Here is a 56670-nt window from a genome sequence, read left to right as displayed (position 1 = left end):
CGATGATCCTGCACAATCGCTGGAACAGCATGGGCGAGGATTTCTTCGCCCAGTACCTGGGAGTCCAGGTGCCCATTTTCCTCCTCGCCGTAGTGGCGATTGGGCTGCTTCGCTTCGCCGAGCGGAAGCTGACCAGGCAGCGGCTGCTGGAGTATGCGCACGCCGGATGGTTCACACCACTTGAAGTGGACATGCTGGCGACCCCGCAGGGCCGAAGGTCCGCAGTGCAGTGGGCACGACAGCGCGGCAGGGAACGGCAGATGAAAGCCTTTGTCCGGGCAGCCACGGACCTTGCCCTGACTCGCCAGCGGATCCTCAGCGGCCGTGATGTCCAGCGGCACCAGGAGGACGAGATGAGGCAACTGGCCCACATCCTGCCGCTCCGCAACGCCGTCGCGTCTTAAGCAGCGGGTCTTAAGCAGCGAATGCTCCGTGACTGCCTTGTGGAACATCTAACGGCAGTTACGGAGCAATCGACGTTTGAAACAGTCGGAAGGGCTGAACAATCAGGCCAACAGGGACGGCTTCAACTTCTGGAGCCGGCCGAGCAGGCCGTTGATGAAGGCCGGGGATTCGTCGGTGGAGAGCGTCTTCGCAAGGGAAACCGCTTCGCTCACCGCCACGTTATCAGGAACGTCGTCGTTGTACAGCAGTTCCCAGGTGCCGATCCGGAGGATGATCCGGTCCACTGATGGCATACGATCCAGGGTCCAGCCCTGGGCGTACGTCTGCAGGAACTCGTCGATCGTGGCCTGCTTGGACACCACGCCCTCCACGATATCCACCGTGTAGGGATTGATGACCTGGTCAGTCTTTTCGCGCCGCGCCTTCAGGACCTCGAAAGCAGAGGCGGAGCGCTGCTCCGCCTCGAAGAGCACGTCGAGGGCCCTGTTGCGGGCTTTGCCTCGTGCGCTCACTAGTCGTTGACCCGGCCCAGGTAGCTGCCGTCGCGGGTGTCAACCTTGACCTTGGTGCCCTGTTCCACGAAGAGCGGAACCTGGATCTCGTAGCCGGTTTCCAGGGTGGCGGGCTTGGTGCCTGCGGAGGAGCGGTCGCCCTGCAGGCCCGGCTCCGTGTAGGTGATCTCCAGCACGACGCTCGGGGGAAGCTCGATGTAGAGGGGTGTTCCTTCGTGGATGGCGATGTTGACCATCTGGTTCTCAAGCATGAAGTTGGTGGCATCGCCGACGGTGGCGCCCGAAACGTGGATCTGGTCGTAGTCCTGGGTGTCCATGAAGACGAAGTCGCTGCCGTCCTGGTACAGGTACTGGTAGTCGCGGCGGTCCACAGTGGCGGTCTCGATCTTCAGGCCGGCGTTGAAGGTCTTGTCGACCACCTTGCCGGACATCACGTTGCGCATCTTGGTGCGGACGAACGCTCCACCCTTGCCTGGCTTGACGTGCTGGAACTCGATGACGTTCCAAAGCTGGCCCTCAAGTTTCAGGACAGTACCGTTCTTAATATCGTTTGTGGTTGCCACGCGTATCCTCTTTGGTTTCTCTCACCGGCTATGCCAGGGGGCACGCCAAATGGCCCGCCTGCCTGTGTTTGTCAAAAATCCAAGAACCATTCTACCGGCAAAGCAAGGCAGCATTTGGCGGGAGGCTCAGGAAGCCAGTTCCAGCACATCCCGTGCCCGCTGCAGGGCCAGGGTCGAGGAGTAAATGAGCGACGCATCGGCGGCTGTCGCCACACGCAGGTCGAGGGCCTTGGAGAACGATTCCGCAGCCGCCGCGGCGTTGCCGCTGACGTAGTGCGTGCGTCCGAGGTACTGGTGGACCACGGCCTCACGATCCGTGCCTTGCACCTCATTGAGGAGCTGTCTAAAAAGCTGCACCGAACGGTCAAAACGGTTGGTGGCCCGGTGCATCTCGGCCTCGAAGATCCGCAGCCGGAAGGACTCCGGGTCACGGTAGCGGGCCTCGGCGAGCAGCTCTGCAGCATCGGCGGTGCGGCCACGAAGCAGGAGGACCATGACGCGGTCGGCGGCGTCCTCGGACTCGGCCAGCGCCTCCTGGACCGCCTCTTCGTTCACAATCTGGGGCAGCAGGGTCTCGGGGTTCACCCGGACACCGGGAAAATCGGCCGTGGGCCAGTCGCTGATGCCGCCGGCAATGCTTGTCATCATGATGCGATCTCCTGGTAGGCGGCAAAGAGCAGGGATGTATCGGGGACATCGAGAATGCCAGGCTTTCCAATGCCGTCAAGGACCACGAAGCGCAGCAGGTCGCCACGGGACTTCTTATCCCGGCGCATCCCGTCAAGGAGTCCCTGCCAGCGGTCCTTGCGGTAGGTCACGGGAAGCCCAAGGCTTTCGAGGATGGAGCGGTGGCGGTCGGCGTCGACGTCGGATAGCCTGCCAACGCTGCGGGCCAGCTCCGCGGCAAACATCATGCCTACGGACACAGCGGCGCCGTGGCGCCAGGAGTACCGTTCGACAAGTTCGATCGCGTGGCCCAGCGTGTGGCCGTAGTTCAGGATCTCGCGCAGCCCGGATTCCTTGAGGTCCTCCGAGACGACCCTGGCCTTGACCGCTATGGCGCGCTCAATGAGTTCCCGGAGTCCTGGCGAAGCGGCATCGGCAACAGCGGCCGGGTCGCGTTCCACGAGTTCGAGGATGACGGGATCGGCGATAAAGCCGCACTTGACCACTTCGGCCATGCCGGAAATGAGCTCATTCTTCGGCAGGGTCTGAAGCGTATCGAGGTCGGCCAGGACGGCCCCGGGAGGGTGGAACGCGCCCACGAGGTTCTTGCCCTCGGCAGTGTTGATCCCTGTCTTCCCTCCGACAGAGGCGTCCACCATGCCAAGCAGGCTTGTGGGCATGTGGATGACCTTGACGCCGCGAAGCCACGTCGCGGCTACGAAGCCGGCGAGATCGGTGACTGCGCCGCCGCCGACCGCCACAATGGCGTCTGAACGCGTGAAATCGTTCTGGCCAAGGACCTGCCAGCAGAAGGCGGCCACCTGGATGTGCTTGCCCTCTTCGGCGTCGGGAATTTCCGCGGTGAGGGCGGTAAAGCCTGCCGCTTCCAGCTCGTCGCGGACGGCATCCCCGGTCAGTCGAAGGGCTCGAGGATGGATGACGAGGACGCGCTTAACCCGCTCTCCCAGCTGGCCGGGAAGGGCCCCCAGCAGCCCGTGTCCCACCACGACGTCGTAGTTCTCACCGGGTGACTGGCCGGTTACCTTGATCACGGTTTCGGAGGCGTTCACTGTTCAACTTCCTGTTTCAAGGCCGCGAAGTTCCGCAGCTTGTCCTCCAGTCGGAGGCAGATTTCGGTGACACTGCCCTGGCGGACGTCCAAGGTGATGTCGGCGAGTCGTTCGTAGACGGGACGGCGCGTGGCGAAGAGGGCTTCCCAGCGCTCCATGGCGTCACCGGCCAGCAGCGGACGGCCCGTGTTGCGGGCGATCCGGTCAGCCACTGTCGGGGCATCGCCTTCCAGGTAGACAACAGTGCAGCGTTCCAGCAGCTGTTGCGTACCGGAGTCAAGGACTGCGCCGCCGCCAAGGGAAATGACCGCGCCGCTGCCGGCCGAATCCTCCACCGCGCTGGCGACTGTCCTCGCTTCGATTTCCCTGAAGGCGTGCTCGCCGCGTCCGGCAAAAATATCGGCGATCGTTCCATGGTTTTCGACAATGACGATGTCGGTGTCGATAAACGGCACACCCAAGTGCGCGGCGAGCTGTTGCCCGATCGCGGATTTGCCGACGGCCATGGGTCCGATCAGCGCGATGGCTCGTCGATGGCGGCCTTCAATGGTGTTGCCGTGCGACACTAGCGGCCGACCGAGTCCAGCGATGCCGGGATGCTTTCCAGGTAGCTGCGCAGGTTCCGGGCGGTCTCAGCCACGGAATCGCCACCGAACTTCTCGGTTACTGCCTCGGCCAGGACCAGGGCGACCATGGCCTCCGCAACTACTCCCGCGGCGGGCACGGCACAGACATCAGAACGCTGGTGGTGGGCCTTGGCCGCCTCCCCGGTGCTGACGTCGATAGTCTTGAGGGCGCGAGGAACGGTGGCGATCGGTTTCATGGCAGCGCGCACGCGCAGGACATCGCCGATACTCATGCCACCTTCAACACCACCCGCGCGGTTGCTCTGCCGGATGATCCTGCCGTGGTCGTCCTTTACGATTTCATCGTGGGCGGCTGATCCCCGGCGCGCTGCCGTTTGGAACCCGTCGCCGACTTCGACGCCCTTGATGGCCTGGATACCCATGAGGGCGGCTGCCAGCCTGGAGTCGAGCCTGCGGTCCCAGTGCACGTAGCTGCCAAGTCCCGGCGGGAGCCCGTAGGCGAGGACTTCCACCACGCCGCCAAGGGTTTCGCCTTCCTTGTGTGCGGCATCCACTTCGGCAACCATGGCGTTGGATGTGTCGCGATCGAAGCAGCGGAGGGGATCGACGTCGAGGGCTATGACGTCTTCCGGCAGGGGCAGGGGGCGGCCCTCGGGCACGGCCACGCTGGCAATGGAAACAGTGTGGCTGACCAGCTCGATGCCCAAGTGCTTGAGGAACTGGGCGGCAACAGTGCCCAGGGCCACACGGGTTGCCGTTTCCCGGGCGCTGGCACGCTCGAGGACCGGCCGGGCCTCCGGGAAGCCGTATTTCTGCATCCCGGTGAAGTCGGCGTGTCCCGGCCGGGGCCGGGTCAGCGGCGCGTTGCGCGCCTGGTCAGCAAGGAGTTCCGGCTCGACAGGGTCGGCAGACATGATCTGCTCCCACTTGGGCCACTCGGTATTGCCCACCTGGATCGCGACTGGGCCGCCCTGGGTGATGCCGTGGCGTACGCCGCCGAGGATGGTGACCTCGTCCTGTTCGAACTTCATCCTGGCGCCGCGGCCATAGCCAAGGCGACGCCGGGCCAGGGCGTCACGAATCTGTCCACTTGTGAGCTCTACTCCAGCGGGGACGCCTTCAATAATTCCGACCAGGGCCGGACCATGGGATTCACCCGCAGTCAACCAACGCAACATAAGATCCATCCTGCCATGTAAGGCGGTTACAAGACCCGTCGGGGCAGCCCGACTGAGTCGCACATCACATCTATGACTTCGGGCGTGACATCCCGGTCCAGCCCGGAAAACAGCCGGACCTGCCCGACCGCTTGGTAGAGGAGCATCTCCAGTCCGGGAACAACCACTCCCCCACGTTCCTGCCAGGCTGTCGCTATCCGGCTGGGCCAGGGATCGTAGGCGACGTCCAGCAGGACGCCCGCTTGCGGCAGGCTATCGACGGCAGGTACCTCGGCCAGTTCCGCCGCGATTCCATCCGCCGCATGGGGCGGCAGCGTGGAAATGACGAGTTGTGATGCGGCAATCGTGCCAGCGGCACCGGAAAGGGGCAGGATGTCAATGGGAAGCCCGACGGCGGCCCCAGCAGCTTTCGCTTCGGAGGCCCGGGAGGCATCGCGGACGAACACTGCTGCCCTTGCCGCGCCAAGCTCGACAAGTGCTGCGATTGCCGCAGCGGACGTGCCGCCGCCGCCCAATATTGCGGCCGAGGGCTCTGAGGCGACGCCCGCATAGCGCACGGCCTCCACGATTCCGGCAACATCGGTGTTGTAGCCGACGGTTCGCAAGTCGCCCGTGCCACGCGTTCCAGCGCCACGAGTTCCAGCGCCGCCTTCGGAAGAAGTGCGTTCAAAGGCAACGGTGTTGACGACGCCGAGGTGGGCGGCCGCTCCTCGAACCTCATCAACCTCTGTAACCATGGCCGACTTGAGGGGCATGGTCACGGAGAGTCCGCACCAGTTGGGTTCTGCACGTACCGCTGCCATGAACGCGGGCAACTGCTCAACTGTCAGGTCAATGGCCGAGTATTCGATATCGACGCCGAGCTTGCCGTACGCCGCCCCGTGGAGGGCAGGCGATTTGGAGTGGCCAATGGGATGGCCAAGAACTGCTGCGCGCACGGTTAGACGCACCGTCCCGCATTGGCAGCACACCACTGGTTGTACTGCTCAACGTAGACATTGTGCTCTGCCAGGGTCTTGGAGAACTTGGTTTCCTTGGTATCAAGGTTGATGGTTACCCAGTACATGAAGTCGTTGGCGGTCGGCTTAGCCGCGGCGTCGATGGCGGTCTTTCCGGGGGAACCGATGGGGCCGACGGGAAGGCCGGGGTTGGCGTAGGTGTTGTAGGGATTGGATTTGTCCGCTTTCTCGGACTCCTCCAAGTGGAAGCTCTTCCGGCCAAGACCGTAGGTGACAGTGGCATCCGACTGGATCAGTCCAGCCGTCTCCGTATTGCCCGGCTTCAGGCGGTTGTAGATTGCACCTGCCACGTTCCCGTAGTCGGCCTGGCCGCCCTCTGCCTGGACAATGCTTGCGACAATAATCGCGTCGTACTGCTTGTTCGGATCCGTGATGCCCTGGGCTTTGAGCTCATCCAAGGTGGTGGTGACCAGTTTCTGGAGGATGTCCTTGGCCGGAGTTCCGAGGGGGAACCTGTACTCCCCGGGGGCCAGGAAGCCTTCCAGGTTCTTGGCCTTGTCCGGGACGCCAAATTGGGCGGGTGAGTCGCTGAGTGCCTTGAGCTGGTCCAGCGGTATGCCGGAGCCCTTGGAGATTGTTTCCAGGGATTCGCCAATACGAAGCCCTGCGTTAAGGGCAAAGTACATGACCTTCGAGGCGTCACGGTTCAGGAGTACCGCCACGGCGTCGGAATTCTTCATTTCGGTTCGGAACTCAAAGTCTCCAGGGCTGATTTCACCGTCAGCTGCCAGCAGTTCCTTCATAAAGGTGTCGGCATTGGCAACAATCCGCTGCTTCTCCAAGGCCGTCGCTACATCCCTGGCACCCGCTCCAGGCTGGACAGACACCATAACGCTGCCAGTGCCCGGGCCGGGGTAGTCCGAAAGCTTGTCCATGCCGAGGAGCGGCTTGAGGAACTGGGCTCCGACGGCAATGGCTCCGACAAAGAGAACGAGGGTGAGCAGCAGCGCTACGACTCGTCGCCGCCGTCGGACCTTCTTGGAGCGTGCGGCGGTCGCGTCGCCTGCGAGCAAGTGGTCGTTGTTCCCCGCTTGATCGTGGTGCATTTCGTCGTCGTGGTGCACGGCATCATAGTGGTGCACTCCGTCGTTGTGGTGCACAGCGTCGTCGTAGTCGTAGTGCGGATCATGGTCGAAGTGGGCGTCGTGCGCCTCAAAGTCGTGATGTCCCGCACCGGAATCGTCAATATGCCCCCCGTCATGCGCAGAGTTTTGTCCGTCTTCGAAGTGCTCGTCCGCAACGTGGTTCTGTGGATCGGCAACTGCCTCAAGATGGTTGACGGCAGGCAGTGCGGTTGTTTGAGGCAGTGCGGTTGTTTCAGGCTGCGCCGTTGTTTCAAGCAGTGCGGAAGTTTCAGGCTGCACAGAGGCTTCAGGCTGGGGCGGCATTGGCGGCTGCTCCGGCTCCGGCACCGGCATTTCCTCAATTGTCTCCACCTGAATGCCGGCACGGCTGGAAGCCGCCTCCTCACCGGAAACCCGCATCGGGGAATCGCCAGTTGAGCCGGCCGTGGTTTCGCGATCGATGTCCGCAACCGCGTAGGCCGAGGGAGGCACAAGGTCCTGGTTCTGCGTTGCCAGGAACCGTTCGCGTTCCCTGAGTTCCCTGCGGGTCAGCGGAATGCGTCCAGTGCTGAAATCCTGGTCCTGCGAGGGGCCATTGTTGACCGGGCTCACTGTTGACTTCCCCTCGTTGAAGTGTTCGTGTCAGTGCCTTGGACACCTGTCCGTGCCGAATCGGCGCCGGACCCCCCAGGATGCCCTTTGTGGATTGCAGTTACGCGACTGCCAACATCTGCTCCTCTGGCTTTCTGCATGTCGATGGCATGTTGCAGGATTCCGGCAGCGGCGACTTGATCCACTACTTTACGGTGGTCCCTGCTGCTCATGCCAGCTTCGTGCAGGCTGCGGTGTGCGGTGATTGTTGACAAACGCTCATCCACGAGGTGAACCGGCACGTCCAACCCACTCGCATCGAGCTCAGCTACGAGGAGTTCGGCGTACTCTGTCGCCGTGCGTGCCGAGGCGTGTTCCTCCCCGCGCATCGTCCGGGGCAGCCCAACAAAAATCTGTACTGCCCCAAGCTCCTTGGCGTGCCGCACGATGAGCCGAATGTCGGAGTTTTTCTTTGCGTCCCGGGCGACAGTCTTGAACGGTGTCGCCAGGATCCCTTCCGGGTCACAGGCAGCCACTCCCACGCGGACGGTGCCGACGTCTACCCCTAGTTTGATACCTCGGGGGTAGGCGTCGGTGTGGTCGTTTTCGCTCACGTCAGCGCTTGGCAATCGCATCCACGATGGCGGCGAGTGCCTGGGGCACCTTGGCCGCATCCGTTCCGCCGCCTTGGGCGACGTCGTCCTTGCCGCCTCCGCCGCCACCCAGGAGGCCGGCAGCCAGCCGCACGAGGGCGCCTGCCTTGACTCCGGCTTCGCGCGCGGCCTCGTTAGTAGCCACCAGGACGATCGGGCGGTCGTTGCTGACGCCTGCCACGGCTACAACGGAAGCCTCTGAACCGAGGCGGTTGCGCAGGTCAAGGGCAAGGGCCCGGATGTCGTCAGCGCCGCTCACTTGCCCGGCGTCGTGGGCCACGACCCGGACACCTGCGGCGTCCTTGGCGGTGCCGGCAATACTTGCCGCGGCCGCCGTCAGCTGTTCCTTGCGGAGCCGTTCGAGTTCCTTCTCGGTAGCCCTGAGCTTGTTCAGCGTGGCCGCGATGCGGTCCGCGAGCTGGCCGGAGGGAACCTTCAGCATTTCGGTCAGCTCCGTGACCAGGGCACGTTCGGCGGCGAGGTGACGGAAGGCGTCGAGGCCAACAAAGGCCTCCACGCGGCGGTTTCCTGAACCGACGGACTGCTCGCCGAGCAGCGACAGGCTACCGATCTGGGCCGTGTTGGTCACGTGGGTGCCACCGCAGAGTTCCCGCGACCAGGCGCCGTCGATCTCCACAACCCGCACTTCATTGCCGTAATTCTCACCAAACAGCGCCATGGCGCCGAGCGCCTTGGCTTCCGCCAGCGGCATGACCTTGGTGTCCACCGTGAAGTTGTTCCGGATGGCGATGTTGGAGACTTCCTCGACTTCAGACCTGGTGGCGGCACTCAGGCCCTCACCCCAGGCGAAGTCGAAGCGCAGGTAGCCGGCCTTGTTGTAGGAGCCTCGCTGCGTTGCCTCCGGGCCCAGGATCTGGTGCAGGGCCGCGTGGACGATATGGGTTCCGGTGTGCGCCTGCTCGGCGGCATGGCGGCGTTCACGGTCGACGGCGGCGCGCACCAGCGCGTCCGAGGCAATCTCGCCTTCACGGACGATCGCCTTGTGGACGCTCAGGCCCTTGATGGGGCGCTGGACATCCAGGACCTCGACGACGAAGCCGTCGCCTGTGATGAGGCCCGTGTCAGCAGCCTGGCCGCCGGCCTCGGCGTAGAACGGCGTCTCGGCGAGGACGAGTTCAATCTCGTCGCCCGTGGAAGCCTGCGACAGTCGCTGTCCGCCACGGAGAATGCCTCGGACACGAGACTCCCCGTCCAGCTCGTCATAGCCGGTGAAGACTGTCTCGCCTTCGGACAACAGCTCCTGGAAGGCGCTGATGTCAGCGTGGCCGCCCTTTTTCGCCTTGGCGTCTGCTTGGGCGCGCTTGCGCTGTTCCTGCATGAGGTTGCGGAACTCGGCTTCGTTGACTTTAACTCCGGCTTCCTCGGCCATTTCCAGGGTGAGGTCGATGGGGAAGCCGTAGGTGTCGTGGAGGGTGAAGGCGTCCTCGCCGGAGAGTGGCTTGCCGGCTGCCTTGGACGCGACGACGGCCTCCTCCAGGCGTGCGGTGCCGGAGGCAATCGTGCGCAGGAAGGCCTTCTCTTCGGCATAGGCGATGCGGCTGATGCGCTCGAAGTCTGTTTCCACGACCGGGTAGACGCCCTTCATGGCGTCGCGCGAAGCGGGCAAGAGCTGCGGGAGGCAGGCCTGCTCGACGCCCAGGAGGCGCATGGCACGGACTGCGCGGCGGATGAGGCGGCGCAGGACGTACCCGCGACCCTCGTTGGAGGGCACTACGCCGTCGGCGATCAGCATGAGCGCGGAGCGGATGTGGTCAGCTACAACGCGCATCCGAACGTCGTCCGTGTGGTGCGGATCGTCGTCGGTCTCGGCGGAAGTGTATTCCTTGCCCGAGAGTTCGGCGGCCTTGTCGATGACGGGACGGACCTGGTCGGTCTCGTACATGTTTTCGACGCCCTGGAGGATCATCGCAAGGCGTTCCATGCCCAGGCCGGTGTCGATGTTCTTCTTCGGAAGCTCCCCGACCACGTCGAAGTCCATTTTGGAGCGGACATTGGAGATCTGGTACTGCATGAACACGAGGTTCCAGATTTCAACGTAGCGGTTGTCGTCAGCTTCCGGGCCGCCTTCGACGCCGTAGGCAGGACCGCGGTCGTAATAGATCTCGGAGCAGGGGCCGGCGGGGCCGGGCTGGCCGGTGTGCCAGTAGTTATCCGACTTCCCCATCTTCTGGATCCGGTCGGCAGGAATAGCAGTGTTTTTGAGCCAAAGGTCCTTGGCTTCATCGTCTTCCTCGTAGACCGTCACCCAGATCTTCTCGGATTCCAGGCCATAGCCGCCGTCGGCGACGCTCGAAGTGAGCAGTTCGAAGGCGAACTTGATGGCGTCTTCCTTGAAGTAGTCACCGAAGGAGAAGTTGCCGCACATCTGGAAGAACGTGCCGTGGCGGGCCGTTTTGCCCACTTCCTCGATGTCGCCGGTCCGGATGCACTTCTGGACGCTTGTGGCGCGTGTGTAGGGGGGAACTTCACGTGCCGTCAGGTATGGAATGAAGGGGACCATCCCGGCCACAGTGAACAGCAAGGAAGGGTCGCTGGACACAAGCGATGCGGAAGGAACCGCGGTGTGGCCCTTGTTGACAAAAAAGTCCACCCAGCGCTTGGTGATCTCCTGCGACTTCATTTGCTGATTACTTACCCTTCTCAATTTCTCTGCACAACGATCTGTGCTCAGCCCGGCAGTTGCCGGTACTGCAGCTTCTAATTCTGCCTTGCGGAGCGGCAGTTGGGCGAACCGCGGCCTTATCGGCGGCCGGAGTCCGGCTCTGAAATGCCCAAGGCGGACCGCAGGTCCTCCTCGCGTTCGTGCATTCCGTCACGGACTGCATCGGCGAACTCGAAGACGCTGTCGGCCAATCGCGCAACGGCGCGGTTCAGGCCCTGCGGACCCAGGCCGGCTTTGGCGGCGGTTACCTTTCGGAAGGCGATGACGCCGATAGCGACGCCGATTCCCATCCAGAAGACTCGTTTCATTGGTACTTGACCTCCAGGGTTTTCAGCGGCTGCCAGGGTTTTCAGCGGCTGCCAGGGTTTTCAGCGGCTACGCCGGCCGGCTGCCGGTTTGCGACGGGCAGTGAACGCCGAGCGGACGCCGTAGCTGAAGGCAGCTATCTTGATGAGCGGCGAACCGACGGTTGCAGCAACCAGGGACGACAGGGCGGAGATGTTCGCGGAGGCGTCAGAGACGTTCGATGCAATCCCATCCACCTTCTTCAGCTGCTGATTGGTGGTGGAGACGGTAGCCGTCACCTCATCCATGAGCGGGGTCGCGCCGTCGCTGATGGAACGTATGGATTTCCTGACCTCATCCAATACCCGGCCAAGCTTCAGGATGGGAACCGCCAGCAAAAGCACGAGGAGCAAAAACACTCCGGCTGCGATCAACCCGGCAATATCGCCACCAGACATACTCACTCATCTCCTTGGATCGTTCGGAACCGCGGGCCGCCGATGCTTCTGCACACCTACGGCAACTTCCGCGATCGGCAAAGCCCACCCAAGTACCTTACATACAAAGAAGCCCGCGGCGTGTGCCACGGGCTTCTTTGGAGACGCTGCTGGAATTTAGCGGGCGTAGAATTCGACGACGAGCTGCTCTTCGCAGGTCACAGGGATCTCGGAGCGCTTCGGGCGGCGAACCAGGCGGGCCTGCAGGGCGTCAAGCTTGACGTCCAGGTAAGCCGGAACCATCGGGAGCACATCGCGGTGCGCACCGGCGGCAGCAACCTGGAACGGAGCCATGGTCTCGCTGCGGTTGTGCACGTGGATCAGCTGGCCCTCACCGACGCGGAAGGACGGGCGGTCGACGCGGGCACCGTCAACCAGGATGTGACGGTGCACAACCAGCTGGCGGGCCTGGGCGATGGTGCGGGCGAAGCCGGCACGCAGCACGAGGGCGTCAAGGCGCATTTCGAGCAGCTCGATCAGGTTTTCACCGGTCAGGCCCTTGGTGCGGCGTGCTTCTTCGAAGGCACGGGTCATCTGGGCTTCGCGGATGCCGTACTGGGCGCGCAGGCGCTGCTTTTCGCGCAGACGAACGGCGTAGTCGGAGTCCTGCTTCTTGCGGGCACGGCCATGCTCACCGGGGCCGTACGGGCGGCGCTCCATGTACTTGGCGGCCTTGGGGGTCAGAGCGATGCCGAGTGCACGCGAGAGGCGTGCAGTGCGGCGAGCACGAGTGTTGTTAGCCACTTGTGTCCTTCCAGTACTTGCGGCGTGTCAGTGTTACTGGCCTCCATGATGGAGAGCATCGGCCAACCGCTGCCTTTTGCTACTGGGCCCAGGGCACGAACCACTGACTCCAGCAAGCCGGAAATTCGGGGGATTGTGCGTCCAGGCCTTGCCAGACAAACATCCATCCTAGCACGGCCCGTAGCGGCGCCCAACGCCGCGGAAATAGGACTGCTACAGTCCCCGAATTATCTTCCGCAGCCGCTCCAGCCGGGCGGCGACGTCGCGTTCGGCGCCGTTGGCTGTGGGCTTGTAGTAATCCTTGCCCACCAGGTCGTCCGGCGGATACTGCTGCGTGGCTACACCGTGCGGGGCATCATGCGCGTATTTGTAGCCCTGTCCATGCCCCAGCTGCTTCGCGCCCTGATAATGGGCGTCGCGCAGATGGGCGGGTATCCCGGCGCCAAGGCCGGCCCGGACATCGGCGATTGCACTGTTGATGCCCATGTACGCCGCGTTGGATTTTGGTGCCGTAGCGAGGTGGACTACAGCCTCGGCCAGGACGATCCGCCCTTCGGGCATGCCGATCAATTGCACAGCCTGAGCCGCAGCAACCGCCGTCTGGAGTGCGGTAGGATCTGCCATTCCAATATCTTCGGCGGCCGAGATGACGATCCTGCGGGCGACGAACCGGGGGTCCTCCCCCGCCTCGAGCATCCGGGCGAGATAGTGCAGCGCCGCGTCCACATCGGACCCCCGGATGGATTTGATGAAGGCACTGGCGACGTCGTAGTGCTGGTCACCGGCGCGGTCATAACGCACGGCGGCGGAGTCAAGGGCGCGTTCGGTGTGCCTGAGCTCGACGACGGCCGGAGCCTCGCCGCCGTCGCTCCCGGTGCGCGGTCCGCCGTCGCCCGTTGATGCCTCCCCAAAGGCGACGCCGGCGGCAGCCTCAAGGGCGGTGAGCGCCCGGCGTGCATCTCCCCCCGAGAGGCGTACGAGATGCTCCAGGGCCTCCGGGCTGAGCTCGACACGCCCGGCCAGTCCCCTCGGATCAGCGACTGCGCGGAGCAGCAGCCCCTCAATATCGGCGTCGGTAAGGGGCTTCAAGGTCAGCAGGAGCGACCGGGACAGCAGGGGCGACACCACTGAGAAGGACGGATTTTCGGTGGTAGCCGCAACCAGCACCACCCAGCGGTTTTCGACTCCGGGCAGCAGCGCGTCCTGCTGCGCCTTGTTGAAGCGGTGGATTTCGTCCAGGAAAAGGACGGTGGTGGTCTTGTACAGGTCGCGGGCCGTCAGCGCCTCTTCCATAACGCGGCGGACGTCCTTGACCCCGGCGGTGATGGCGGAGAGCTCGATGAACTTGCGGCCCGGGCCGCGGGCAATGACGTGTGCCAGAGTTGTTTTCCCTGTGCCGGGCGGTCCCCACAGAATTACGGAACTGGGGCCAGCGGGGCCGCCCGCGTCCGCACCGGCTGCCAGCTGGCGCAGCGGCGAACCGTGTCCGAGCAAGTGCTGCTGCCCGACGACGTCGTCCAGTATGCGCGGACGCATCCGCACTGCCAGCGGACTGCGTGGCGAAACCGGGCGTGAATCGTCGAAGGCGGGAGTGGAGGACGGCAGCGCGTCGCCATCGTCATCGCTGCCGGCGCCCGAGCCAAAGAGATCTTCCACATGGATAGGCTACTCATAGTTCCAGCAAAGGAGACTCGTCGCAGCAAAAGGAAGGCGCATCATGATGCCCCCAGGCCAAGCCGGACACCGCTCCGCGCCCACCCGTTTGGCCTTTGTCACGGCGCCCCGCCTCGCGGGATGGGTGGACCGTTTTGCGGCCGGCCACGGCCGGCTTCAGGAGGAGAACGTGGACGACGGCCTGCAACTGACCGCTGTTGACGGCGCGATGGCCTTGCTGACACCGCCCTGGCCGCGGGACGGCCGTCCGGGGCGCGGAGCAAACGGGATCGAGCGCCTGGCGTCACTGGCGTCACAGGAACGCAGCCTGGGCCTCATCCTGGTGCGCAGGGGCGGCTACGCGGTAGCCGTCGTCACGGGCGGAAAGGTGACTTCCTCAAAGACTGGAAACCGCTACGTACAGTCGCGCTCAGCCGCTGGGGGTTCTTCGCAGCAGCGCTTCGCCCGGCGACGTGCCAACCAGGCCGACGCCCTGGTGGAGGACGTAGCGGAGCACGCAGCCCGGATCTTCAATGGCCATGCGATTGAATACATCGTGCCAGGCGGAGACCGGAACCTTGCCGTCCAGGTCCTCTCCCGCCCGGCCCTTGCCGGCTATGCACGGTGCACCCGGCTGCCGTTCCTGGCCACGCCGGATCCCAACACGAAAATCCTGCAGCAGGCAGCCCAGGAGGCCTGCTCCATCCGGATCCAGGTGACAGACCCAGTGGCCTAGTTATCCACAAGCCACCACTTCCGGTAGGAAATCCCTCGCCGCTTCCTGCCCACGTGGACGGCCTAGACCCGGACTGGGCAGCGGAGAGACGTGAAACGACGCTTTTCGCCGACATTGTCACGCGTGGAGACGAGGTCCTGGTCGTCAATCTCAGCGAGTCGGGATTCGCCGGACATCGCCTTCAGTACCTCGCCGGACGTCGGACCCCCGTTCTGCATCACCATTGAGCTTCCTCGGCTGTGACCGTTCAGCAGCCGCTGGGTGAGCGGCGGAGCGGTGCCTGGCGGTACAAGTACCGGCCGACCACTTCGAAACACGACCGTTGATAAAGCGCCTGTGCCCCTCCGTTGGGTGCCGTTACCAGGAGCCATAAGCCGTCGAGCCGACGGCGGGCGCCTTCGGCCAGGAAGCTGTCCAGAATCTTCGCGGCGTAGCCCCTGCGTCGGCGCTCGGGGAGTGTTGCCATGCAGTAGAGGCCTCCCCAGCCGTCTACAAGAGCCAGGCGTCCGACGGCGGCAGGGTCGCCGTCGTCGTCACGGACTAAGGCGTACAGCGCGGGGCAGCCAGTCAGGATGGCGTGTGCAATGTCACGCTCCGCTGGTCCTCCACGGCCATCGACGGCCCACCACACAGCCAGCCATTCTTCGGAAGGCTCCTCCAGGATTTCGACATCAGCGTAGACCGCAACATCGCCATCGAGGCCGAGGCCGAGGCCGCTCTTCAAGGAAATCGCCTTGTCGAACCTGGGCAGGGCCATGATCACGGTCTCGGACTGCTTCGTGAAGCAATGGGTGTCCAGGACTGCGTTCAGCCAGGCGCTCCTGTCGTCGTCGAAAACCTGGAAAATCAGCGGCAGGCGACGACTCCGGTACCACTGCAGGGCGGCCTGGAGGATTTCCTCCGGATCGGCTGCAGGTTGACGGGGCCACACGGAGTTCGCCCGCTGCGTCACGCCTCCTGCCGCGCGCAGGACCCAGTCCCCCACGGCCTGGCAGTCGGGAGCCGGCCACGCCCGATCCATGAGCTGCTCGATCTTCGTTGGAGTAGCTGCCTGCAATCCTGTTGGCTTCATTCGTCTCCCCGAGGATGGCGAAGGCTCCCCGCGAATGCGAGGAGCCTTCGTGTGGCATTTTGCTCAGGCACTGGCCTCAAGCTTTTCGGCCTGCTTGGACTCGGCCTGCTTGGACTCGGCCTTGGTTTCGGGGCCCTTCCCTTCCGGCTTCCTGGCCTCAGGCTTGAAGTCGACTCCGGCTTCCTTGCGCTGTTGAGGCGTGATGGGGGCCGGGGCAGCGGTGAGGGGATCGTACCCACCGCCAGTCTTCGGGAAGGCAATGACATCGCGGATGGATTCGACGCCGGCCAGCAGCGCAACAACTCGGTCCCAGCCGAAGGCCATACCGCCGTGGGGCGGAGCGCCGTACTTGAAGCCTTCAAGCAGGAAGCCGAACTTGGTCTGGGCGTCTTCCTTGTCCAGGCCCATAAGCTCAAAGACCCGCTCCTGGACATCACGCTGGTGAATACGGATGGAGCCCCCGCCGATTTCGTTGCCGTTGCAGACGATGTCGTACGCGTAGGACAGGGCGGACTCGGGATCCTTGTCGAAGGTGTCCAGGAACTCGGGCTTGGGCGAGGTGAAGGCGTGGTGCAGGGCGGTCCACTGCCCGCCACCTACGGCTACATCCCCGGAGGCCTCCGCGACAGCAGCCGGTTCGAACATCGGGGCGTCGACAATCCAGACGAAGGCCCACTCTTTGGGGTCGATGAGGCCAGTGCGGTGGCCGATCTCCACGCGGGCAGCGCCCAGCAGGGCCCGGGCTTCCGATTTGTCGCCCGCGGCAAAGAAGATGCAGTCCCCCGGCTTGGCGCCCACGGCCTCGGCAAGGCCCGCGCGTTCGGTTTCGCTCAGGTTCTTCGCCACCGGTCCGGCGAGCTCGCCGTCTTCCTTGAACAATACGTAGGCCAGGCCCTTGGCACCGCGCTGCTTGGCCCATTCCTGCCAGGCGTCCAGCGTCCGGCGCGGCTGGGAGGCGCCGCCGGGCATCACGACAGCGCCCACGTATGGCGCCTTGAAGACGCCGAAGGTGGTGTCCTTGAAGAATTCGGTCAGCTCAGTGAGTTCAAGGTCAAAGCGGAGGTCAGGCTTGTCCGAACCATACTTGGCCATCGCTTCGTGATACGTCATGCGGCGGATCGGGGTGGGAATCTCGACGTCGATCAGCTTCCAGAGTGCCTTGACGATACCCTCACCGAGTTCAATGACGTCGTCCTGGTCGACGAAGCTCGCTTCGATGTCCAGCTGCGTGAACTCAGGCTGGCGGTCGGCACGGAAGTCTTCGTCACGGTAGCAGCGGGCAATCTGGTAGTACTTCTCGAAGCCGCCCACCTGGAGCAGCTGCTTGAAAAGCTGCGGCGACTGCGGAAGGGCGTACCAGGAACCGGGGGCCAGGCGTGCGGGGACCAGGAAGTCGCGGGCGCCTTCCGGCGTCGAACGCGTCAGGGTCGGAGTCTCAATCTCGACGTAGCCACGCTCGTGAAGCAGTTCGCGGGCCACACGGTTAGCCTCGGAACGCAGGCGCAGGTTCTTGTTGGGGCCTGGGCGGCGCAAGTCCAGGTAGCGGTGCTTGAGTCGTGCTTCCTCGCCCACCTCGACGTGCTCATCGATCTGGAACGGCAGGGGCTCGGAGGTGTTGAGGATGACGACCTTCTCGGCCATGACCTCGATCTCGCCCGTGGCGAGGGCCGGGTTCTCGTTGCCTTCGGGACGCTTGCTGACGGTTCCGATAACTTGCAGCACGTATTCGTTCCGCAGTCCGTGGAAGACCTCTTCTTCACGCACCACAACCTGCGCTACGCCGGAGGCATCACGGAGGTCCACGAATGCCACACCGCCGTGATCGCGGCGGCGGCCAACCCAGCCGGCGAGGGTGACGGTCTGTCCAATGTGCTCGGAACGGAGGGATCCGAGGTCATGTGTGCGCAGCACAGCATTCCTTTCAGCAAGATTTTCAAAGGACCGTTGCAAAAAACGATCCCGTTCGAGTTTACCCGCCAGGGCGGAAGCGCACTGCCACTTGCTTGCCGGTTAACTGCGCGGACGGTCGCTGCGGCGCAGCCGGATCCAGCGATAGGCGATGCCCAATGCAAACATGATCACGCCGGCAACCACCGAAATGAACGGCAGGGTGGCCACGAGCACCGTACATCCGACGGCTCCGAGCATTTGCAGCGCCTTCGGATAGATCCTGTCGGAGCCATCCTGGCTAAAGGCCGCAAGGTTGGCGATCAGGTAGTAGACCAGCACTCCGAACGACGAGAACCCGATCGCTTCCCTAAGGTCGGCTACGAGGATAATGGCGCAGACAGCGACGGCGAGGGTCGCTTCGGCACGGTGCGGCACCTTGTAGCGGGGATGGACGGCGGACAGCCACCGCGGCAGGTCGCCTTCGCGCGCCATGGCAAGGCTCGTACGGCCCAGTCCCGCGATGAGTGCGAGCAGCGCCCCGAGCGACGCCAGGGCGGCGCCGATGCGGACGAGCGGTTGCACCCAGGACCAGGTTCCGTTGGAGACTGCTTCAGCCAGCGGGATGGGCGTTGCCGCCACTCCAGCCGGGCCAAGTGCTGACAAGATGCTGACCGCTACGACGGCGTAGATGCCCGCCGTGATTGCCAGTGCCAGGAGGATTGCCCGCGGGATGGTCCGGCGCGGTTCGAGCACTTCTTCCCCCATCGTGGCGATGCGGGCGTAACCGGCGAAGGCGAAGAACAGGAGCCCGGCCGATTGGAGGATGCCGTACCAACCGCCGGCGAGGAGCCCGCCGGCCAGCGGGTCGGCCGGTGCGCCCCGCTCTGCCGCCCAGGCGGCCGCTACGACCACCGCCAGGGCGGCCAACACGGCAACAACGATGATTTTGGTGAGGCCGGCAGTCCTCGTCACACCGTGATAGTTAACGGTGGCCAGGACGACGACGGCGGCCACGGCGAGGGGCCGCTCCCAGCCTGGCGGGGCGGCGTAGCTGGCGAAGGTCAGGGCCATCGCGGCACTGCTGGCGGTCTTGCCGACCACGAAACCCCAGCCTGCGATGAAACCCTGCCAGGCCCCCAGCCGTTCCCGACCATAGGTGTATGTCCCGCCGGAGGTCGGGTAGGCGGCGGCCAACTGGGCCGACGCCGTGGCGTTGCAGAACGCGATGATCGCCGCCACCGCCAGGCCTACAAGGAGTCCGGCCCCGGCAGCCTGCGCCGCGGGGGTAAAGGCCGCGAACACACCCGCACCGATCATCGAGCCCAATCCGATGGCGACGGCGTCGAAGGTGTTGAGCCTGCGCGAAAGTGCAGGGTGGGTCATAGCTCCTTCTTCCTCACAGGTTCCTCAGAAGGGGCGGAATCAGGCAGTGATCACCCGGACGTGCAGATCCTCCTCAGCGGGTGACCAGCTCCCCGGATCGGCGTCCACCTGCTCGCCCGAGCGGATGTCCTTGACCTGGTGCTTACCGTCGTCATCCGTGAACCAGACGAAGGGAATTCCGCGCCGGTCGGCGAACTTGATTTGCTTCCCGAACTTCTCAGCCTTGGCAGCCACTTCCGTGGCAATTCCACGGCTGCGCAGCTGGGCCGCAACATCCTGCGCGGCGGGCCAGCTCTCGTCGTTGGTCAGCGCAACCAGGACGGCTGTGGGGACGGAGCGGCTTGCGGTGGCCAGTTCCTGGCTGAGGATGCGGGACACCAGTCGCGTCACGCCAATAGAAAGACCGACGCCGGGGAACTTGCGGTTGCCTTTGCTGGCGAGGGCGTCGTAGCGGCCACCGGAGCAGATGGAACCGAGCTGCTCGTGTCCCACGAGGACAGTTTCGACGACGGTGCCCGTGTAGTAATCGAGTCCACGGGCAATGCTAAGGTCCGCAATGACCTTGCCCGGTGCGTGCTGCACGGCTGCCTCGATCACCTGTTCGAGCTCGTGCAAGCCTTCCTCAAGGAGTTCGTCGCTGACACCAAGGTCCCGGACCTGCTTGACGAAGGAGGTGTCCTCGGTGCGGATCGCCGCCAGCTGCAGGGCTGCTGCCGCTTGTTCTTCGGTTGCCCCAAGCTCCGTTTTGAGCAGTTCGGCGACCTTTTCCGGACCGATTTTCTCCAGCTTGTCGATGCTGCGGAGCACTCCAGCAGTGTCAGTCAGGCCAATGCCCCGGTAGAAGCCCTCGGCGAGTTTGCGGTTGTTGATGCGCAGGCGGAAGTCCGGAATGGGAAGCGCGCTGAGGGCCTCGGCAATCACCAGCGCAATTTCGACGTCATACCGGAAGGGAAGTTCGCCGTCGCCAACCACGTCGATGTCAGCCTGGGTGAATTCCCGCGCACGGCCTTCCTGGGGCCGTTCTCCGCGCCACACTTTCTGGATCTGGTAGCGGCGGAAGGGAAATGCGAGGTATCCGGCGTTTTCCACGACGTAGCGTGCAAAAGGTACGGTCAGGTCAAAGTGCAGGGCCAGGGCGTGGGGGTCGGGCTTTCCCCCCTCTCCCTCATCTTCCTGCAGCCGGCTGAGCCCATACACTTCCTTGTCGATTTCGCCCTTGCGCAGCAACTGCTCCACGGTTTCCACGGCGCGGGTCTCGATCGAGGAGAAACCGTGGAGTTCGAAAGTCCTGCGCAGGCTATCCAACACATGCAGCTCCACCAACCGCTCCTGGGGAAGCCACTCGGGGAATCCGGACAGGGAGGCGGTGCGTGCCATGGTGGATTGTCTCCTTGGTTTGCTTGGGCAGGATGATCCACCGCGATTCGGGCCGAAACGGCAAAGATCAGCGGGCGTCCAGCCAGTCAATGCATAAACTTATGTGCGGCAGTCAGTTTATGCTTTCGGCGCGTACAGATCGAATAGACGAAGAACACGTCCATGAATGAGGAGGAACCTTGGCAACAAGATCGCGGGATGACCGCGAAGCCAGACGGCGTATCCGCCAGATGGAAGCCAAGCGACGGCTGCGCCAGGAACAAAGTGCCCGGCGTCGCAGGGACAACATCATTGCCGTCAGTGCGGGTACCGCCGCCGTTGTGCTCGCCGTCGTTCTTCAGCTCACCGTCTTCGCCTCAAATCCAAGCGAAGAGGAATACGCCGCCGCCCAGGCCGGGCTCAGTTCGCCCAGCGCAACGCCATCACCTAGCAACGGTCCGGACATCCCCAAGGCTGAAACGGCCGCGGGGAAGGTATTCACGGGCGAGCTCAAACTCAACGGCGGCGCGATCGGCGTCGAACTGGACGGCACCAAGGCGCCTCAGGCAGCCGCCGTGTTCAAGGATCTTGCCGATAAGTCCTTCTATAACGGGCTCAACTGCCACAGGCTAACGACGGCGGAATCGTTCGGCGTCCTGCAGTGCGGCTCCAAGAACGGCGACGGCACCGGCGATCCCAACTACACGTGGGGACCGATTGAGAATGCTCCCGCTGACAACACATATCCGGCCGGCACCATCGCCGTGGCCCGCACCGGGGATAACGCCTACGGCAATGGCACGCAGTTCTTCATTGTGTACAAGGACACCGTCATTCCCTCTGATAGCGCGGGCGGCTACACCGTCGTCGGCAAGGTCACGAGTGGGCTGGATGTGGTGACCAGTATTGCCGCCGCCGGCAACAACCCGGGCACTAGTCCAACGGACGGGCCCCCTGTGGCACCTGTCACGATAGACTCGTTTTCTCTGAAGTAATCAACCTTTGGTCGAAAGGCCGGGGCGCCTTACCTTAGCAATCCCTCCAAGTGAAAGACTTTTAGCGGTGACAGACAGTCAGAAATCCGACGAAACAGCAGCAGTCAATGAGGCGGAAGCATCGGCGCCCCTAACCGAGGACGCAGTCCAAGACACGATCCAGGACACGGTTCAGGATCCTGCGCAGGAAACAGCCGCGCAGCCAGAAGTCGCGGAACAGGAAGTCGCCGAGCAGGAAGTCGCAGAACCGGAAGTCGCCGAACCGGCAACTGCCGAGGCTGGGCCTCTGGAGGCTGCCTCAGCTGAAGCCGGCCACGAAGACGGTGCCGTGGCGGAAGCCGCTGGCGGCACCGAAGCGGCTGCTGCCCCCGAACCTGAGGCTGCGGCACCCGCGCCCGAGGCTGCGGCATCGCCTGCCGCCGTATCTTCGCCGGCACCGCGTCCGACGCCGGGACCCTCGCCCAAGCCTGGTGCACCGTCTCCCGCTGCATTTGCCGCGCGTCCCAAGGCCCAGGCTTCTCCGGCTGCTGCCGCAACCTCCACCATGCCGCCGTCGGTGTCCCTTGCCGAAGCCTCCAAGTGGGGCCGGGTGGAGGGTGATGGCCACGTGTTCCTCACAATTGACGGCGAAGAAGTGTCGGTCGGCCAGTATCCCGGCGTCAGCGCCGATGAGGCCCTCAGCTATTTCGCCCGGAAGTATGAGGACATTGTTGCCCAGATCGCCCTTCTGGAGCACCGGGTTGAGTCCAAGGCGCCCACGACGGACATGCAGAAGACCGCTAATCACCTGCGCGAGCAGCTGGCCGAACGGAACATGGTGGGTGACATCCGGTCCGCCGAATCCCGGCTCGACGAGCTCACCACCCGGATCGCTGAGCTGGAGAACTCGGAAAAGGCCGCCCACGAGGCCCAGCGCGCCGCGGAACTTTCTGCACGTGAAGCCATTGTGGCCGAAGCAGAGCAGATTGCCGGCCAGGATCCGTCGCAGGTCCAGTGGAAGACTTCCAGCGCACGAATGAATGAGTTGTTCGAGAGCTGGAAGACCGCCCAGAAGAGTGGAGTGCGGCTGGGCCGCAGCAATGAGGACGCGCTGTGGAAGCGTTTCCGTTCCGCAAGGACTGTCTTCGACCGTCACCGCCGCGCCTACTTCTCCCAGCTGGACAGCACCAACTCAGCTGCCAAGGCGGCCAAGGAGAAGCTCATCGCCGAGGCCGAGGCACTGTCCAGTTCCACTGACTGGGGCTTCGCCGCTGGTGAGTACCGCCGTCTGATGGACCAGTGGAAGGCTTCCCCGCGCGCCAGCCGCAAGGATGACGACGCGCTGTGGGCCCGCTTCCGTGCGGCACAGGATGTGTTCTTCAGTAATCGCCAGGCTGCCAACGACGAGATTGACCAGCAGTACTCGGCAAACCTGGCCGTGAAGGAAGCCCTCGTGGCCGAAGCACAGGCACTCCTCCCCATCCAGGACCTGGCGGCTACCAAAAAGGCCCTCCAGTCAATTCGGGATCGTTGGGAAGAAGCCGGCAAGGTTCCCCGGGGCGACATGGGCAGGATCGAAGCCGGCCTGCGAAAGGTCGAGGATGCCGTTCGTGAGGCCGAGGAAGAAAAGTGGCGCCGGAGCAACCCGGAGACCAAGGCCCGCACCAACAGTGCCCTGTCGCAGCTCGAGTCGGCGATTGCCGGCCTGAAGGACGACCTCGCGAAGGCTGAAAAGGCGGGCGACCAGCGCCGGATCAAGGCCGCACGCGAAGCGCTTGAAGCCCGTCAGGCTTGGCTCGACCAGATCCAGCGGTCAGCGAGCGAACTGGCCTAAGCCACCGGCCCAAGTTCACAACAGTCCAAAGGCCAAAGCAGGCCCCGCCCCGGTTATCCACATAACCGGGGCGGGGCCTGTTTCCGTAGCTGGCAGATCGCCATGATGGCTGAATGGTCATCCCATCCCTCCCCCAGCAGCTCCAGGATGGTGCAGCGCTGGAGCTCTACTCCCCCGGCCCCTTGTTTACCTGGATGGAACTGCAGGCCATGGCCGCCGACGGCGTTCTGACGCCGCTGTTCCGGCGCAGCTACCTCGGTCCGGGCATAGCGCCGACACCTCGTCTGCGTGCCCGGGCGGCGGCGGCAGCCATCCCGGAAGGGATTCGGCAGAAAGTAGTGGCAGGCAGGATGACAGCGGCCTGGATCTACGGCTGCGCCGGATCCCCTGAACGGCTGGCTCTCCTCGTCGATTCACGCCACAGGATCTCCAGTCTCAGGTCAACCCGCGGGTGCACCTTGCACGAGGTGAGGCTCGGGCAGCTCGACGTCGTCAGCCTGGGCGGCATCCTTGTTACCAGTCCGCTCAGGACTGCCGTCGACGTCGCCTTGTGTGTGGAATCGGACCGCGCCCTCCCGGCACTGAGGCATCTCCTGTTACGCAGCGAGCTGGGCGTGAAACTTCGCCTGCTGATCCTGGCGGTGGAAGCCGCCCCGAGAGTGCCGCACAAGAAGGCTGCCCTGGCGAAGCTGGCAGCCCTGGCTGCCGAACAGTCGCAGAGCAGTGGCGCTGCCTGAAGGCGGCGCTGCATGAATGGGTTAGCTCCGGCGTCGGTTTCCAGTGGTGCGGTAGACGTCAAAGACTCCGTCAATCCGGCGCACCGCACTCAGGACATGGCTCAGGTACTTCGGGTCTCCCATTTCGAAAGCGAACTTGGACATGGCAACCCGGTCACTGGAGGTATGCACGCTGGCGGCCAGGATGTTCACGTGGTTTTCCGACAGCACGCGGGTGACGTCGGAAAGGAGGGACTTCCGGTCGAGGGCTTCGACCTGAATCTCCACGAGGAAGACGCTGGACTGGGTGGGCGCCCATTCCACATCCACAATCCGGTCCGGCTGGTCGCGCAGGTCGGACACATTTGTGCAGTCAGTCCTGTGCACGGAAACTCCCGACCCGCGCGTGACGAAGCCCAGGATGGCGTCAGGCGGGACCGGCGTACAGCAGCGGGCCAGCTTGACCAGGACATCGCCCACACCGCGGACAATGACGCCCGAATCCGAGTACCGCACCTTCGCCAGCTGGGAAGGGATGCTGACTTCCTCAAGGTCCTCGTCAGGCGTCTCCTTGCCGCCGAGGTGCTCTACGAGCTTTTCCATGACGTGCTGGGCTGAGGTGTGCCCGTCCCCCACGCCGGCATACAAGCCGGAGATGTCCACATAGTGGAGTTCCTCGGCGACAGCAGACAAGGCGTCGTGGGTCATCAAATGCTGCAGCGGAAGGTTCTGTTTCCGCATGGAGCGAGTCAGCATTTCCTTGCCGCGCTCGATAGCCTCTTCCCGGCGCTCCTTGCTGAACCACTGCCGGATCTTGTTCCGGGCCCGGGCGCTCTTGACGAAGTGCTGCCAGTCCTGGCTGGGCCCGGCGCCTTCGGCCTTGGAGGTGAAGATCTCTACCCAGTCACCGTGCTGGAGCTCACTACTGAGCGGCACCAGCTTGCCGTTGACCCTGGCACCAATCGTCCGGTGGCCAACTTCTGTATGCACGGCGTAGGCGAAGTCCACGGGCGTGGAACCTGCCGGCAATGCCATGACCTCGCCCTTGGGGGTGAAGACGAACACTTCACGGGCGTTGATTTCGAACCGCAGGGAATCCAGGAACTCCCCGGGGTCGGACGTTTCCTGCTGCCAGTCCACCAGGGACCTCAGCCAACCCATGTCGCCGTCGCGTGGGCTGCCGGGGCCAACAGCGGTCCGGTTGGGCTGGTCCTTGTACTTCCAGTGGGCAGCCACACCGTATTCAGCCCGGCGATGCATCTCATGCGTGCGGATCTGGATCTCCACGGGCTTTCCGCCCGGGCCGATCACCGTGGTGTGCAAGGACTGGTACATATTGAACTTGGGCATCGCAATGTAGTCCTTGAAACGCCCTGGCAGGGGGTTCCAGCGGGAATGGAGAGTACCCAGGGCGGCATAACAGTCGCGCACGGAATCGACCAGCACGCGGACACCCATGAGGTCGTTGATGTCGTCGAAGTCCTTGTCCCGGACGATCATCTTTTGGTAGATAGAGTAGTAGTGCTTGGGGCGTCCCGTGATGGTGGCCCTGATTCGCGCCGTGCGCAGATCCTCGGTGATCTGGTTGCGGATAACGCTCAGGCTCTTTTCGCGCTCAGGGGTCCTGTCGCCCACCATCCGCACTATTTCCTCATACACCTTCGGGTAGAGGGCCGCGAAGGACAGGTCCTCCAGTTCCCACTTGATGGTGTTCATACCGAGGCGATGGGCCAGTGGCGCAAAAATTTCGAGGGTTTCGCGCGCCTTGCGCGCCGAAGATTCGGCGGAAACAAATCGCCAGGTGCGTGCATTGTGGAGCCGGTCGGCAAGTTTGATCATGAGGACCCGAATGTCCTTGGCCATGGCGACGACCATCTTGCGCACGGTTTCCGACTGTGCGGCCTCTCCGAAGCTGACCTTGTCCAGCTTGGTCACACCGTCTACCAGCATGGCAACTTCGGGGCCGAAGTCAGCGGTGAGGTCGGCAAGAGTGTACGGAGTATCCTCCACAGTGTCATGCAGCAGGGCGGCCGCGAGCGTGGTTCCCGTCATGCCCAGCTCGGCCAGGATGGTGGCGACAGCCACGGGATGCGTGATGTACGGATCCCCGCTCTTGCGCTTTTGACCCTGATGGCTGCGTTCAGCCACCGTGAAGGCACGCTGGATGAGGTCGAAGTCTTCCTTGGGGTTGTTGGCCCGCACGGTGCGCAGCAGCGGCTCAAGGATGGGCGAATATGTCCCTGCACCGCGTCCTGTCAGCCGGGCCAGGCGGGAGCGGGTGCGTTCGCGCCGTCCCGGAAAGGTGGGGCGCGCACCGGGGCTATCGATCGGGACGCCTGTGGCTGCGCGTTCCGAAACCGTGGACGGCGCAACTGGCCCGATGCCAGTGCCGTCCTCCCCGCCCGTCGGTGGCGCCGACGTCGTACGTTCCTCCACAGAAGCACCCCTCACGACTCATTTAATTATTCAAGTCTATTCCCGCTGAGGGACACTCTGATAACCGGCCCTTGTAATCGGAAATCGCGGTAATCCGAATCGCGAGACAAAGTCGCTGCAACGCCGAAGGGCCGGCAGCCGCCATCAACGACGGCGGGCCGGCCCTTCGGGCACACAGGTTCAGGCTTTGGCGGGCTCTGCCGGTTCGGCGGCAGCGGATGCTCCTTCTGCGCGGCGGTGAGCGACCTTCTTGGCCTGCTTGACCAGTTCAGGCTCTCCTTGGCGAAGCCAGGCATAGAGTGGCGCGGCCACGAAGATGGTGGCGGCCGTGCCAATGAGGATACCCACGAACAAGGCCAGGGACAGGTCACGCAGCGTTCCGGCGCCGAGGAGGCCTGCACCAATGAAGAGGATCGCGGCCACCGGGAGGACGGCCACCATCATCGTGTTGATGGAACGCACCAGCGTCTGGTTGACGGCGAGGTTGACCTCTTCGGCAAAGGTCCGCCGAGTCGACGATGCAATGTCTGCAGTGTTTTCCCTGATCTTGTCGAAGACCACCACGGTGTCGTACAGCGAGTAGCTCAACACCGTCAGGAAGCCGATGATCGCCGACGGCGTCACTTCGAAATCGCTCAGGGAATAGACGCCGGCAGTCGTGAACATCGTCACTGCCATGCCGGCAAGCGCTGACAACGACATCTTCCAAGTCCGGAAGTAGAGCGCCATCAGGATTGCCGCGAGCCCGACGAACACTGCCAGGCCGATCAGTGCCTGTTTAGTGACGTCCTGGCCCCAGGTAGGACCGACGAACGTGGAGGTGACCTCGTTATCAGTCACGCCGTATACGCTCGCCAGGCCTGCCTTGATCCTGAGGGTCTCGTCGTCGCTAAGCTTGTCGGTCTGGATCCGCATGGTGTTTCCGGCCACATTGGCCACGCGCGGAACCGAGCCGGGAACGACGTCGGTCACTGCCTTTTCGCCGAGTCCGGCGTCCACCGTCTTCACATTGGAGACCGTAAATTCAGAGCCGCCCCGGAATTCGATGCCAAGGTTGAAGCCGCCCTTGACGATCGGCAGCAGGATGGACAGCGCCACTGCGACGATTGAGATGATGAACCAGATCTTCTTGGCGCCAACAAAGTTATAGGAGCGCTTGCCCGTGTAGAGCTCATTGCCGAAGGTGGCGAAGCTGGACATTACTTGTTCTCCTTTGATCCTTTGGAGGAACCAGTGAGTTGGTCCTGCTTCTCCGCCAGCTTGCGTTCGGCGATGGTCATGCGGCGTTCCGCTTCCGCTGCGGCTCCGGCATTGCGGGCACGGACCACAGCGGGCTTTTCGGCGGGTGTCCGCAGCCTTCCGGCCCCGCGGTACAGGGGCACGGCACCAAGGCGCTTGGGATCCAGTCCGGAGAACCGGTGCCCCTCACCGAAGAACTTCGTCCGGGCCAGCAGCTGCAGGGTGGGATGGGTGAACATGAAGACGACGATGAGGTCGGCAACCGCCGTTAGGCCCAGCGTGAAGGCGAAGCCGCGCACGTTGCCCACGGCCACGAAGTACAGGACGAGGGCGGCCAGGAGGTTGACGGCCTTGGACGCCAGGACCGTGCGCTTGGCGCGCTTCCAGCCATTTTCGACGGCGGAGACCAGGCCACGGCCCTCGCGCAGCTCGTCACGGATGCGTTCGAAGTACACGATGAAGGAGTCTGCCGTCTGGCCAATGGCCACGATCAGACCCGCAACGCCGGCCAGGGAGAGGCGATAGTTTTCAGTCCAGCCAAGGATTGCAATGGCAAGGTAGGTCAGGCCGCCTGCCACCACCAGGGAGGCGATGGTCACAAAGCCCAGCGCCCGGTACTGGAACAACGAGTAAACGACGACCAGCAGCAGGCCGATCATGCCCGCCAGGAGGCCCATGCGCAACTGCTCGCCACCGAGAGTCGCAGAGATCTGCTGCTCAGATTGGATTTCGAAGCTGATGGGCAGTGCGCCGTAGCGAAGCTGGTCGGCAAGCGCCTTAGCAGATTGTTCCGTGAAATTGCCAGTGATCTGCGGACGGCCATCCGTAATGACAGCCAGGGAGCGCGGCGCCGAGATGACCTGGTCATCCAGGACAATGGCGAACTGGGACTTGGGATCCTCGGTTCCCTGGGCCTGCGCTGCGGTGTAGAAGCCGTTGAGGCGCTCGGTGACTTCCTTGAACTTCCTGGTGCCCTCCTCGTTGAACGTGATGTTCACGCCCCAGGAGTTGGTCACGGAGCCCTGCGCGCCCTGGACGGGGTCGAAGGATGAGCCCGTAATGTCCTGGCCCTTAACCTCGACGGGACCCAGAATGTACTTGATTGCCGGGGTATCGGCAGTGGCAGGTTCGCAGGTAACCAAGGGCTTGGCGGGGTCGGAGCGTTCCTGCTTGTCCTGCGCGGGGTTGTCGCAATCGAGAGCTTCGAACGCCCTGTAAACCTCCGGTGTAACCCAGTTGGTGTCACTGGCATTGGTGGGCTCGGCGGTCGGCTTGGGAAGCTGGTCCTCCGGGGTGCGCTGTTCTTCGGGGACAGCGGCACCGGCACCGGCAATGATTACGGGACGGAAGTTCATGTCTGCCGAGGCCTGGATCAAAGCCCTCGTCTCGGTAGACGGGGTTCCGGGAAGGCTTACCACGACATTACGTCCGGACTGGGTGCTGATTTCGGCTTCCGCCACACCCGAACCGTCCACACGCTGACGGATGATCGCCACCGCCTGGTTCAGCTGCTCCTCATTGATGTCCGAGGATCCCTCGACGCGCGGCGCCAGGATCATCTGGGTACCGCCTTCGAGGTCAAGCGCGAGCTTGGGAGCCCAGCTTGCCTGACCGGTCATGACGCCACCGGCCAGGACTGCTGTCAGGACGGCAAAGACGGCGCCTAGCCAGAGCAGGACTTTTCGTCCTGGGATTCTGGGGCCTTTTCGTGCCATTGTCGATCTTTCTCTTTGAACGGAACAGCCGTCGGCGCGCGCTGACAGCGCGCGGCGACGGCGGACCGGTGCCGGAAGGGTGCCTACCGCCGGTCGTGCCGGCTGAGCAGTTTAGTTATCCTTCTTGCCCTCGTCGTTGAGGCGTTTGATGGTTTCCTCCGGCGTTTCAGTCGGTGCTGCTGCCGTGGTCTCATCGCGAGTCAGGGAGGATGCATCGTCCGGAACTACCGGGCTTTCCTCAGGAGTTTCGACAGCCTGCTCCACGATCTTGGTAACAGCCTGGCGGTGCACGGTGGCCAGGTTGCCGGGAGACAGCTCAAGTACGATCTTGTTTTCGACGTCGTCAATGGAGACGATGCGGCCGAAGAGACCAAAACTCGTCATGACCTCGATACCGGGGGCGAACTTCGACTGAAGCGTGGCCGCCTGCTGCTGCGACTTCTTGTTGCGACGGAACATCATGAAGACGAAGAGTCCAAGCATGACGAACAGCAGGATGGTCATGATGTCGATGCCGCCGCCGGCTGGCGGCTGGGCCTGGGCAGAAATGTTTCCGAACAAGGGGAAGTTCCGTTCTGTAACTTGCATAGCTGGTGGGCAGCAACGTTGAGGGCACAGGTTCGCGACTCAAACGTGCCGAGCGTCATTCCAGTCTAAAGGGAAAAGCTTAACGTGCGATGTTAATGCCCCGTATCGATTGATTCCGACTCATTTTCATCATCTGCAAAGCCGTCCTGGAAAAGATCCAGGGCGTCTTGACCAAACACCCCCGCGGGGACGGCGAACCCCAGATGGGTCCAGGCCGACGCCATGGCAATGCGCCCCCTGGGCGTGCGGCCAAGCAGTCCTTCCCGGACCAGATACGGTTCGGCGACAGTTTCCACAGTTTCAGGCTCCTCGCCCACAGCGATGGCCAGGGTCGAGAGTCCCACCGGACCGCCGTTGAACTTGGTGATGAGCGCCTCGAGCACCGCCCGGTCAAGGCGATCGAGCCCACGCTGATCGACCTCATACATGTCCAGGGCTGCTGAGGCGGCCCTGGAATCGATCTGTTCGATGCCGTGCACAAGCGCCCAGTCCCTGACGCGACGAAGCAGCCTGTTGGCGATTCGGGGCGTCCCCCGTGACCGCCGGGCAATCTCACTGAAGCCTGCCGAGTTGACCTTGAGGTCAAGCAGGCCGGCGGAGCGGCGCAACACGAGTTCCAGCTCCGGCACGGAATAGAACTCAAGGTGCCCGGTGAAGCCGAAGCGATCCCTCAATGGACCCGGAAGCAGCCCGGCCCTGGTAGTAGCGCCAACCAGGGTGAAAGGCGGAAGTTCCAGGGGAATTGCTGTGGCGCCGGCACCCTTGCCCACCACGATGTCTACCCGAAAGTCCTCCATGGCCATGTAGAGCATTTCTTCGGCGGGACGCGACATCCGGTGTATCTCGTCAAGGAACAGCACTTCGCCCTCGGAGAGCGACGAGAGAATGGCTGCGAGGTCACCGGCATGCTGAATCGCGGGGCCGCTGCTAATCCGCAACGGCGCATTCATCTCAGCGGCAATGATCATGGCGAGGGTAGTCTTCCCAAGGCCGGGAGGACCGGAGAGCAGCACGTGATCGGCACTGCGTCCGCGCATCCTTGAAGCTTCCAGCACCAGGGAGAGCTGTTTCCGGACCCGGTGCTGGCCCACGAAGTCATGCAGATTCTTCGGCCGGAGCGCCGCCTCGATGACGCGCTCTTCCGGCTCCTCTCCCCCGGCCACGAGGGATGGTTCAGCCACGGCTGCCTACCCTGTTGCCTGCCCGGGCGCCATCCTGGCCCAGCCACCGGAGGGTTGTCCGGAGGATTTCGGCGACATTTCCCGCCGCAGCCAGGTCCGGAGAATCAGCCATGGCTTTGTCAATGCTCTCCGTCGCATCCTTCTCCGACCAGCCCAGGCTGGTCATTGCCGCCGCCACTTGCGGCTTCCAGGATGCCTCCACCGTGACCGCGGCGGATGGTCCCGCGGCGGTTCCGTGCGGCACGAGTTTTCCGGCCAGTTCCAGCACGATTCGGCCGGCCACCTTCGGTCCGATGCCGGGAACCTTGGTGAAGGCCTTGCCGTCCCCGGTATGGGCCGCCACCCTGATCGCCTCGGGCTCGTGAACGGCCAAAACGGCAAGGGCGAGACGTGGACCGACCCCGCTGACGCTGAGGAGGACGTCGAAGACCTCCCGCTCCTCATCGCTGGCGAAACCAAACAGGGTCAGCGAATCCTCCCGGACGATCAGCGAGGTGAACAGCTTGGCTTCGGTGCCAATGGTGAGGTGGCTGAGGGTCTGGGGTGTCGCGAAAACGCTCATTCCTGCGCCATTGAGGTCAAGGACGACGGACGACAAGCCCACGTGTGCCACGGTTCCGCGAAGAAAACTGATCAAGACCCGGCTCCTGAAGTAACTGCCGCGGCTGTTGCTTGAGATGGAGAACTCGTCCCGCCGCGGACATCCGAACATATCTACGAATACCCTAGCAAGCCACGCAGACATTCCTGGCGCACGGCACGGCGGCAAGGGTTGGGGGGTAACGGAACTGCAGCAAAGCAGGCTCCTCTACGACGGGGTGGTTTACCGGGCGCGGCGGGCTTTGGCTTCCGCCTCGGCCCAGGCGCGCTGCGCCGGCGTCAGGGAGCTGCTGCCAGGACCGGTCGTGGCGACGGCGGCTCCGCTTCCTGCCCGCCAGGCATGCGTTACCGCAAGCGCCAGGGCGTCGGCGGCGTCGGCCGGTTTGGGTGGTGCATCAAGCCGCAGGATTTTAGTGATCAGCTTGGTCACGGCGTCCTTGTTGGAGTTTCCGCTGCCTGTGACAGCTGCCTTGACTTCCGACGGTGTGTGAAGCGCCACCGGGATGCCCCTGCGCGCGGCAGCCGCGATCACCACGCCGGATGCCTGGGCCACGCCCATCACCGTGCTGACATTCAATTGGGAGAAGACCCGCTCCACCGCCATGACATCCGGCTGGTACGTGTCCAGCCATTCGTCGATGGTCGTGGCAATCAGCAGGAGCCGCTGGTCCAGCGCTTCGTCAGGTGAAGTACCCACGACGCCCACCGCGACCATGGAGGCCCGGCGGTTGCGTTCCACATCAACCACGCCGATCCCGCAACGGGTGAGGCCCGGATCGACTCCCAACACTCGCAGGGTCAATTCCGGGCCTCCAAAATGTTCGCCAAGACGGGGAGCTACTCGGCTTCGAGTGCTGCTTGGACGTCCTCGCTCATATCCGCGTTCGTGTAAACGTTCTGGACGTCGTCCAGGTCCTCCAGGGCGTCGACGAGCTTCATGAACTTCTTGGCACCGTCCACATCCAACTGGACCTGCATGGACGGGACGAATTCCGCTTCGTCCGTGTCATATTCGATGTCGGCGTCCTTGAGGGCGTCCCGGATGGCCTGCAGGTCAGCGGGTTCGGAGTGGATCTCCCAGGTGTCGCCGTTGTCCTTGACTTCCTCCGCGCCGGCTTCGAGAACTGCCATCAGGACGTCGTCCTCGCTCAGGCCGTTCTTCGGCAGGTTGACAACACCCTTCCGGGTGAAGAGGTAGCTCACGGAGCCGGGGTCGGCGATGGTGCCGCCGTTGCGGGAGATCGCGAGCCGGACCTCGGACGCTGCACGGTTCTTGTTGTCCGTAAGGCACTCGATGAGCAAGGCGGAACCCTGCGGCCCACGGGCCTCGTACATGATTTCGGTGTAGTCGATCGCTTCGCCGGTAAGACCGGCGCCGCGCTTGATGGCGCGGTCGATGTTGTCATTGGGGACCGAGGTCTTCTTGGCCTTGGTTACCGCGAGTTCGAGTCCGGGGTTTCCAGCAAGGTCCGGGCCGCCCATTCGTGCGGCAACTTCGATGTTCTTGATCAGCTTGGCGAACGACTTTGCCCGGCGGCTATCAATGATGGCCTTCTTGTGCTTGGTCGTCGCCCATTTGGAGTGGCCTGACATGCTTTACGCTTCTCCTCTGATCATTCGAATGAAAAGTTCATGCACGCGCTTCTCCCCCGTCACTTCCGGATGGAATGAGGTGGCCAACAGACGGCCCGAGCGCACTGCAACAATTCTAGCCAACCCGTGCAAAGTCCCCGTGTGCTTCGCCTTTTCGGGCTCAACTTGGGCGAGAACCTGGACTCCAGGACCTACCCGCTCCACCCAGGGGCCACGGATGAACACTGCGTGGACCGGCGCTACGCCGCCCTCTCCTGCACTGAATTCAAGTCCCTTGAAGTCAAGATCGGTTTCAAAGGACTCGCGTTGCCTTCCGAAGGCGTTCCTGCGCACCGTGATGTCCAGACCGCCGAAGGTCTCCTGCGGGTTGCCGGCCAAGTCCGTCGCAGGATCCGCAATGTGGTCTGCGAGGAGGATCATTCCCGCGCAGGAACCGTACACGGGAAGTCCCGAGGCGATGCGCTTCCGGATCGGCTCGGCCAGCTCGAAGGACCGGGCCAGCTTGTCGATCGCGGTGGATTCTCCGCCGGGAATGATCAGGCCGTCGACGTCGTCAAGTTCCGCCGGCCGGCGCACGCCAACGCCGATGGCTCCTGTTTCCTCTACGGCGTGAAGATGTTCGCGGAAGTCGCCTTGAAGCGCGAGGACGCCGATTCGAAGACCGGCGCCAATGCGCGGCGAAGCTTCGGAAAGGGGAATGGTCATTGGACAATCATAGTGCGGTTGGGCCCGTCAAGGACGTCGTAGGACCGGGGAAGGGACAGCCCGCTCGGGGTTCCATGCCTCAACTGGGATATATTACAGATCATGTTTTCCTTCAGCGTTCCCCTCGGCAAGCTGGTCCGTGCGGCGTCCAGGCTCCGCGGAGGAGGCTCAGCTTTCCCAGGGCTGGTGGTCGAAAAAATCGATCCCCGGTTCATGCAGCGGACGCTCTCTTCCCTTCCGTTCGGCGTCGCAGTGGTCAGCGGCACCAACGGCAAAACGACCACCACGAAAATGGTGGTGGAACTCCTGGAAAGCCAGGGCCTGAAGGTATTCACCAACCGTACTGGCAGCAACTTCACCCGCGGGGTTGCGGCCGCCCTGCTAGGTGCCGTGGACTGGCGGGGACAGCTCGACGCCGACGTCGCCGTCCTTGAACTGGACGAAGCCCATGCCGTCCATTTCGTCAATATGGTGCAGCCGCGCTACAGCCTGCTCCTGAATGTCCTGCGGGACCAGTTGGACCGCTTCGGTGAAATCGACAAGACGGCGCAGCTCCTTGAACGGATTGCCGTCAAGACCACGGGAACAGTGGTCCTCAACCGCGAGGACCCCCGCGTCCTGCGCATTGCCTCGTCTCTCAAGCCGCAGGCAGATGGAGGCCCGTCCGTCCTTTACTTCGGACTGGACACATCGCTGCGCAGCACCTTCCCGAACGACGACGACATGCGGTCCTCCGGTTCGGACACCTCGGCGGCCTCTTCCCCGACGGCAGTGGACGGTTCGGACCTGCCGCCCGCCGACGTCGTCCTTCGGCGGGTCGGCACGCAGGATGCGGACTTTGAGTTCGACGGCGAGCTGGTCAGTACGCGCATGAAGCTTCGGGGCGTCTACAACATCTTCAATGCCGCGGCCGCGCTGGCCCTCGCCCGGGCGATCGTCACGGCCTCAGGGCGCCAGCCATCAATGGCGGACGGCGACCGCCTGGTGAAGGCGCTGTCCGAGGTGGCGCCGGCTTTCGGCCGCGGAGAGAGCCTCGTGGTTGATGGACAGCCCCTTGACCTGGTGCTTGTCAAAAATCCCAGCGGCTTCAGGCTGGGACTGAAGTCCTTCCCGGCCGAGGGCTACGCCACCATGATCGCCATCAACGACAACTACGCCGACGGCCGCGACATGTCCTGGCTCTGGGACGTGGACTTCGAATCCCTCAGGCAGGACGGCGTCGATCTTGTCTCCGGCGTTCGCGCCTACGACATGGCTCTGCGGCTGCAGTACGATGACGTCCCCGTCGGTGGAGTAGAGACCGATATTCCGGCCGCCCTCGCCGCCTTCATCAGCGGCGCCGAAGGCAAGCCGAAGCGTGTCTTCTGCACCTACACGGCCATGCTGGCCATCCGGCGCGAGCTGTCCAAGATCACGGCAGTGGAGGTGGTCTCGTGAGTGCGGAAGAGTCGAGAATGGAATACGTGAGCAACCATGCGAGCAAGGGAACCATCAGGGTTCTCCAGCTTTATCCGCGCGACATGAACATCTACGGTGACTGGGGCAACGCCCTGGTCCTCCAACAGCGCATCCGCTGGCACGGCTACACTCCCGAGCTGCTGGAATACAACGTCGACGACGAGTTTCCGGACGACGTCGACATCATCCTGGGCGGCGGCGGGCAGGACAGCGGGCAGCTGATCATCCAGGACGATCTCCAGGCACGCGGACCCATGCTTCGCGACATGGCAGAGGACGGCACTCCCATGCTGGTGATCTGCGGGCTCTATCAGCTGTTTGGCCGCTTCTTCAAGACCAGCTCGGGCACCATCATTCCCGGCATCGGCATCCTGGACGTCGAAACCCATGGCAGCAGTGAGCGCCTGATCGGAAACGTGACGTTGGACTCCCCGGAATTCGGCGAAGTACTGGGCTACGAAAACCACAGCGGCCAGACCACACTCGGCCCAAGTGTCAGGCCCCTTGGCATGGTGTCAAAGGGCGCGGGCAACAACAGCAAAGACGGCCACGAAGGCGCCAGATACAGGAACGTGGTCGCAAGCTACCTGCACGGCTCGCTTTTGCCGAAGAACCCGGCTATCGCGGACTTCCTGATCCGTACGGCCGCCGAACGCAAGTACGGCACCTTCCTCCCGGGCCATCCTGACGACGGATTTGCCATGCTGGCCCGCGAACACGCGGCCCGCCGCCCGCGATAAATACGCCAACGGCCTATTTCCCTGGCCTATTTTTCCGTGGTGATCAGGAGTTCGTGGGCTCCGGCAGCTGCGGCGCCCATGGATTCAACCACGGTCTTGGTCCGGTTCCGTGTGGCCGCGTCGGCTTCCGCAGTGGCGCAGACACCTTGCGGTGCATCGGAGGCCACTGAGCACCAGCGGTAGGGATCGCGGACAATGACCGACGGCACCCAGCCCAGGTCCGAGGCTTTCCAGGCGCCGGAGGCATCCTGGCTGAACTGGGCGCGCACCAGCAGCCCCTCATTGTTGAGCACGTACCAGGGTGACAATTCGGTGATTCCATTGCCGAGCCCATACACGATCCAGGTGCCCTTGTAGTTTTCGATCGGCAGCACCGAGTGGGTGTGGTGTCCGTAGATCATGGTGAACTGTCCGCTGTCCACGAGGGCGTGGGCAACCTCCTGTTGCTGCGCATTTGCCTCACTGGCGTATTCGTCACCGGCGTGCATCACACCCAGGACTATGTCTGCGCCGAGCTGCCTGGCTTGGGTTGCCTTGGCGATCATCGCCGCCGGGTCGAGCTCATCGACCTGCCACGGGTACTCAGGGATCTGGCCGTTGTGCCCGTAAGTGCCGACAACGACGGCGATTGTGGCGGCGTCCGTCTTCAGCGTCAGGATCTCTTGGGACTCCGCCTCGCTCCGGTAGGAGCCCGTGTGCTTCAGGCCCGCGGCGTCCAGGGCATCGAGAGTCCGTACCAGTCCTTCGGTGCCGCGGTCGATCGTGTGGTTACTGGCCGTGGTGCAGGCCTGGTACCCGACGTTTTTCGACGCCGTGGTGATCTGGGGCGGGACATTGAACGACGGGTACGCGGAGAAGGGACCCTCAGAAGTGGAGACCGGCGTTTCCTGGTGGCAGATGGCCAGGTCGCTCTGTTGGATGTATCGGCGCTGGCCCTCCAGCAGCGGCACGAAATCGTAGCCCGGCTTGCCGGCTGCGGCGGCATCCTCGCGCGCCTGCTGCCACAGCTGCGTGTGGACCAGCATGTCTCCCGTGACCAGCACCGATGTGCAGCGCAGGGTGGGGCAGTCCGGACCCTTGCCCGGCGTCGGTGTGGGGGCGGGCGTTCCGGTGGGCGACGCCGACACTATGACTGTTGGGGCGGCAGACGGGCTCTTGGAGTTGTTTTCGGCAATGAGTCCACAGCCGGCGGCGGCAACCGCGAGGAGGATGGAGGACGCGGTTGCAGCGAACACTGCGTGGGATCTGTGGGCGAGGGCGGGCATGGCACCCATCCTATGACGACGGCGGCCCCCCACCGGTGAAGGTGACGCGCCGCCGTTGAAACGAGGTGGAGGCGTGGTCCGGCAGCGTGCGTAAAAGGGGCCCCGCGTCCCCTCACGCCGCGAAGCGGCCATGGAGGGACGCGGGGAATAGCACGCAGAGGACTACGGCTTACCGCCGCAAACTCGAGTCGAGGGAATTACCAGCCGCGCTCGGCGAGGCGGTGCGGCTGCGGGATTTCGTCGACGTTGATGCCCACCATGGCTTCGCCCAGGCCGCGGGAAACCTTGGCGATCATGTCCGGGTCATCGAAGAAGGTGGTGGCCTTCACGACGGCGGCCGCACGCTGGGCCGGGTTGCCGGACTTGAAGATGCCCGAGCCAACGAACACGCCGTCCGCGCCGAGCTGCATCATCATGGCAGCGTCAGCCGGGGTTGCGATGCCACCGGCGGTGAACAGCACCACGGGAAGCTTGCCGGTGGCGGCAATTTCCTTGACCAGTTCGTAGGGAGCCTGCAGGTCCTTGGCGGCCACGTAGAGTTCATCCTCGGGCAGGGCGGAGAGCTTGGCGATCTCCGCCCGGATCGCACGCATGTGCCCCGTGGCGTTGGAGACGTCTCCAGTGCCGGCCTCGCCCTTGGAGCGGATCATCGCAGCGCCTTCGTTGATGCGGCGCAGCGCCTCGCCGAGGTTGGTGGCACCGCAGACGAAGGGAACGGTGAAGTTCCACTTGTCGATGTGGTTCACGTAATCGGCCGGGGTGAGGACCTCGGACTCGTCGATGTAGTCCACGCCGAGGGACTGCAGGACCTGCGCCTCGACGAAGTGCCCGATACGGGCCTTGGCCATCACGGGAATGGACACGGCGTTGATGATCGCATCGATCATGTCCGGATCGGACATGCGGGACACGCCGCCCTGGGCGCGGATGTCCGCCGGAACACGCTCCAGCGCCATCACAGCAACCGCACCGGCGTCCTCGGCAATGCGGGCCTGTTCGACATTGACGACGTCCATGATGACGCCGCCCTTGAGCATCTCAGCCATGCCACGCTTCACGCGGCTGCTGCCGGTGACGCTGTTGGCGGACGAACCGGCTTCGTTGCTTACATCAGGTGTAGACACAAAAACCCCTATGGGTAGATAGAAGACCTCCCCCGGACGACGTTCTGACTGCGCAGCAGTCTGGCCGCGTTACGCGCACGCCGGAGGGCAAGATCCATTTGACCAAGTACCTCAATACTAGTCCCCAGCGGGCGAGGACTAGAACTCAGGTATTTCGCGAAACTTCCTAGGCGGCTGTACCGTCATCGACGTCGGCCAGTGCCTGTCGGTGGACGGTCGCGATGCGCTGGATGACCGTGATCAGGCTCGCAATCGCGAGGAGCGTGAGCGTCACGACCATCACCACCGACGGCAGGCCCAGGCCGGTCAGGCCGGCCACGAGCAGCACCGAAACCAGCCTTTCCGCGCGCTCGGCGATGCCAACATTTGCGGTGAACCCCAGAGATTCCGCCTTGGCCCTGGCGTAGGAGACAACCATGCCAAGCACCAGGCAGACGACGGCGGCAACGGCTGCCGCGCGGTCGGCACCGTCAGTGAAGAACCAGACGGCCAGCCCCGCGAAGATGGCCCCGTCAGCAATACGGTCAAGGGTGGAGTCGAGGAAGTTGCCCCAGCGGCCTGCCGGTCCGTTGAGCCGCGCCATGATCCCGTCCAGGACGTCGGAGAGTGCGAAGACAGCGATTACCACGGTGCCCCAAAACAAATGGCCCAAGGGATAGAGAATCAATCCCCCGATAATCACCCCGATGGTTCCCATGACGGTGACCGCGTCCGGTGATACTCCCGATTTCAGCAGCCAGCGGGCAAGCGGGGAGAACAGGGCGGTGAAGAGTCCGCGAGCATGCCTATTGAGCATCCGACTCCCCCGGCCAGGCTTCCGCCACCTGCTGGCGGACCTCGTCAAGGGTCTGGGTGATGGCCTTGGTTTGGGCGATGATCGGGAAGAAATTACCGTCGCCGCCCCAGCGCGGAACCACGTGCTGGTGCAGGTGGGCCGCAATTCCCGCGCCTCCGGTGACTCCCTGGTTCATGCCGAGGTTGAAGCCGCTGGGATTCGCCACCTTGCGCAGGACCCGCATGGCGGTCTGCGTAAGTTCGGCGAATTCCGCCGTTTCTTCTGCAGTGATGTCCGTGTAGTCCGGGACGTGGCGGTACGGGCACACCAGCAGATGGCCAGGGTTATACGGGAACAGGTTCAGCACGACATAGCACGTCCGCCCGCGATAGACGATCAGCGATTCCTCGTCGCTGCGGGACGGCGCGATGCAGAACGGGCAATCGTCCTGGTCCTTGAACTGCTGCTGCCCGCCCTTGATGTACGCCATCCGGTGCGGGGTCCACAGTCGCTGGAAGGCGTCCGGGACCCCGGCCAGCCCGAAGCCGTCCGTGACGTCGGCATCGCGCGGATAGTCCGCCGATGCGCCTGGGTTTTCCTGCACCGTCCTCGATCCGTCCTGTCAGCTCTCGCGGTTCCGGACGGCGTCCACGATCCGTTGCACTGCCTCAGCGACCGGCACACCATTATCCTGGCTGCCGTCACGGAAGCGGAACGACACGGCGCCTGCCTCGGCATCCTCACCGCCGGCGATCAGCACGAAGGGAATCTTGTCCTTGCTGGCGGTGCGGATCTTCTTCGGGAAGCGGTCGGAGGAGATGTCCACCTCGGCCCGGATGCCTGCGGCCTTGAGCTGGTCAACGACGTCGAACATGTACTCATTGAAGGTTTCGGCCACCGGAATGCCCACGACCTGGACGGGTGCCAGCCAGGCAGGGAAGGCACCTGCGTAGTGCTCGGTGAGCACGCCCATGAAGCGTTCCACCGAGCCAAAAAGGGCACGGTGGATCATCACGGGGCGCTGGCGGGAGCCGTCGGCAGCTTGGAATTCGAGCTCGAAACGCTCGGGAAGGTTGAAGTCCAGCTGGATGGTGGACATCTGCCAGGTACGTCCGAGCGCATCCTTCGCCTGCACGGAAATCTTGGGACCGTAGAACGCTGCTCCGCCCGGATCCGGGATCAGCTCAAGGCCGGACTCCTGCGCTACCTCGGCGAGGGTCTTGGTGGCCTCTTCCCAGGCTGCTTCCTCGCCGACGTACTTCTCGGGATCCCTCGTGGACAGCTCCAAGTAGAAGTCGTCCAGGCCGTAGTCCTTCAGCAGCCCAAGGACGAAGTTGAGCGTTTTGGTAAGTTCGTCCTTCATCTGCTCGCGGGTGCAGTAGATGTGGGCGTCATCCTGGGTCATGCCCCGGACTCGGGTCAGGCCGTGAACCACGCCGGACTTCTCGTAGCGGTAGACAGAGCCAAATTCGAACAACCGTAGCGGAAGCTCGCGGTAGGAACGTCCTCGTGAGCGGAAGATCAGGTTGTGCATGGGGCAGTTCATCGGCTTCAGGTAGTAGTCCTGGCCGGGCTTGCGCACGGTGCCGTCCTCGTTCAGTTCCGCGTCGATGTGCATCGCCGGGAACATGCCCTCCTTGTACCAGTCCAGGTGACCGGAAACCTCGTAGAGGTGTCCCTTGGTGATGTGGGGGGTGTAGACGAACTCATAGCCGGCGTCGATGTGGCGCTGCCGCGAGTAGTCCTCCATGGCCTTGCGGATGATGCCGCCCTTGGGGTGGAACACGGGCAAGCCGGATCCCAATTCATCGGGGAAGGAGAACAGGTCCAGCTCGGCGCCCAGCTTGCGGTGGTCGCGCCGTTCAGCCTCGGCAATACGCTCCTGGTAGGCCTTCAGCGCTTCCTTGGTGGGCCAGGCGGTGCCGTAGATGCGCTGCAGCTGCTGGTTCTTCTGGTTGCCCAGCCAGTAGGCGGCCGAAGAGCGGGTCAAGGCGAAGGCGTTGGAGATGAGCTTAGTGTTGGGCAGGTGCGGGCCGCGGCAAAGGTCGCACCACACGGTGTCACCGCTCTTACGGTCCACGTTGTCGTAGATGGTGATGTCTCCGGCGCCCACCTCGACGTTGACGCCTTCGCCGGCGTCGGCTGCCTCGTTCTTCTTACCCAGCAGTTCGAGCTTGTAGGGCTCATTCTTCATAGCCTCGCGGGCTTCGTCCTCGGAGACGACGCGGCGCACGAATTTCTGGTTCTGGTTGACGATCTTGAGCATCATCTTTTCGAGGGTGCGCAGGTCCTCAGGAGTGAAGGGCTCCTGGACGTCGAAGTCGAAGTAGAAGCCGTCGGTGATGTAGGGGCCGATGCCGAGCTTGGCATCCGGGCGCAACTGCTGGACCGCCTGCGCCATGACGTGCGCGGTGGAGTGCCTGAGGACGTTCAGCCCGTCCGGGGAATCAATGGTGACGCCTTCGACGTGGGTACCCTCTGAGAGGGGCTGGTCAAGGTCCTTGAGTTCCCCGTTTACCCGGGCCACAACGACGTCGCGCCGTTCGAAGAAGAGCTCCGCCCCAGTGGTCCCCTCCGTCACCTTGGTCTCTTCGCCATCGACGATGAGGGTGATCTGCTGGGCATCTGACACGGGTGTCTCCTATTCACATGGTTAAGGCTTCATAGCTTGTGGCGTACGGGGACCACAGCCAGCCATCGTCCATCGTATCCGCTTCGGTGAGGGCGGCCAAAGTAGCCGAGCGCCTTTGGGGAGCAGCTGCTTCAGCTCCCCAGGCCTGTAATGGCGAGGTTCCGCGCGATCCCATCGAGGGGTCCAGGCAGGGTTTCGATGCGACTGAGGTCCCACGCCATGCTGGCGCTGAGGCTAATACCCTTGGGGCCCGTGCGGCGGGTGGTTCCCCGGATCAGCAGCAAGCGGGTGCCGAACAGCAGCGGACCGGACCGTTCCTGGGCCTCATGGAAGAACACGCTGTCCACGCAGCCTGTGCCGTCGTCGATGCTGATGAAGACCACCCTGCGCCCGCCACGCATAGGCGGGGTCTGTGTCGCGATCCTGACCCCGGCCACCAGCACCTCGGTTCCATTCCGCAGCCCCAGGAGCTTGTCCGCCGTTGTGACTCCCAATCTTTCAAGCAGTGGACGGTGGCTTTCCATGAGGTGTTCAGTGACGTCTACAGCCATCAGGTCCAGTTCGGCCCGGACGTTCTCCACCATGGTGGGTTCCGGCAGCTCCGGCGAAAGATTCCGCAGTTCGACGTCTCCCAGCGGGAGGGACAGTTGGCCATCCAACACCTCAGGACCTTTCCGGACAGTACTGTTCTGGAGTTGCTGCAGGTGATGCACCAAGTCAGCCCGGTTCGCATTTCCACCAGAGTCCCGGTGCAGGGCATCAAAGGCGCCAAGCTGCGCCAGCCGCTTGATGTTCGGTTTGCTCAAGCGGGCCCGGGCACGGAGGTCTGCCAGTGAGTCGAAGGGCTGTCCGGCCACGAGCCTTTTCAGCTCGGCCCCGGAAAGGCCGTAGATCCCCGCAAAGCTCAACCGGATTCCCAACTTGCCGTGGTGTTCACCGGTTTCAATGCGCTCTACCCGATATTCAGCCCCGCTCCTGTTGATATCCAGCGGAAGGATGGGAATTCCCAAACGCCTGGCCTCAGCCACCAGGAGGCGTTTGGGGTACATTCCGGGATCGTGCTCCCACAGTCCGGCGAGGAACGCCTCAGGATGGTGGGCCTTCAGCCAGGCCGACTGGTAAGTAGGAACAGCGAAAGCCGCCCCGTGTGCCTTGCAGAAACCAAAACTGCCGAAAGACTTCAAGGTGAACCAGACCTTGTCCACCACTTCAGGGGTGTAGCCGTTGGCCTTCGCCTCCTTCCGGAAGTACTCCTCCACCTGGGGTTCGAGTTCCTCATTGCCCAAGGCACGGCGAAATTCATCGGCCCGTGCAAGGCCGCAATGGGTCATGACGTCGAAGGTTTTCAGGATCTGTTCGTGGAAGACCGTCACGCCGTGGGTCTCCTGGAGCACAGGCTTCAGGTCAGGATGGGGGTACACCTCCGGGGCGAAGCCGTGCCGGTGTTCAAGGAAGGGGCGCACCATGTCAGATTTCATGGGTCCCGGCCGGAACAGCGAAATGTCGATGATGAGGTCGTTGAAGTCGCGCGGCGCCATCTTCCCAACGAGTTCCCGCTGTCCAGGGGATTCGATCTGGAAGCAGCCCAGGGTGTGTGTGCTCCGGATGAGCTCGTAGGTGGGCTCGTCATCCAAGGGAACTGCGTTGAGATCTATCCTTCCCGTGGAGTCGATGTAGTCGGGGCCGCTTCCATCCGGATCGACGGGATGCTTCCCTGCCGCCACGACCTCTTCCCTTGAAGGGTGCAGGCGGATGATTTCACGGACGGCAAAGGCCATGGCACTTTGCATCCGCACGCCCAGGACATCCAGTTTGAGCATGCCCATGGGGTCCATGTCGTGCTTATCGAACTGGCTCATGGGCAGCCCGATTCCACTGGGTTGGACCGGGGTGCGGTCCAACAGGGTTGCGTCACCGAGGATCACTCCGCACGGGTGCATTGAAATATGTCGTGGAAGGCGATCAAGCCGTTCCGTGAGATCCACCAGAAGGTCGAGCTGCTGGTTCTCAGGAACGGAGCCCTGCCCCACACGCCCGGCGAATTCGCGAAGTTCCGGTTTCTCCACGAGCGCCTCACGGAATTTCCGTGCCGAAAAACGCCACAGCTGTTTAGCGATTTCTCCGATCTCGCCGTCGTCCATCCCCAGTGCAAGCCCTGCGTCGCGGACCGCGCCCCGTGCCCTGTATCCGTTCTGCATGCTCATGAGGGTGACGCGCTCCGACCCGAAGCGTTCGAAGATCCGCCGGTACACGTTGTGCCTTTCGGCGCTTTCGACGTCGATGTCGATGTCCGGGAGGGTTGACCTGTCCTGTGAGAGGAACCGTTCAAAGATGAGGTCGTGCTCGAGTGGATTCACCTGGCTTATATCAGTCAGGTAGTTGACCAGACTGGACGCACCTGAGCCGCGCGCCGCCGCCCTTACCCGCATCCCGATGATCATCCGTGACACTTCGGCCACCGTCAGGAAGTAGGAGGCGAAGCCCAGTTTTTCAATAATCCGCAGCTCGTGATCCAGCCGGTCGCGCATCCGGGTCCGGGCCTCACCGCTGATCCCCGGGAAGCGCCTGTTTACCCCCGCTTCGCAACGCTGGACAAGTTCCATCATGGGATCCCCTTCGATCCCGATAACCGAGGCCTCGGGGACCACGGGCTGCTTCCAGCCCATATCCAGGACGGAGTCGATGCGGCAGACGTCGGCGAGCGCCTCTGTTTCTGCCAGAAGCTTCCTGAATCCTGCTGTGCCATAGCCGGCTGCACCGATGATTTCCTTGCCAAGCATGGCCATCTGCTCTGCCGACTTCAGCCAGCCCTGTCCGTTGGGCTGCAGCATGGGGGCAGCGGAGAGTTCGGGAAGTGATTTCAGCGAGCGCGCGGAGTCCAGGACATCCGCGGTGGCGGCACCGTCCTCCGCGCAATATCGGACAGCGTTACTTAGGACGGCCGGGACGTTGTGTTCGTAGGCGAGCTTGAGCATGCGCACAGCATGGGCGGTGCTCAAAAATTCTCCCGGGGCGGTGAGATGGGTGACAATCTCGGCGGCCACTGTTCCGGGGGGCATGGCTTCCAGCCAGCGTTTGAAGAGGGTGCGGGGACGGAGGTAGCGTCGCCCGCCCATTTCACGCCCGACGTCGGAACTCGGACCGATCAGCACCGTCAACACGGGTTCCAGGGTGTCGGGATGGAGGGTGCGTGATGCCAGTTCGGCTCGTGTCACCGCTACTGGTACCGCCCCTCCCGCTTTTCCTGAGGTCCGGGCGTGGGCATCGGAAACCAGTCTGCACAGGGCCCGATAACCGGCTCCCGCGTTGTGTCCGTGGGCCAGGACGACGACGCGTCCGCCCACCTGCGTGCGGTGGTCGCCGTCGTCGTCAAGGACCGCGAGGTCGACGCCGATAATGGGGTCGATACCCGCGTCCATGCATGCCTTGAGGTGCTTGACCGTGCCGTACAGGCCGTCGCGGTCTGTACATGCCAGGGCGGTGGCGCCATCTGCCGCGGCAGCTTGCGCCAGTTCATCTGGCCAGGACACCCCATAGTGTGCGCTGAAGGCGGTGGAGACGTGCAGGTGCGTGAAGCTCATAATTCAGGCGGTTCGGGTTTCTGTTTCAGTGCATGAGGAGCGGAGGGCGTCATGGACGCGCAGGAGGCGCCAGCGTCCGCTGCCCAGGTGCTTTACCAGGTCAAGGGTGAGCGCGTGCTCACTGGTGGACTTGGGCTCGCCTGAAGGTTCAATGCCGGAGGTTACTACCTGCACGCGCCAGATCTCGTGGTCGACAAGTCCGGCACCGCTTCCCAAGGGTGCGCGGGTTTCTTCCGCCCACCATTGACGCCTCTCATACCAACGCACAGGTTCGGCGCAAACCCGGTATTGCCGGCCGCCCCAACATAGCTCGGCAGGCTCGCCGGAGGGAGTGCAGACAACGTCAACTGACTCACTGAACATCCCCATGTACTGGCCTCCATCATTCGAACAAGTATTCGAATACTTCCAGTCTACGCGCGGGGGACGACAAAACCTAGATGAGGGGTGGACGCCAAGGACGGCAGAGAGCAGGATTGAGCCATGAGCAGCCAAGAAGCACTCCTGAAAAAGGCCAGCATCGCCGCCAAGGAATCCACTCTGGTGGCCCAGTTCGATATAGAGGGCAATATCCCCGGGTCGGGGGCTTATGTGGTTGGCCTCCTAGCCGCCGATCCCGACTATTCGTCCCAGCGCCGGCTCGGCATCGAGTTCATGAACGGCGAGGCGATTGCCTTCTACAGCTTCAATCACGATCAGGGCACCGAGGAAAACTATGACCTCAGCGGCGTGGAACATTCCGGCAACACGATTACGGGCCACTTCCCCCTTTCCGCGATCAACGGATTGGGCAAGCCCCACGTCATGACGGCGTTCAGCGACGCCGACGGCCGGGAGTTCCAGGCTGGAGTTGAGGTGGCCGAGGACCTCTAGGGCTGAGCGGTTGCCCTGTGGACCTCTAGTTCCAGTTCAATGAAGGCGTCGATCATCGCCCGATAGCTGGCTTCCACGACGTGGGGGCTGGTTTCTTTCTTCTCGGCCAGCGAGCGCACATTGTCGATAATGCGCTAGTCCGCGGTGACTCCCGGTTAGAACAGAGCTTCGACCGGCTTGATCAAGTCCGGACCGTTATTACGGACACTTCCGACGGCGGCCCCCACCGCTTCCAGCGCCCAGCCTGCTGCGGCATCATGCGCCGCCGAGCGAACCAGGTCCACGAGTCCCGCCGCATCATCGACATTGGGGTCGAGCCATGCTTTCATCGTCTCCCGGCTCATAGGGAGCGGTACCCGGTCATGGAGGGCTGTCAGTTCGTCGAAGACGGACGTGCCGCCATTGCCTGTGGGAATCCCGGCCGTTGGCGTGTCCGTCGTGATAATCGACGTCGACAGCAGCCATTTCGAGGGATCACCCTCGTCTTTGGACGGGTCACGCCACCACTCGTAGAGGCCGGCGAAAGCCTGGCTGGATCCGTCACCTGGGTGGACGTAGTAGGGCTGCTTGCTCTTTCCCTCGCCTTTCTTCCATTCGTAGTAGCCATCAGCAGGAACTGCGCAACGGCGCGATGCGACGGCCTTCCTGAAGGACGGCTTTTCGAGCAGGGTCTCGCTCCGGGCGTTGATGAGCTTCGCGCCGCCGGAGGGATCCTTCGCCCAGGACGGGACCAGTCCCCAGCGCGCCAGATGCAGCTGCCTCTTGGGAGCGCCCTCAATGACCCGCTCAAGAACGATTGGCACTGGGTCGGTTGGGGCTACATTCCATGATTTCGTCAATTCCAGGTCATGTTCGAGCTCGGCGTCGAATTGCGCCAGCAAGTCCCCCACGGCCCTGGCCATTACGTAACGTCCACACATGGCTCCAGTCTGCCCCGTTGTCACCGGCTGCACCAGCATGTCATGTGACACAGCGGCTCCAAGGAATTCCGCCGGGCACGCTACCGTTGAGCACAGTGGCTCCCGGCAGGAGCCAGGCGACCGACGACAGGAGACATCCGTGGACTTCACCCCCGAATCCGGCACCATCACCATGTTCTCGACCATGTGGTGCGGTTACTGCACCCGACTCAAGAAGCAGCTCGACGCCCAAGGCATCGGCTACAACGAGATCAACATCGAGGAAGTCGAAGGAACTGCCGAGCTCGTGGAGCAGATCAACGGCGGAAACCGCACCGTTCCCACGGTCCTTTTCCCTGACGGCACCGCAGCCACCAACCCCTCCGCGGCAGAGGTCAAGACGCGCCTGGCAGCCTAAGAATTAGTTGGGCGCGGCGGCCGGCTCAAGCCGTACGATCACCGATTTCGACGCCGGCGTATTGCTGCCTTCGGCCGTCGAATCAAGCGGCACCAGCACGTTGGCCTCCGGGAAGTAGGCTGCCACGCATCCCTTGGCCGTGGGATACGAGATGAGGCGCAGCTGGCGCAGGACCCTGTCCACGCCGTCGGCGGCCTCGCTGTGCACATCCACATACCCGCCGTCGGCTAGCTCCAGCTCAGCCAGGTCCTCGGGGCTGATGAACAACACCATGCGGCCCTTCTTCACGCCCCTATAGCGGTCGTTCATGCTGTAAGTCGTGGTATTGAACTGGTCGTGGGCGCGCACAGTCTGCAGGATCAGTCGTCCGGGCGGCACTTCGATGGTGTCCAACTCGTTCACGCTGAACATCGCCTTGCCGGTAGGCGTGGGGAACTTCCGCTGGTCGCGGGGGGCGTGCGGCAGGACAAAGCCGTCTCGGAGCCTGATCTTCGTATTGAAATCCTCGAAGCCCGGAACCACGTGCGAGATGTGCTCGCGGACTATGTCATAGCTGTGCTCGAAACCCGCCCAGTCCACCGGAACCTTGTCGCCAAGAACGGCCCGCGCCATCCGCGTAACGATTGACATTTCGGAAAGGACCTGCCGGGAAATGGGCTCAAGGATTCCCGTTGAGCTGTGCACGGCGCACACAGTATCCTCCACCGTGACAAACTGCTCTCCGCTGGCCTGCCTGTCGATCTCGGTCCGCCCGAGTGCCGGGAGGATCAGCGCCTGTTCCCCAACCACGGTGTGGGAGCGATTGAGCTTGGTAGAGATTTGAACTGAGAGCCGAGTGTTGCGAACCGCTGCCTCTGCAACGGCTGTATCAGAAATAGCGTGGACCAGGTTTCCGCCGAGGGCCACCAGGACCTTGATCTTCCCGTCGCGCATGCCGCGGATGCTGCCGACGGAGTCGACGCCGTCGTGCCGCGGCGGGTCGAAGCCGAACTCGCGCTGCAGGGCGTCAAGGAACCTCGGGGGCATTTTTTCCCAGATGCCCATTGTCCGGTCGCCCTGGACATTGCTGTGGCCGCGGATCGGAGAAGGGCCAGCACCAGGCTTGCCGATATTGCCGCGCAGCAGCAGGAGGTTGACGATTTCCTTGATGGTGGGCACGGCTTTCTTGTGCTGCGTCAAGCCCATTGCCCACGTGATGATGACTTTCTCCGCGCGCATATAGCGATCGGCCAGCTCATCGATTTCCTCGCTGCCCAGGCCTGTCGCGGCGAGCACCTGCTCCTCGTCGAGTCCCGCGAGGTGCGCCTCGAATTCCTCCAGCCCCTGGCAATGCTCCGCGAGGAAGGCGTGGTCCAGGACAGTGCCGGGCCTGGCACGTTCGGCATCAAGGACGCGCTTGGAGACTGCCTGGAGCAGGGCCATGTCGCCGGCCAGCCTGATCTGGAGGAATTGGTCGGCAAGATCCGTTCCCTTGCCGATCAGTCCCCCCGGCCGCTGTGGATTCTTGAAGTTGATTAGTCCGGCTTCCGGAAGCGGGTTCACAGCGACGATGCTCGCCCCTGCCTGCTTGGCTTCTTCCAGCGCCGTGAGCATACGAGGATGGCAGGTTCCCGGATTCTGGCCCATGATGATGATCAAGTCGGCCTTGGCAAAGTCGGTGTAGGTGATGGCGGACTTTCCTACTCCGAGTGTTTCGCCCATGGCGTGCCCGGTTGATTCATGGCACATGTTGGAACAATCCGGCAGGTTGTTCGTCCCGAATGCCCGCACGAAGAGCTGGTAGGTAAAGGCTGCCTCGTTGCTGGTGCGTCCGCTCGTGTAGAAAGTTGCCTCATCGGGAGAGTCCAGGGCATTGAGTTCCCGGGCTATGACGCCGAAGGCCTCGTCCCAACTGACCGGCCGATAGTTCCGCTCGCCTGCGGCTTTGTAGACCGGTTCCACCAGCCTTCCCTGTTGGCCGAGCCAGTACTCCGAGCGCGAGGCGAGGGAGTCGACGTCGTTCTCTGCCCAGAACCCTCCCGGAATCCGCAGCGGCTCGGCCTCCCAGCCCACGGCCTTGGCGCCGTTTTCGCAGAACTCTGCCAGCTTGCGCTCCGGCGGGTCAGGCCAGGCGCAGCTCATGCAGTCGAAGCCGTCCTTCTGGTTGATGGCCCGCAGCGTCTTCCAGGCCCGGGCAGGTCCCATCTCGGCCACCGCATGCGGCAGAGTTTCGCTGAGGCTTGGCAGGCCAGCGGCCGATCGTTTGGGCGGACTGACGCTTAGTTCGACGTCGGAATCCACAACCTCGGCTGGCTTCCTATCGGGCCTTCCCAGCAGTTTTTTTGTTACGTACCTGGCCACCCCGGCCACCTTCCTTGGTGGGCTCTGGCCAACAAGCCTAGTCCTGCTTGAATCCGACTACAACGGAGGCTCCGGCTACGGCAGCGGCGCTTAAGGAAGCAGCGTGCGGAAGTCGCCGTCGGATACTGCCCAATGGTCCCCATAGGCGCGAATGATGGCCTCCTCGACCGCGGGAACGTCCACATGCGGCACGAGGTCGTTGACAGCACCGGCGGTGGCCGGATCCCATTCCAGTCCGAGGGCCTCGTAACTCACCGTCAGCACTTCCCGGATGGGGGCAGAGTCCTCAACAACCACCACTGAACTGAACAGCCAGCCGCCCGAAACCACGCGCTGCGCGGTGCCGATCAGCTTGATCCTGCCCTCCGGGGTCCCCTGCCTCCCGCCATGGACGCTGAACTCACCGGGGCAGTACTCCCCCGGGATCTCCCCAACGCCCGCGTGCACACCCAGGCTGCGCAGGGCTCCAGCCAGCAGCTCTCCGAAGTAGGCGAAACGGCCTTTCGCCCCGGCAATCGCGTCGGCATTGGGCTCGATGTGGTCCACAACCAGTGTGCCCTCGTGATATGCGGCGGCGCGCCCTCCGGCCTTGCGGACGAGCGGTTCGAAGCCCAGCCGGCGGCAGGCCTCAGCCGCGGCAGGAAAACCCGGAAGTTTCTCGTCGCGCTGGCCAAATGCAACTGTGGGTCGGGGCCGATAGAGCCGAAGGGTCGGGCCAAGCCGGCCGCTGCGGGCCTCCTGGAGCAGCGTGAGCCCGAATTCCAGGTCCTCCGCCGCACCGAGGGACTCCTGCTGGCGGAACACGGTCAGGGTAGGGGCCTCTTCGACCAGGGTCTCCTCGATACCCTGCACCATCACGCCTTCCTCAGCGTGAGGATCTGTTCAGCGCGCCCGAACGGGCCTTGGGGGTCATGGAGCACTGTTGACGTGAGCCCGATGCCGTCGCTGCCAAAGGAGACCGAATTATCCAGGCCGAGCCATTCCCCTGAGGGCGCGCGATACATGTGAATCTGGAGGTCGACGTTGGGAAAGAGGTGGCTGCCTCCCGGAGGAACCCGGGCGGCAATGCCGTTGGCAGTATCTACCAGCCCAACGAGGCGAGCCAGGTCAGTGCTGTCCTTTTTGTCCGTGAGTGGATGCTCCGTGTGGACCCACACTTGCCCCGATCCCGGCCTGTGGTCATCTGCCTTCCGCATATCCAGGGACCTGATGTATCCTCCCGGCCAGGCGCTCGCCCAATCCCCGGGTGTGCAGTCTTCCAGCGGGGGCATCGGATGGTCTTCGACGACGGCGATGCCGCTCGTGTCGGAGGTAATCATGCGCCAGGCTGTGGCACGGATAGCCACCCGTCCGCCGGCCAGGAGTTCAGCCTGGATGAGTTCGATGGTTCGGCCGGGCCGGAGGGTAGTGGTGATGACCTCGAACTCGCCGCCCGGGATCAGCCCCAGGATCTCGTAGCTGAGCCGGGCCATCCTGACGTCATCGCGCGGCTCGTGCCGTAGCAGGCGTTCGGCAAGCAGCCCGGACGCCGGTGCCATATGCTGCTCATGCGGGTTCCAGGCGCCCTGGGCATGGATCGTGGAGCGGAACTTTCCGTCTCCCAGCGACTCATAATAGAAGTCGCCTTCGGCAAGTTCGGGCAGTTCGATACTCAAGGCTGACCCTTTCTGGCAATCTGTTGATCCGGGACAACACTACTTCGGTTCCACCCACAACGCCTTCCGATGGGTAAAGTGAAGGAAGGTCCATTCCAACTACGAGCACAAGAGGCGCGGTCCTGATACGAGTCATCAGCTACAACTTACGTAAGCACAAGGCCAGCGGTGAGCTTCGCGGCCTTGCGCACGGCTTCGACGTCGATGCGCTGTGCTTGCAGGAATGTAATACCGAGGAACTCCCCACGACGCTCGGCCCACTCCACCTCGCGGATGCCACCAGGGGAAACCGCCTCGGCCTGGCCGTCTACTACCGGACCGCTCGCTTTACGGCAATCGAATCAAACGCTTTTTCCCTCAAGAAATCCCTTCATGACCGGGTTCTGACTCCGGCGCACGAGCGACTCCTGGGCGTTCGACTCATCGATAACGCCACCAACCACGGACTGGTACTGGGTTCATTCCATGCCGCGCCGCTGACGGCGTCCAATTCCCTGCGCAGGGAACAAATCCACGCTGCGCACGCCGAACTGCTCGGCATGGGCGGGGAGCAAATGACCTTGATGGTGGGCGACTTCAACTACCCCTTCTTCACGCGAAACCTCACAACGCATATGAAGAACTCAGGCTATGAACTGTCCCTGAGCGACCGGCGAACGTACACGCGCTACAAAGTCTTCAAGGGACACTTCGATTTCGCCACGTCCCTGGGACTGGTGATCGGCAAGGTGGAAACCCTGCCGCGGGGCGCGTCGGATCATCTGCCGATCCTTGTTCACGCTGAATACGGCAATAATTCAGTGAGCTCGAATGCTTCGGGAATCCCGGAGATTGCAGGCATAGAAGAAGCTGAGGCTCCGACCATCGAATCGCCTCGATCGTCGGAGCCCTAGAAACGTCCGGATCAGAGTAACGTCCGGATTAGCTGCTCAGGTGGCTTCCTGATGCCGGTCAATCATGAAATCTCCACCTGGAAAAACGATGGTTTCATGGCCGTCGTCGAAGCGTACGCGGTAGGGCGGTGCGCCGTCCTCGCCTTTCACCTCGATGATTTGCCCGTGCCGATCCGACCTTTCGACGGTAGTGCCCCGGATGATGATCCGGTCTCCTTCAGTTGCCTTCATGGCAATCACCTCCACACCCCAGAATACGATTGACCGGCCTGCCTTGGAACAGGTCCCTTCAGTCGAATTCACCCTTCTGCGCGCCTGCCCGAGACAGCATTGCCGCCCGTCGCAGCAACTCATCAGGTTCGCCTGCCCAGCGGTCAAGGACACGTTCTGCATGCACCCTGTCCTGGCCTTCAAGGCCTGCCAGCAGCGGAGCAACGACGTCGACGGCGAGCGGGTCCACCAAGGCAGCGACGCGTGCCTGCCTCACGAAACCCTCGATGCGTGTGAGGTCCGAATTCTTCAGCATCCCGGCCTTCGACTGCAGGAGGACGACTGCCGCCAGGCGCCGCTCAAAGACAGGAACATCCCACAGCTCTGAGCTCAGGGCTGTTACTTCGTCATGGCTAAGGTCGGGGTGACGGCGGAGCACGTCACGAATGGTTCCCCGGATCGCACCCACCGATGCGCCGTAATACGAAAGCTCGCTTCCAAGGCTCTGGCGGGCAGCCTCGGCCCGGCTCCAGGATGCTCCCCGCTGGAGTGCGAAATCCACGAATTCCCCGGCTTCGCTCACCCGCTCATTCTTTCGCCTTCCGGGGGCCGCCGTCGACAAAAATGTCAGTGCCCGCCCATAGCTTGGGTTCGACAGTAGCCCAGCCGCAGGAGACGTGAATGCCAGCCCAGAATCTGACAACAGGACCGCCACACGGAGCAACGGCGGCAGCATTCCGCGGAACTCCCGCTGAATCCTCCATGCCACTGTGGTACCCGGAACTGTTGGCAACAGTTGCCGGCGAGATCACCACCGGTCGGTCACGGGCAATTACGGCCGTCAATAAGGAACTCCTGAACTCCTACTGGAAAATCGGACAACAACTGGCCAGCCGGGAGTCTGAGCAAGGCTGGGAGCCAAGGTGGTCAGCCGACTGTCCGCAGACATCCGCAACCGCTTTCCCGGCGCCAAGGGCTTCTCACCAAGGAATCTTCGCTATATGAAGAGCTTTGCGCAGGCCTGGCCCGAGTTCCCAATGTTGCAAGCGCCGCTTGCAACATCGCCCTGGTATCACCAGATCGCGCTGTTGGAAAAGCTCGATGACGCCGCGACGCGCCTCTGGTACGCGGCGGCCGCCGTCGAACATGGCTGGTCCCGCAACGTCCTGGCCCATCAAATCGAAACCCGCCTGCACGAGCGCTCCGGGCAGGCCATCACCAATTTCAAGACCACTATGGTGCCGGCCGACTCGGAGTTGGCCCAGCAGGCCACCAAGGATCCGTACGTTTTTGATTTCGTGGCCATGACCGACCGCCGCAGTGAGAGGGAACTGGAGCTGCAACTGATTCAACATGTGGAGAAGTTCCTGCTGGAACTGGGCCAGGGGTTCGCTTTCGTGACCTCCTCGCGCATGCGGATGACAAGCCGACCATCGGTCTGCTGCTATGCAAGGAGAAGAACAGCGTGGTGGCCGAATATGCCCTGCGCGGCTTCAACACTCCCATCGGCGTGGCTGAATGGCGGACCTCGGTAGCCGAATCCCTGCCTGAGGAATTCGCGTCGAGCCTGCCGAGCATCGAAACGCTGGAAGCCGAACTTACAGTTCCCGGTGGTTGAGCTTGTCCCCTGTGGTTGAGCTTGTCGAAACCCAACCCCCGCCAGGCCCTTCAGACGTGCTGGCCAAACCAGGCCAGTGTGTCCTCCCATGCCGCGGTAGCCTGCGCCTCGACGTAGCGCTGTCCAGTGTCGTTATGGAACGCATGGTCGACGCCGGGATACACCTTCATCTGGTTGATGATGCCGGCGACATTTAGGGAATCGCGGAGTGCCGGCATGGACCCGGTGATCCGCTGGTCAAGCTCGGCGTAGACGCCAAAGACCGCCGCCTTGATGTTCGGAACCTTGTCCAGGTCGGGAGAGGGTCCGTAAAACGGTGCGACGGCCTTAAGACCGGTCAATTCGGTTGCGGCCTGCCAAGTGATGCCACCGCCGAAGCAGTAACCGTTCATGGCAATTCGCTCCGGGTCGACAAAATCCCGCGTCTTCAAATAGTCGAAACCCGCAGAGAAGTCAGAGACGTGGCGTGGGGCTCCGGCCTGGGTCAAGGCACCGGGGACGGCGTCGGGGTCCATTCCCGCCGTTCCGCCCTCCCTGCTCAACAGGTCCACCGCCAGGGCCGCGTATCCGGCCTTGGCGAAGCGTCGCGCCACGTCCTGGATATGCGGGGTGAGGCCGCGGTTCTCATGGCAGACCAGTACGGCTGGTCCCTTGTTTCCTGCCTCAGGTCGGGCAAGGTAAGCACTGATGTCCGTTCCGCCTGCAGGGAATCGCACAGTAGCCGTGACCAGGCCAGGCGCACCCTCGGGAACCGAAAGCGGACTCTTGGCTCCTGGAACGGTGCCCGGAGAAGTGGTGGCGGTGCCCGTCCCTGGACTGGTGGGCGTGGGAGTGGGCATAGGGTCCGTACCGCGGGGAACTTCATCCGGCGTGCACCCGACCAAAGCCATTGCAGCGGCTGCTGCCGCCATGCTTCCGGTGATGAAGGCCACGCGTCTAGTGAAGGTGCGGTGGGACATGTCCCCGGCCCGATAGTCGTCGTAGAACTCCTCGATCAGGTACTTCTCAAACTTGCCAAGCCGGGCCATGATTCCTCCTGGGTTTACGGGAGATAATCCTCCAAGACATACGACGCTACAGGGGACGATTCGGTTCGGCACTGATGTTCTGGAACGGCGTTCGTGCGCAAAACAAAAGTAACGACACTAAGCGCATGACGGTGAGACACTCGTGCCATGCGCGAACTCGTCGTTCTTGGAACCGCGTCGCAAGTCCCGACGCGATCCCGCAATCACAACGGATACTTCCTCCGCTGGGACGATGAGGGCATTCTCTTTGATCCCGGCGATGGAACCCAGCGGCAGATGATCCATGCCGGCGTCTCCGCCTCGGAGGTGACCCGCATCTGTATCACCCACGTCCACGGAGATCACTGCTATGGGCTCCCCGGTGTGCTGTCACGCCTTGCCCTGGACAGGGTGGCGCATCCCGTCCGTCTGCATTACCCCGCGTCCGGCGAAGACATCATCTGGCCGCTGGTCGCCGTCGCTTCGCCGGGCATCGATCTCCGGCTTTATCCCCACGACGAGGCCGGGGCCATCGCGCCCGGCGTCGAAGTCCGTCCGCTGCTGCACCGCATAGAGACGTATGGATATCGGCTGACTGCCCCCAGCCAAAGTTTCGCCTTCGTCATGGATACCGCACCCTGCGCCGGGGCGGAGGAACTTGCCGACGGCGTCGACCTCCTGGTTGCCGAGTCCACCTTCAGCGACGACGACGGCAATCTTGCCGCGCAGTTCCGTCACCTCACGGCGGGCCAGGCAGGCACTTTGGCTGCTGCCGCCGGCGTCGGCACCTTAGCCTTGATCCACCGATGCTGATCGGGGCGCCGACGGCGGGTTAAACCGAGAATGCCCGTCTTTTCAAGGAAAATGGAGTTTGTCTAGAACCCATTGACAACCGAAAAGAGAGGCATCTCGTAGGTGCAAGTTTCGCATAAGCGGTCCGCTGTGTCAGTTTCCTTTGATGAGCCGAACCTCGTGTCGGCTGCCCGGCTGCTCC

General features: G+C 63.3%; 56 protein-coding genes (1 of these 56 only partly in view). 13 read left to right on the top strand and 43 right to left on the bottom strand.

The genetic code is table 11. The features are described 5' to 3' along the window. Positions 1–404 carry the final stretch of a PrsW family intramembrane metalloprotease gene (locus J7E82_RS04035; RefSeq protein ID WP_214860633.1) on the top strand. The gene continues 853 nt to the left of window position 1, outside the view, so only the last 404 of its 1257 coding nucleotides appear in the window; its start codon lies beyond the left edge, outside the window; its stop codon occupies positions 402–404. A 102-nt stretch (positions 405–506) separates the two neighbouring features. Here the strand turns inward: J7E82_RS04035 and nusB are convergent, their stop codons facing one another. The 14 genes from nusB to J7E82_RS03965 form a co-directional block, all read right to left on the bottom strand. Then, positions 507–917 (bottom strand): transcription antitermination factor NusB, encoded by a 411-nt coding sequence (nusB, locus tag J7E82_RS04030; RefSeq protein WP_214860631.1) that lies wholly within the window; start codon positions 915–917, stop codon positions 507–509. Continuing rightward, positions 917–1480 (bottom strand): elongation factor P, encoded by a 564-nt coding sequence (efp, locus tag J7E82_RS04025; RefSeq protein WP_214860629.1) that lies wholly within the window; start codon positions 1478–1480, stop codon positions 917–919. The genes nusB and efp overlap by 1 nt, the downstream gene beginning before the upstream one ends. A gap of 126 nt (positions 1481–1606) precedes the next feature. Beyond that, the gene (locus J7E82_RS04020; protein ID WP_374223589.1) at positions 1607–2125 is read right to left on the bottom strand and encodes a tetratricopeptide repeat protein; all 519 of its coding nucleotides are present in this window, start codon (positions 2123–2125) and stop codon (positions 1607–1609) included. Beyond that, on the bottom strand, positions 2125–3216 hold the full coding sequence (aroB, locus tag J7E82_RS04015) for a 3-dehydroquinate synthase (protein WP_214860624.1): 1092 nt from the start codon (positions 3214–3216) through the stop codon (positions 2125–2127). Before aroB ends, J7E82_RS04020 begins: the two co-directional genes overlap by 1 nt. Beyond that, entirely contained in the window at positions 3213–3722 is a 510-nt protein-coding gene (locus tag J7E82_RS04010; protein WP_214860823.1) for a shikimate kinase, read from the bottom strand. Before J7E82_RS04010 ends, aroB begins: the two co-directional genes overlap by 4 nt. 59 nt (positions 3723–3781) lie before the next feature. Further along, on the bottom strand, positions 3782–4981 hold the full coding sequence (gene aroC, locus J7E82_RS04005) for a chorismate synthase (RefSeq protein ID WP_214860617.1): 1200 nt from the start codon (positions 4979–4981) through the stop codon (positions 3782–3784). A gap of 26 nt (positions 4982–5007) precedes the next feature. Beyond that, positions 5008–5919: a shikimate dehydrogenase gene (locus tag J7E82_RS04000; protein WP_308113607.1), complete on the bottom strand. Its 912-nt coding sequence runs from the start codon at positions 5917–5919 to the stop codon at positions 5008–5010. A gap of 2 nt (positions 5920–5921) precedes the next feature. Next, the gene (gene mltG, locus J7E82_RS03995) at positions 5922–7676 is read right to left on the bottom strand and encodes an endolytic transglycosylase MltG (RefSeq protein ID WP_214860613.1); all 1755 of its coding nucleotides are present in this window, start codon (positions 7674–7676) and stop codon (positions 5922–5924) included. Continuing rightward, positions 7673–8290, bottom strand: a complete 618-nt coding sequence (gene ruvX, locus J7E82_RS03990) for a Holliday junction resolvase RuvX (protein ID WP_214860611.1) — start codon at positions 8288–8290, stop codon at positions 7673–7675. Before ruvX ends, mltG begins: the two co-directional genes overlap by 4 nt. After that, complete coding sequence (gene alaS / locus J7E82_RS03985) at positions 8271–10949, bottom strand: alanine--tRNA ligase (RefSeq protein ID WP_214860608.1); 2679 nt, start codon at positions 10947–10949, stop codon at positions 8271–8273. The genes ruvX and alaS overlap by 20 nt, the downstream gene beginning before the upstream one ends. A 119-nt stretch (positions 10950–11068) precedes the next feature. Continuing rightward, positions 11069–11299 carry a hypothetical protein gene (locus J7E82_RS03980; protein ID WP_251041407.1) on the bottom strand — a complete coding sequence of 77 codons (231 nt, stop codon included), beginning with the start codon at positions 11297–11299 and terminating at the stop codon, positions 11069–11071. 60 nt (positions 11300–11359) lie between these two features. Beyond that, positions 11360–11734 carry a DUF948 domain-containing protein gene (locus tag J7E82_RS03975; RefSeq protein ID WP_214860820.1) on the bottom strand — a complete coding sequence of 125 codons (375 nt, stop codon included), beginning with the start codon at positions 11732–11734 and terminating at the stop codon, positions 11360–11362. 156 nt (positions 11735–11890) lie between these two features. Next, complete coding sequence (gene rpsD, locus J7E82_RS03970) at positions 11891–12517, bottom strand: 30S ribosomal protein S4 (RefSeq protein ID WP_214860606.1); 627 nt, start codon at positions 12515–12517, stop codon at positions 11891–11893. A gap of 213 nt (positions 12518–12730) precedes the next feature. Beyond that, positions 12731–14173, bottom strand: a complete 1443-nt coding sequence (locus J7E82_RS03965) for a replication-associated recombination protein A (protein WP_214860603.1) — start codon at positions 14171–14173, stop codon at positions 12731–12733. A gap of 64 nt (positions 14174–14237) precedes the next feature. On the opposite strand from J7E82_RS03965, the gene J7E82_RS03960 reads away from it, so the two are divergent. Beyond that, positions 14238–14906 carry an acVLRF1 family peptidyl-tRNA hydrolase gene (locus J7E82_RS03960; protein ID WP_214860818.1) on the top strand — a complete coding sequence of 223 codons (669 nt, stop codon included), beginning with the start codon at positions 14238–14240 and terminating at the stop codon, positions 14904–14906. A 62-nt stretch (positions 14907–14968) separates the two neighbouring features. Here the strand turns inward: J7E82_RS03960 and J7E82_RS03955 are convergent, their stop codons facing one another. The 5 genes from J7E82_RS03955 to hisS all read right to left on the bottom strand — a co-directional run bounded on the left by J7E82_RS03955 (position 14969) and on the right by hisS (position 20628). Beyond that, positions 14969–15130 (bottom strand): hypothetical protein, encoded by a 162-nt coding sequence (locus tag J7E82_RS03955; RefSeq protein WP_214860601.1) that lies wholly within the window; start codon positions 15128–15130, stop codon positions 14969–14971. A 23-nt stretch (positions 15131–15153) separates the two neighbouring features. After that, complete coding sequence (locus J7E82_RS03950; RefSeq protein WP_214860599.1) at positions 15154–15978, bottom strand: N-acetyltransferase; 825 nt, start codon at positions 15976–15978, stop codon at positions 15154–15156. 63 nt (positions 15979–16041) lie between these two features. Next, positions 16042–17889, bottom strand: coding sequence for an aspartate--tRNA ligase (gene aspS, locus J7E82_RS03945; protein WP_214860597.1), 1848 nt, complete (start codon positions 17887–17889; stop codon positions 16042–16044). A gap of 99 nt (positions 17890–17988) precedes the next feature. After that, the gene (locus J7E82_RS03940) at positions 17989–19251 is read right to left on the bottom strand and encodes an APC family permease (protein ID WP_214860595.1); all 1263 of its coding nucleotides are present in this window, start codon (positions 19249–19251) and stop codon (positions 17989–17991) included. Positions 19252–19290: 39 nt separating this feature from the next. Beyond that, positions 19291–20628 (bottom strand): histidine--tRNA ligase, encoded by a 1338-nt coding sequence (gene hisS / locus J7E82_RS03935; protein WP_214860593.1) that lies wholly within the window; start codon positions 20626–20628, stop codon positions 19291–19293. 179 nt (positions 20629–20807) lie between these two features. Here hisS and J7E82_RS03930 point away from each other — a divergent pair, with 179 nt between their 5' ends. From J7E82_RS03930 to J7E82_RS03920, 3 genes are all read left to right on the top strand, one after another. Beyond that, positions 20808–21602, top strand: a complete 795-nt coding sequence (locus J7E82_RS03930; RefSeq protein WP_214860591.1) for a peptidylprolyl isomerase — start codon at positions 20808–20810, stop codon at positions 21600–21602. A gap of 67 nt (positions 21603–21669) precedes the next feature. Continuing rightward, positions 21670–23415 (top strand): DUF349 domain-containing protein, encoded by a 1746-nt coding sequence (locus tag J7E82_RS03925; protein WP_308113605.1) that lies wholly within the window; start codon positions 21670–21672, stop codon positions 23413–23415. Between the two features lie 113 nt (positions 23416–23528). Beyond that, complete coding sequence (locus J7E82_RS03920) at positions 23529–24152, top strand: hypothetical protein (RefSeq protein WP_214860589.1); 624 nt, start codon at positions 23529–23531, stop codon at positions 24150–24152. 21 nt (positions 24153–24173) lie between these two features. On the opposite strand, the gene J7E82_RS03915 is transcribed toward J7E82_RS03920, so the two are convergent. The 9 genes from J7E82_RS03915 to pdxT form a co-directional block, all read right to left on the bottom strand. Further along, the gene (locus J7E82_RS03915) at positions 24174–26567 is read right to left on the bottom strand and encodes a bifunctional (p)ppGpp synthetase/guanosine-3',5'-bis(diphosphate) 3'-pyrophosphohydrolase (RefSeq protein ID WP_214860587.1); all 2394 of its coding nucleotides are present in this window, start codon (positions 26565–26567) and stop codon (positions 24174–24176) included. Between the two features lie 180 nt (positions 26568–26747). After that, positions 26748–27767, bottom strand: a complete 1020-nt coding sequence (secF, locus tag J7E82_RS03910) for a protein translocase subunit SecF (RefSeq protein ID WP_214860584.1) — start codon at positions 27765–27767, stop codon at positions 26748–26750. Further along, positions 27767–29521 (bottom strand): protein translocase subunit SecD, encoded by a 1755-nt coding sequence (secD, locus tag J7E82_RS03905; protein WP_214860582.1) that lies wholly within the window; start codon positions 29519–29521, stop codon positions 27767–27769. Before secD ends, secF begins: the two co-directional genes overlap by 1 nt. Before the next feature lie 111 nt (positions 29522–29632). Then, the gene (gene yajC, locus J7E82_RS03900; protein ID WP_214860813.1) at positions 29633–30025 is read right to left on the bottom strand and encodes a preprotein translocase subunit YajC; all 393 of its coding nucleotides are present in this window, start codon (positions 30023–30025) and stop codon (positions 29633–29635) included. Positions 30026–30201: 176 nt separating this feature from the next. Next, positions 30202–31290, bottom strand: a complete 1089-nt coding sequence (gene ruvB, locus J7E82_RS03895) for a Holliday junction branch migration DNA helicase RuvB (protein ID WP_214860580.1) — start codon at positions 31288–31290, stop codon at positions 30202–30204. Continuing rightward, positions 31283–31927, bottom strand: a complete 645-nt coding sequence (gene ruvA / locus J7E82_RS03890; RefSeq protein WP_214860578.1) for a Holliday junction branch migration protein RuvA — start codon at positions 31925–31927, stop codon at positions 31283–31285. The genes ruvB and ruvA overlap by 8 nt, the downstream gene beginning before the upstream one ends. 186 nt (positions 31928–32113) lie before the next feature. Then, positions 32114–32692 carry a crossover junction endodeoxyribonuclease RuvC gene (gene ruvC / locus J7E82_RS03885; RefSeq protein ID WP_214860577.1) on the bottom strand — a complete coding sequence of 193 codons (579 nt, stop codon included), beginning with the start codon at positions 32690–32692 and terminating at the stop codon, positions 32114–32116. 35 nt (positions 32693–32727) lie between these two features. Further along, the gene (locus J7E82_RS03880; protein WP_214860574.1) at positions 32728–33483 is read right to left on the bottom strand and encodes a YebC/PmpR family DNA-binding transcriptional regulator; all 756 of its coding nucleotides are present in this window, start codon (positions 33481–33483) and stop codon (positions 32728–32730) included. A 3-nt stretch (positions 33484–33486) separates the two neighbouring features. Then, complete coding sequence (gene pdxT, locus J7E82_RS03875) at positions 33487–34188, bottom strand: pyridoxal 5'-phosphate synthase glutaminase subunit PdxT (RefSeq protein WP_214860573.1); 702 nt, start codon at positions 34186–34188, stop codon at positions 33487–33489. A 102-nt stretch (positions 34189–34290) separates the two neighbouring features. Here pdxT and J7E82_RS03870 point away from each other — a divergent pair, with 102 nt between their 5' ends. After that, on the top strand, positions 34291–35625 hold the full coding sequence (locus J7E82_RS03870; protein WP_214860571.1) for a Mur ligase family protein: 1335 nt from the start codon (positions 34291–34293) through the stop codon (positions 35623–35625). A gap of 17 nt (positions 35626–35642) precedes the next feature. Next, a complete protein-coding gene (locus J7E82_RS03865) occupies positions 35643–36386 on the top strand; it encodes a glutamine amidotransferase (RefSeq protein ID WP_214860812.1) in 744 nt (247 codons plus the stop codon). Positions 36387–36412: 26 nt separating this feature from the next. Here the strand turns inward: J7E82_RS03865 and J7E82_RS03860 are convergent, their stop codons facing one another. The 7 genes from J7E82_RS03860 to J7E82_RS03830 all read right to left on the bottom strand — a co-directional run bounded on the left by J7E82_RS03860 (position 36413) and on the right by J7E82_RS03830 (position 46132). Beyond that, the gene (locus J7E82_RS03860; protein ID WP_251041404.1) at positions 36413–37651 is read right to left on the bottom strand and encodes a CapA family protein; all 1239 of its coding nucleotides are present in this window, start codon (positions 37649–37651) and stop codon (positions 36413–36415) included. 197 nt (positions 37652–37848) lie between these two features. Further along, the gene (gene pdxS, locus J7E82_RS03855; RefSeq protein WP_214860567.1) at positions 37849–38775 is read right to left on the bottom strand and encodes a pyridoxal 5'-phosphate synthase lyase subunit PdxS; all 927 of its coding nucleotides are present in this window, start codon (positions 38773–38775) and stop codon (positions 37849–37851) included. A gap of 166 nt (positions 38776–38941) precedes the next feature. After that, positions 38942–39571 carry a phosphatidylinositol phosphate synthase gene (gene pgsA, locus J7E82_RS03850; protein ID WP_214860565.1) on the bottom strand — a complete coding sequence of 210 codons (630 nt, stop codon included), beginning with the start codon at positions 39569–39571 and terminating at the stop codon, positions 38942–38944. Next, positions 39561–40154: an HIT domain-containing protein gene (locus J7E82_RS03845; RefSeq protein ID WP_214860564.1), complete on the bottom strand. Its 594-nt coding sequence runs from the start codon at positions 40152–40154 to the stop codon at positions 39561–39563. Before J7E82_RS03845 ends, pgsA begins: the two co-directional genes overlap by 11 nt. Before the next feature lie 18 nt (positions 40155–40172). Next, complete coding sequence (thrS, locus tag J7E82_RS03840) at positions 40173–42182, bottom strand: threonine--tRNA ligase (protein ID WP_214860563.1); 2010 nt, start codon at positions 42180–42182, stop codon at positions 40173–40175. Between the two features lie 131 nt (positions 42183–42313). Continuing rightward, positions 42314–45763: a DNA polymerase III subunit alpha gene (locus J7E82_RS03835; RefSeq protein WP_214860562.1), complete on the bottom strand. Its 3450-nt coding sequence runs from the start codon at positions 45761–45763 to the stop codon at positions 42314–42316. A gap of 3 nt (positions 45764–45766) precedes the next feature. Beyond that, positions 45767–46132, bottom strand: coding sequence for a DUF6504 family protein (locus J7E82_RS03830; protein ID WP_214860559.1), 366 nt, complete (start codon positions 46130–46132; stop codon positions 45767–45769). Positions 46133–46246: 114 nt separating this feature from the next. On the opposite strand from J7E82_RS03830, the gene J7E82_RS03825 reads away from it, so the two are divergent. Further along, positions 46247–46636 (top strand): hypothetical protein, encoded by a 390-nt coding sequence (locus tag J7E82_RS03825; RefSeq protein WP_214860558.1) that lies wholly within the window; start codon positions 46247–46249, stop codon positions 46634–46636. Here J7E82_RS03825 and J7E82_RS20970 read toward each other — a convergent pair. Both J7E82_RS20970 and J7E82_RS03820 read right to left on the bottom strand, forming a co-directional pair. After that, positions 46633–46755: a hypothetical protein gene (locus J7E82_RS20970; protein WP_285289693.1), complete on the bottom strand. Its 123-nt coding sequence runs from the start codon at positions 46753–46755 to the stop codon at positions 46633–46635. The genes J7E82_RS03825 and J7E82_RS20970 overlap by 4 nt on opposite strands. A gap of 36 nt (positions 46756–46791) precedes the next feature. Then, positions 46792–47556 carry an SOS response-associated peptidase gene (locus tag J7E82_RS03820; RefSeq protein ID WP_214860557.1) on the bottom strand — a complete coding sequence of 255 codons (765 nt, stop codon included), beginning with the start codon at positions 47554–47556 and terminating at the stop codon, positions 46792–46794. Between the two features lie 139 nt (positions 47557–47695). On the opposite strand from J7E82_RS03820, the gene J7E82_RS03815 reads away from it, so the two are divergent. Next, positions 47696–47953, top strand: a complete 258-nt coding sequence (locus tag J7E82_RS03815) for a mycoredoxin (RefSeq protein ID WP_214860556.1) — start codon at positions 47696–47698, stop codon at positions 47951–47953. 3 nt (positions 47954–47956) lie between these two features. On the opposite strand, the gene J7E82_RS03810 is transcribed toward J7E82_RS03815, so the two are convergent. The 3 genes from J7E82_RS03810 to J7E82_RS03800 form a co-directional block, all read right to left on the bottom strand. Further along, a complete protein-coding gene (locus J7E82_RS03810) occupies positions 47957–50266 on the bottom strand; it encodes an FdhF/YdeP family oxidoreductase (RefSeq protein WP_214860810.1) in 2310 nt (769 codons plus the stop codon). 117 nt (positions 50267–50383) lie between these two features. After that, the gene (locus tag J7E82_RS03805) at positions 50384–51148 is read right to left on the bottom strand and encodes a lipoate--protein ligase family protein (RefSeq protein WP_214860555.1); all 765 of its coding nucleotides are present in this window, start codon (positions 51146–51148) and stop codon (positions 50384–50386) included. Next, positions 51148–51948 (bottom strand): thioesterase family protein, encoded by an 801-nt coding sequence (locus tag J7E82_RS03800; protein ID WP_214860553.1) that lies wholly within the window; start codon positions 51946–51948, stop codon positions 51148–51150. Before J7E82_RS03800 ends, J7E82_RS03805 begins: the two co-directional genes overlap by 1 nt. A 125-nt stretch (positions 51949–52073) precedes the next feature. Here J7E82_RS03800 and J7E82_RS03795 point away from each other — a divergent pair, with 125 nt between their 5' ends. Next, entirely contained in the window at positions 52074–52841 is a 768-nt protein-coding gene (locus J7E82_RS03795) for an endonuclease/exonuclease/phosphatase family protein (protein WP_214860808.1), read from the top strand. A 36-nt stretch (positions 52842–52877) separates the two neighbouring features. Here J7E82_RS03795 and J7E82_RS03790 read toward each other — a convergent pair whose 3' ends face one another. Beyond that, complete coding sequence (locus J7E82_RS03790) at positions 52878–53072, bottom strand: DUF1918 domain-containing protein (protein WP_214860544.1); 195 nt, start codon at positions 53070–53072, stop codon at positions 52878–52880. 58 nt (positions 53073–53130) lie between these two features. Beyond that, entirely contained in the window at positions 53131–53634 is a 504-nt protein-coding gene (locus J7E82_RS03785; RefSeq protein WP_214860537.1) for a DNA alkylation repair protein, read from the bottom strand. A gap of 340 nt (positions 53635–53974) precedes the next feature. On the opposite strand from J7E82_RS03785, the gene J7E82_RS20525 reads away from it, so the two are divergent. After that, entirely contained in the window at positions 53975–54586 is a 612-nt protein-coding gene (locus tag J7E82_RS20525; protein WP_308113601.1) for a PDDEXK nuclease domain-containing protein, read from the top strand. Then, the gene (locus tag J7E82_RS20520; protein ID WP_308113599.1) at positions 54517–54669 is read left to right on the top strand and encodes a hypothetical protein; all 153 of its coding nucleotides are present in this window, start codon (positions 54517–54519) and stop codon (positions 54667–54669) included. The genes J7E82_RS20525 and J7E82_RS20520 overlap by 70 nt, the downstream gene beginning before the upstream one ends. 50 nt (positions 54670–54719) lie before the next feature. On the opposite strand, the gene J7E82_RS03775 is transcribed toward J7E82_RS20520, so the two are convergent. Then, positions 54720–55697, bottom strand: coding sequence for a dienelactone hydrolase family protein (locus J7E82_RS03775; RefSeq protein WP_214860536.1), 978 nt, complete (start codon positions 55695–55697; stop codon positions 54720–54722). 147 nt (positions 55698–55844) lie between these two features. Between J7E82_RS03775 and J7E82_RS03770 the strand changes: the two genes are divergently transcribed. After that, positions 55845–56489: a ribonuclease Z gene (locus tag J7E82_RS03770; protein ID WP_214860534.1), complete on the top strand. Its 645-nt coding sequence runs from the start codon at positions 55845–55847 to the stop codon at positions 56487–56489. The last annotated feature ends 181 nt before the right edge of the window (positions 56490–56670 follow it).

The sequence above is a fragment of the Arthrobacter sp. ISL-30 genome, assembly GCF_018613855.1.
Lineage (GTDB): Bacteria > Actinomycetota > Actinomycetes > Actinomycetales > Micrococcaceae > Arthrobacter.
Note: the sequence above shows the minus strand (reverse complement) of the source record. Positions and strands in the feature narration are given on the sequence as shown.

What these genes read in the sequence shown, in the direction of transcription:
- J7E82_RS04020 (WP_374223589.1), bottom strand. Translation starts at nt 2,125, where the DNA reads ATGACAAGCATTGCCGGCGGCATCAGCGACTGGCCCACGGCCGATTTT.
- J7E82_RS04010 (WP_214860823.1), bottom strand. Translation starts at nt 3,722, where the DNA reads ATGGCCGTCGGCAAATCCGCGATCGGGCAACAGCTCGCCGCGCACTTG.
- aroC (WP_214860617.1), bottom strand. Translation starts at nt 4,981, where the DNA reads ATGTTGCGTTGGTTGACTGCGGGTGAATCCCATGGTCCGGCCCTGGTC.
- ruvX (WP_214860611.1), bottom strand. Translation starts at nt 8,290, where the DNA reads ATGCGATTGCCAAGCGCTGACGTGAGCGAAAACGACCACACCGACGCC.
- alaS (WP_214860608.1), bottom strand. Translation starts at nt 10,949, where the DNA reads ATGAAGTCGCAGGAGATCACCAAGCGCTGGGTGGACTTTTTTGTCAAC.
- J7E82_RS03980 (WP_251041407.1), bottom strand. Translation starts at nt 11,299, where the DNA reads ATGAAACGAGTCTTCTGGATGGGAATCGGCGTCGCTATCGGCGTCATC.
- J7E82_RS03975 (WP_214860820.1), bottom strand. Translation starts at nt 11,734, where the DNA reads ATGTCTGGTGGCGATATTGCCGGGTTGATCGCAGCCGGAGTGTTTTTG.
- J7E82_RS03960 (WP_214860818.1), top strand. Translation starts at nt 14,238, where the DNA reads ATGCCCCCAGGCCAAGCCGGACACCGCTCCGCGCCCACCCGTTTGGCC.
- J7E82_RS03955 (WP_214860601.1), bottom strand. Translation starts at nt 15,130, where the DNA reads ATGGTGATGCAGAACGGGGGTCCGACGTCCGGCGAGGTACTGAAGGCG.
- J7E82_RS03950 (WP_214860599.1), bottom strand. Translation starts at nt 15,978, where the DNA reads ATGAAGCCAACAGGATTGCAGGCAGCTACTCCAACGAAGATCGAGCAG.
- J7E82_RS03940 (WP_214860595.1), bottom strand. Translation starts at nt 19,251, where the DNA reads ATGACCCACCCTGCACTTTCGCGCAGGCTCAACACCTTCGACGCCGTC.
- hisS (WP_214860593.1), bottom strand. Translation starts at nt 20,628, where the DNA reads ATGGCACGCACCGCCTCCCTGTCCGGATTCCCCGAGTGGCTTCCCCAG.
- J7E82_RS03920 (WP_214860589.1), top strand. Translation starts at nt 23,529, where the DNA reads ATGGTCATCCCATCCCTCCCCCAGCAGCTCCAGGATGGTGCAGCGCTG.
- secF (WP_214860584.1), bottom strand. Translation starts at nt 27,767, where the DNA reads ATGTCCAGCTTCGCCACCTTCGGCAATGAGCTCTACACGGGCAAGCGC.
- secD (WP_214860582.1), bottom strand. Translation starts at nt 29,521, where the DNA reads ATGGCACGAAAAGGCCCCAGAATCCCAGGACGAAAAGTCCTGCTCTGG.
- yajC (WP_214860813.1), bottom strand. Translation starts at nt 30,025, where the DNA reads ATGACCATCCTGCTGTTCGTCATGCTTGGACTCTTCGTCTTCATGATG.
- J7E82_RS03880 (WP_214860574.1), bottom strand. Translation starts at nt 33,483, where the DNA reads ATGTCAGGCCACTCCAAATGGGCGACGACCAAGCACAAGAAGGCCATC.
- pdxT (WP_214860573.1), bottom strand. Translation starts at nt 34,188, where the DNA reads ATGACCATTCCCCTTTCCGAAGCTTCGCCGCGCATTGGCGCCGGTCTT.
- J7E82_RS03870 (WP_214860571.1), top strand. Translation starts at nt 34,291, where the DNA reads ATGTTTTCCTTCAGCGTTCCCCTCGGCAAGCTGGTCCGTGCGGCGTCC.
- J7E82_RS03865 (WP_214860812.1), top strand. Translation starts at nt 35,643, where the DNA reads ATGGAATACGTGAGCAACCATGCGAGCAAGGGAACCATCAGGGTTCTC.
- J7E82_RS03860 (WP_251041404.1), bottom strand. Translation starts at nt 37,651, where the DNA reads ATGCCCGCCCTCGCCCACAGATCCCACGCAGTGTTCGCTGCAACCGCG.
- pgsA (WP_214860565.1), bottom strand. Translation starts at nt 39,571, where the DNA reads ATGCTCAATAGGCATGCTCGCGGACTCTTCACCGCCCTGTTCTCCCCG.
- J7E82_RS03835 (WP_214860562.1), bottom strand. Translation starts at nt 45,763, where the DNA reads ATGAGCTTCACGCACCTGCACGTCTCCACCGCCTTCAGCGCACACTAT.
- J7E82_RS03830 (WP_214860559.1), bottom strand. Translation starts at nt 46,132, where the DNA reads ATGGGGATGTTCAGTGAGTCAGTTGACGTTGTCTGCACTCCCTCCGGC.
- J7E82_RS03825 (WP_214860558.1), top strand. Translation starts at nt 46,247, where the DNA reads ATGAGCAGCCAAGAAGCACTCCTGAAAAAGGCCAGCATCGCCGCCAAG.
- J7E82_RS03820 (WP_214860557.1), bottom strand. Translation starts at nt 47,556, where the DNA reads ATGTGTGGACGTTACGTAATGGCCAGGGCCGTGGGGGACTTGCTGGCG.
- J7E82_RS03805 (WP_214860555.1), bottom strand. Translation starts at nt 51,148, where the DNA reads ATGGTGCAGGGTATCGAGGAGACCCTGGTCGAAGAGGCCCCTACCCTG.
- J7E82_RS03790 (WP_214860544.1), bottom strand. Translation starts at nt 53,072, where the DNA reads ATGAAGGCAACTGAAGGAGACCGGATCATCATCCGGGGCACTACCGTC.
- J7E82_RS03775 (WP_214860536.1), bottom strand. Translation starts at nt 55,697, where the DNA reads ATGGCCCGGCTTGGCAAGTTTGAGAAGTACCTGATCGAGGAGTTCTAC.
- J7E82_RS03770 (WP_214860534.1), top strand. Translation starts at nt 55,845, where the DNA reads ATGCGCGAACTCGTCGTTCTTGGAACCGCGTCGCAAGTCCCGACGCGA.